At 59.6% G+C, this 57671-nt stretch carries 50 protein-coding genes (1 of these 50 running past the window's edge); 13 read left to right on the top strand and 37 right to left on the bottom strand.

Going from position 1 to position 57671, the window contains the following annotated elements; genetic code table 11:
* Nucleotides 1–468: the 5' end (the start) of a Gfo/Idh/MocA family protein gene (locus ACFOTD_RS24855; protein ID WP_378122639.1), read on the bottom strand. Its footprint begins 603 nt before the window's first position; only the first 468 of its 1071 coding nucleotides appear in the window; its start codon is at nt 466–468; the stop codon falls past the left edge of the window.
* A 125-nt stretch (nt 469–593) separates the two neighbouring features.
* On the opposite strand from ACFOTD_RS24855, the gene ACFOTD_RS24850 reads away from it, so the two are divergent.
* On the top strand, nt 594–1463 hold the full coding sequence (locus tag ACFOTD_RS24850; protein WP_378122638.1) for an AraC family transcriptional regulator: 870 nt from the start codon (nt 594–596) through the stop codon (nt 1461–1463).
* A gap of 671 nt (nt 1464–2134) precedes the next feature.
* Here ACFOTD_RS24850 and rsgA read toward each other — a convergent pair.
* The 9 genes from rsgA to ACFOTD_RS24805 form a co-directional block, all read right to left on the bottom strand.
* Nucleotides 2135–3259, bottom strand: a complete 1125-nt coding sequence (gene rsgA / locus ACFOTD_RS24845; RefSeq protein ID WP_378122637.1) for a ribosome small subunit-dependent GTPase A — start codon at nt 3257–3259, stop codon at nt 2135–2137.
* Between the two features lie 408 nt (nt 3260–3667).
* Nucleotides 3668–5287 (bottom strand): beta-galactosidase, encoded by a 1620-nt coding sequence (locus ACFOTD_RS24840; RefSeq protein ID WP_378122636.1) that lies wholly within the window; start codon nt 5285–5287, stop codon nt 3668–3670.
* Nucleotides 5284–7719: an alpha-L-rhamnosidase-related protein gene (locus ACFOTD_RS24835; RefSeq protein ID WP_378122635.1), complete on the bottom strand. Its 2436-nt coding sequence runs from the start codon at nt 7717–7719 to the stop codon at nt 5284–5286. Before ACFOTD_RS24835 ends, ACFOTD_RS24840 begins: the two co-directional genes overlap by 4 nt.
* 36 nt (nt 7720–7755) lie before the next feature.
* Complete coding sequence (locus ACFOTD_RS24830; protein WP_378122634.1) at nt 7756–9378, bottom strand: response regulator transcription factor; 1623 nt, start codon at nt 9376–9378, stop codon at nt 7756–7758.
* Nucleotides 9371–11152 (bottom strand): sensor histidine kinase, encoded by a 1782-nt coding sequence (locus tag ACFOTD_RS24825; RefSeq protein WP_378122633.1) that lies wholly within the window; start codon nt 11150–11152, stop codon nt 9371–9373. Before ACFOTD_RS24825 ends, ACFOTD_RS24830 begins: the two co-directional genes overlap by 8 nt.
* Nucleotides 11153–11310: 158 nt before the next feature.
* Nucleotides 11311–13068: an extracellular solute-binding protein gene (locus ACFOTD_RS24820; RefSeq protein WP_378122632.1), complete on the bottom strand. Its 1758-nt coding sequence runs from the start codon at nt 13066–13068 to the stop codon at nt 11311–11313.
* Between the two features lie 65 nt (nt 13069–13133).
* Nucleotides 13134–14015, bottom strand: coding sequence for a carbohydrate ABC transporter permease (locus ACFOTD_RS24815; protein ID WP_378122631.1), 882 nt, complete (start codon nt 14013–14015; stop codon nt 13134–13136).
* A 34-nt stretch (nt 14016–14049) separates the two neighbouring features.
* Nucleotides 14050–15027 carry an ABC transporter permease gene (locus tag ACFOTD_RS24810; protein ID WP_378122630.1) on the bottom strand — a complete coding sequence of 326 codons (978 nt, stop codon included), beginning with the start codon at nt 15025–15027 and terminating at the stop codon, nt 14050–14052.
* 143 nt (nt 15028–15170) lie between these two features.
* Nucleotides 15171–17180 carry a beta-galactosidase gene (locus tag ACFOTD_RS24805; RefSeq protein ID WP_378122629.1) on the bottom strand — a complete coding sequence of 670 codons (2010 nt, stop codon included), beginning with the start codon at nt 17178–17180 and terminating at the stop codon, nt 15171–15173.
* A gap of 538 nt (nt 17181–17718) precedes the next feature.
* Between ACFOTD_RS24805 and ACFOTD_RS24800 the strand changes: the two genes are divergently transcribed.
* The 3 genes from ACFOTD_RS24800 (at nt 17719) to ACFOTD_RS24790 (ending at nt 20659) form a co-directional block, all read left to right on the top strand.
* Nucleotides 17719–18648: a transposase gene (locus ACFOTD_RS24800; RefSeq protein WP_378122628.1), complete on the top strand. Its 930-nt coding sequence runs from the start codon at nt 17719–17721 to the stop codon at nt 18646–18648.
* Between the two features lie 259 nt (nt 18649–18907).
* Nucleotides 18908–20416 carry an N-acetylmuramoyl-L-alanine amidase gene (locus ACFOTD_RS24795; protein WP_378122627.1) on the top strand — a complete coding sequence of 503 codons (1509 nt, stop codon included), beginning with the start codon at nt 18908–18910 and terminating at the stop codon, nt 20414–20416.
* 138 nt (nt 20417–20554) lie between these two features.
* Nucleotides 20555–20659, top strand: coding sequence for a YjcZ family sporulation protein (locus tag ACFOTD_RS24790; RefSeq protein ID WP_282909948.1), 105 nt, complete (start codon nt 20555–20557; stop codon nt 20657–20659).
* 103 nt (nt 20660–20762) lie between these two features.
* On the opposite strand, the gene ACFOTD_RS24785 is transcribed toward ACFOTD_RS24790, so the two are convergent.
* From ACFOTD_RS24785 to ilvB, 13 genes are all read right to left on the bottom strand, one after another.
* On the bottom strand, nt 20763–22070 hold the full coding sequence (locus ACFOTD_RS24785) for an MFS transporter (RefSeq protein ID WP_378122626.1): 1308 nt from the start codon (nt 22068–22070) through the stop codon (nt 20763–20765).
* Nucleotides 22071–22192: 122 nt separating this feature from the next.
* Nucleotides 22193–23572, bottom strand: a complete 1380-nt coding sequence (locus tag ACFOTD_RS24780) for a two-component system sensor histidine kinase NtrB (RefSeq protein ID WP_378122625.1) — start codon at nt 23570–23572, stop codon at nt 22193–22195.
* A gap of 184 nt (nt 23573–23756) precedes the next feature.
* Nucleotides 23757–24182, bottom strand: coding sequence for a hypothetical protein (locus tag ACFOTD_RS24775; RefSeq protein WP_378122624.1), 426 nt, complete (start codon nt 24180–24182; stop codon nt 23757–23759).
* 171 nt (nt 24183–24353) lie between these two features.
* Nucleotides 24354–24902, bottom strand: a complete 549-nt coding sequence (locus tag ACFOTD_RS24770) for a peroxiredoxin (RefSeq protein ID WP_378122623.1) — start codon at nt 24900–24902, stop codon at nt 24354–24356.
* Between the two features lie 182 nt (nt 24903–25084).
* Entirely contained in the window at nt 25085–26164 is a 1080-nt protein-coding gene (gene leuB / locus ACFOTD_RS24765; protein WP_378122622.1) for a 3-isopropylmalate dehydrogenase, read from the bottom strand.
* A gap of 162 nt (nt 26165–26326) precedes the next feature.
* Nucleotides 26327–26845 (bottom strand): molybdopterin-guanine dinucleotide biosynthesis protein B, encoded by a 519-nt coding sequence (mobB, locus tag ACFOTD_RS24760; RefSeq protein ID WP_378122620.1) that lies wholly within the window; start codon nt 26843–26845, stop codon nt 26327–26329.
* Nucleotides 26842–27474 carry a molybdenum cofactor guanylyltransferase gene (mobA, locus tag ACFOTD_RS24755; protein WP_378122619.1) on the bottom strand — a complete coding sequence of 211 codons (633 nt, stop codon included), beginning with the start codon at nt 27472–27474 and terminating at the stop codon, nt 26842–26844. The genes mobB and mobA overlap by 4 nt, the downstream gene beginning before the upstream one ends.
* Nucleotides 27465–28724 (bottom strand): molybdopterin molybdotransferase MoeA, encoded by a 1260-nt coding sequence (locus tag ACFOTD_RS24750; protein WP_378122618.1) that lies wholly within the window; start codon nt 28722–28724, stop codon nt 27465–27467. Before ACFOTD_RS24750 ends, mobA begins: the two co-directional genes overlap by 10 nt.
* 541 nt (nt 28725–29265) lie before the next feature.
* The gene (locus ACFOTD_RS24745; RefSeq protein ID WP_378122617.1) at nt 29266–30465 is read right to left on the bottom strand and encodes an aminotransferase-like domain-containing protein; all 1200 of its coding nucleotides are present in this window, start codon (nt 30463–30465) and stop codon (nt 29266–29268) included.
* A 79-nt stretch (nt 30466–30544) separates the two neighbouring features.
* Nucleotides 30545–32101, bottom strand: coding sequence for a 2-isopropylmalate synthase (locus ACFOTD_RS24740; protein WP_378122616.1), 1557 nt, complete (start codon nt 32099–32101; stop codon nt 30545–30547).
* Nucleotides 32102–32206: 105 nt separating this feature from the next.
* Nucleotides 32207–33199 carry a ketol-acid reductoisomerase gene (ilvC, locus tag ACFOTD_RS24735; RefSeq protein WP_090114013.1) on the bottom strand — a complete coding sequence of 331 codons (993 nt, stop codon included), beginning with the start codon at nt 33197–33199 and terminating at the stop codon, nt 32207–32209.
* Nucleotides 33200–33408: 209 nt separating this feature from the next.
* Nucleotides 33409–33897 carry an acetolactate synthase small subunit gene (gene ilvN, locus ACFOTD_RS24730; protein WP_378122615.1) on the bottom strand — a complete coding sequence of 163 codons (489 nt, stop codon included), beginning with the start codon at nt 33895–33897 and terminating at the stop codon, nt 33409–33411.
* Nucleotides 33894–35639: a biosynthetic-type acetolactate synthase large subunit gene (gene ilvB / locus ACFOTD_RS24725; RefSeq protein WP_378122614.1), complete on the bottom strand. Its 1746-nt coding sequence runs from the start codon at nt 35637–35639 to the stop codon at nt 33894–33896. The genes ilvN and ilvB overlap by 4 nt, the downstream gene beginning before the upstream one ends.
* A 657-nt stretch (nt 35640–36296) precedes the next feature.
* Here ilvB and ACFOTD_RS24720 point away from each other — a divergent pair.
* Nucleotides 36297–36731 (top strand): GNAT family N-acetyltransferase, encoded by a 435-nt coding sequence (locus ACFOTD_RS24720; RefSeq protein WP_378122613.1) that lies wholly within the window; start codon nt 36297–36299, stop codon nt 36729–36731.
* A gap of 4 nt (nt 36732–36735) precedes the next feature.
* Here ACFOTD_RS24720 and ACFOTD_RS24715 read toward each other — a convergent pair whose 3' ends face one another.
* From ACFOTD_RS24715 to pruA, 6 genes are all read right to left on the bottom strand, one after another.
* Nucleotides 36736–37416 (bottom strand): DUF4166 domain-containing protein, encoded by a 681-nt coding sequence (locus ACFOTD_RS24715; RefSeq protein ID WP_378122612.1) that lies wholly within the window; start codon nt 37414–37416, stop codon nt 36736–36738.
* A complete protein-coding gene (locus ACFOTD_RS24710) occupies nt 37413–39122 on the bottom strand; it encodes a DCC1-like thiol-disulfide oxidoreductase family protein (RefSeq protein ID WP_378122611.1) in 1710 nt (569 codons plus the stop codon). The genes ACFOTD_RS24715 and ACFOTD_RS24710 overlap by 4 nt, the downstream gene beginning before the upstream one ends.
* A 143-nt stretch (nt 39123–39265) precedes the next feature.
* Nucleotides 39266–39721: a GNAT family N-acetyltransferase gene (locus tag ACFOTD_RS24705; protein ID WP_378122610.1), complete on the bottom strand. Its 456-nt coding sequence runs from the start codon at nt 39719–39721 to the stop codon at nt 39266–39268.
* A gap of 39 nt (nt 39722–39760) precedes the next feature.
* Nucleotides 39761–40405: a response regulator gene (locus tag ACFOTD_RS24700; protein WP_378122609.1), complete on the bottom strand. Its 645-nt coding sequence runs from the start codon at nt 40403–40405 to the stop codon at nt 39761–39763.
* A 14-nt stretch (nt 40406–40419) separates the two neighbouring features.
* Nucleotides 40420–41736, bottom strand: coding sequence for a sensor histidine kinase (locus ACFOTD_RS24695; RefSeq protein ID WP_378122608.1), 1317 nt, complete (start codon nt 41734–41736; stop codon nt 40420–40422).
* Nucleotides 41737–41895: 159 nt separating this feature from the next.
* Entirely contained in the window at nt 41896–43443 is a 1548-nt protein-coding gene (gene pruA / locus ACFOTD_RS24690) for an L-glutamate gamma-semialdehyde dehydrogenase (RefSeq protein ID WP_378122607.1), read from the bottom strand.
* An 89-nt stretch (nt 43444–43532) separates the two neighbouring features.
* Between pruA and ACFOTD_RS24685 the strand changes: the two genes are divergently transcribed.
* Complete coding sequence (locus ACFOTD_RS24685) at nt 43533–44456, top strand: proline dehydrogenase family protein (RefSeq protein WP_378122606.1); 924 nt, start codon at nt 43533–43535, stop codon at nt 44454–44456.
* Nucleotides 44457–44812: 356 nt separating this feature from the next.
* On the opposite strand, the gene ACFOTD_RS24680 is transcribed toward ACFOTD_RS24685, so the two are convergent.
* From ACFOTD_RS24680 to ACFOTD_RS24660, 5 genes are all read right to left on the bottom strand, one after another.
* Nucleotides 44813–45094 (bottom strand): hypothetical protein, encoded by a 282-nt coding sequence (locus tag ACFOTD_RS24680; protein WP_378122605.1) that lies wholly within the window; start codon nt 45092–45094, stop codon nt 44813–44815.
* Between the two features lie 177 nt (nt 45095–45271).
* Nucleotides 45272–45631, bottom strand: coding sequence for a 50S ribosomal protein L20 (rplT, locus tag ACFOTD_RS24675; RefSeq protein ID WP_090114071.1), 360 nt, complete (start codon nt 45629–45631; stop codon nt 45272–45274).
* 59 nt (nt 45632–45690) lie between these two features.
* The gene (rpmI, locus tag ACFOTD_RS24670; RefSeq protein WP_090114073.1) at nt 45691–45891 is read right to left on the bottom strand and encodes a 50S ribosomal protein L35; all 201 of its coding nucleotides are present in this window, start codon (nt 45889–45891) and stop codon (nt 45691–45693) included.
* An 18-nt stretch (nt 45892–45909) separates the two neighbouring features.
* Nucleotides 45910–46413 carry a translation initiation factor IF-3 gene (infC, locus tag ACFOTD_RS24665; RefSeq protein WP_110468919.1) on the bottom strand — a complete coding sequence of 168 codons (504 nt, stop codon included), beginning with the start codon at nt 46411–46413 and terminating at the stop codon, nt 45910–45912.
* A 370-nt stretch (nt 46414–46783) separates the two neighbouring features.
* Nucleotides 46784–48022 carry a glycosyltransferase family 2 protein gene (locus ACFOTD_RS24660; RefSeq protein WP_378122604.1) on the bottom strand — a complete coding sequence of 413 codons (1239 nt, stop codon included), beginning with the start codon at nt 48020–48022 and terminating at the stop codon, nt 46784–46786.
* 670 nt (nt 48023–48692) lie between these two features.
* Here ACFOTD_RS24660 and ACFOTD_RS24655 point away from each other — a divergent pair.
* The gene (locus ACFOTD_RS24655; RefSeq protein WP_378122603.1) at nt 48693–50444 is read left to right on the top strand and encodes a methyl-accepting chemotaxis protein; all 1752 of its coding nucleotides are present in this window, start codon (nt 48693–48695) and stop codon (nt 50442–50444) included.
* A gap of 429 nt (nt 50445–50873) precedes the next feature.
* Here ACFOTD_RS24655 and trmB read toward each other — a convergent pair whose 3' ends face one another.
* From trmB to ACFOTD_RS24640, 3 genes are all read right to left on the bottom strand, one after another.
* On the bottom strand, nt 50874–51659 hold the full coding sequence (gene trmB, locus ACFOTD_RS24650) for a tRNA (guanosine(46)-N7)-methyltransferase TrmB (protein WP_378122602.1): 786 nt from the start codon (nt 51657–51659) through the stop codon (nt 50874–50876).
* Nucleotides 51660–51744: 85 nt separating this feature from the next.
* Entirely contained in the window at nt 51745–52575 is an 831-nt protein-coding gene (locus ACFOTD_RS24645) for an MBL fold metallo-hydrolase (protein ID WP_378122601.1), read from the bottom strand.
* Between the two features lie 153 nt (nt 52576–52728).
* Nucleotides 52729–52917 (bottom strand): hypothetical protein, encoded by a 189-nt coding sequence (locus ACFOTD_RS24640; protein WP_378122600.1) that lies wholly within the window; start codon nt 52915–52917, stop codon nt 52729–52731.
* Nucleotides 52918–53241: 324 nt separating this feature from the next.
* Here ACFOTD_RS24640 and mnmL point away from each other — a divergent pair, with 324 nt between their 5' ends.
* The 6 genes from mnmL (at nt 53242) to ACFOTD_RS24610 (ending at nt 57490) form a co-directional block, all read left to right on the top strand.
* Nucleotides 53242–54210 (top strand): tRNA modification radical SAM protein MnmL/YtqA, encoded by a 969-nt coding sequence (gene mnmL, locus ACFOTD_RS24635; protein ID WP_378122599.1) that lies wholly within the window; start codon nt 53242–53244, stop codon nt 54208–54210.
* 4 nt (nt 54211–54214) lie between these two features.
* Complete coding sequence (mnmM, locus tag ACFOTD_RS24630) at nt 54215–54835, top strand: tRNA 5-(aminomethyl)-2-thiouridylate-methyltransferase MnmM (RefSeq protein ID WP_378122598.1); 621 nt, start codon at nt 54215–54217, stop codon at nt 54833–54835.
* Nucleotides 54836–54850: 15 nt separating this feature from the next.
* Nucleotides 54851–55255 (top strand): VOC family protein, encoded by a 405-nt coding sequence (locus ACFOTD_RS24625; protein WP_378122597.1) that lies wholly within the window; start codon nt 54851–54853, stop codon nt 55253–55255.
* Nucleotides 55252–56229, top strand: a complete 978-nt coding sequence (locus ACFOTD_RS24620; RefSeq protein ID WP_378122596.1) for a type I phosphomannose isomerase catalytic subunit — start codon at nt 55252–55254, stop codon at nt 56227–56229. Before ACFOTD_RS24625 ends, ACFOTD_RS24620 begins: the two co-directional genes overlap by 4 nt.
* Nucleotides 56230–56335: 106 nt before the next feature.
* Entirely contained in the window at nt 56336–56818 is a 483-nt protein-coding gene (locus ACFOTD_RS24615; RefSeq protein WP_378122595.1) for a hypothetical protein, read from the top strand.
* Between the two features lie 201 nt (nt 56819–57019).
* Nucleotides 57020–57490, top strand: coding sequence for a MogA/MoaB family molybdenum cofactor biosynthesis protein (locus ACFOTD_RS24610; RefSeq protein ID WP_378122594.1), 471 nt, complete (start codon nt 57020–57022; stop codon nt 57488–57490).
* The last annotated feature ends 181 nt before the right edge of the window (nt 57491–57671 follow it).

Raw genomic sequence — 57671 nt, 5'->3', positions numbered from 1 at the left:
CGCATGCGCCTTGGCGAGATAGACCTCTCCGAGCTCGCCGCCGCGGCAGGCGGCGTACAGCCAGCGGCTGTCGGCGCGATAGCGGTTCTGGTAGGCGATGCTCAGCTTGCGGCCGGTGCGCTCGGACACTTCAAGCATACGCTGGGCGTCGGCGGACGTCTTGGCCATCGGCTTTTCGCAGAGCACGTGCTTGCCCGCTTCCATCGCGGCGATCGAGATCTCGGCATGCGTATCGTTCGGCGTGCACACGTGCACGACATGGACGTCGGGATCGTGGAGCAGCGCCTGCACATTGTCGTAGACGCGCGCGTCCGGCGTGCCGTACTTGTTCTTGGCGTCGTGCGCCCGCTCTTGGGATACGTCGAAAAACGCGGTTATTTTAGCTTCGGGAATCTTGGCGAGCGACGGCAGATGCTTGCCGAAGGCGATGCCTCCGCAGCCGATCATGCCCACGTGCACTTGACTCAAAAGGTTGTCCTCCTTGAATGTTCGCGCTGATAGAACTACAATTCAAGTATATCATTCATCTAACGGATTCCCATGTGCAATGGTGCGCGGTCGTTATGCGATTTTGGTCAGGGAGGCCACCCGGCATGCAGGCAAGACAGGAGAAAATCGAATACGAGAATCCGCTGCTCTCGATCAAGGTATGGCAGGCGATGCGCCAGGCCGATCTGCTCTACGGCTGGCATCACCACCCGGAGTGCGAGCTGCTGCTCGTTCAGAGCGGCCGTCTCGACGTCGAAGTCAACGGCGAGACGCATGTCATGCGGGAAGGCGACGTCGTCGTGCTGGGCAGCTCGCAGCTTCACCGCGACCGGAGCTACGGAGACTCCCAGGTGCAGTATCTTGTGCTGCAGTTCGATCTCCAGTCCTTTTTCGACCAGAGCACGATCTCGTATCTGCAGTACTTCAACGAGACCAAGGTCCCGCTGAGCGCCATGAACTACCTGTTCAAGGAAAACGCTGTCGCGCGACGCGAGGCGGCGACCTGCATCGCGGAGATCTACGAAGAAGCCCGGCGGAAGGAAGCGGGCTACGAGCTCGCGGTCAATCTGCTGATCAAAAAAATTCTGCTCGTCATGATCCGTCACGATAAAATGGGGCTCCTCGCGGGCCAGGACCGCGTCGAACGCATCCGGCTCCGGCCCGTGCTCGACTACGTGGAGTCCGGCATTACCGGACGCGTCACCGTAGAGGATGCCTGCCGGCTGGCGAATATGAGCTATTATTATTTCGTGAAGTTTTTTAAAAAGTCGATGGGCATCTCGTTCACCGAATACGTCAACTTCCGCAAGATCAAGACCGCCGAGCAGCTGCTGCTCACCCGCGATCTCAGCGTCAGCGAGGTCGGGGACCGCATCGGCATGCCGAACATGGCGCATTTCTACAAGATGTTCAAGCGATTCAATAACTGTTCGCCCAAGGAGTTCCAGCGCAAGATGCTGGCCTGGGGCAGATAATCGAGAAACCGTCAGGGGTAGATCGCCCTGACGGTTTTTTAAGTTTGGCGGGTATCCGGAACTGGAGTCGCGCGGAACGGCTGCCGTCGGCTCATCCGACAGCCGATCGCATAGCCCCGCGTATGTCCTCCTCGCGTCGTTCTTTCGCCTTAATGCCTGCAAATATACATCCTTTTATGCCGATGTCGACCCGCTTGGACAAAATAAATGTCAAAGTGCAGTTATTTCCCTTCATTAGCCCGATTTCCGGCTTGCGCTTTGCATTTACCTGCATATTTGCAGGCATTTCATCACGTGTCGCGCGTCGGCAGAAAATACATGTACAAATGCAGGTTTTTTAGACCGCCAAACTTTTGAAAACACCAGTACGGAGATAACGCGCTTCATTTCCAGGTGACACTAGAGAACCCCGAAGCTTGTTGGCCTGTTTAGCCCGTAACCTAGTTAATAACTTCCTTACGGTCCGAAACGATCGCAATTCGATCAATATTTACGAAATAGCGCTTCCGGTGTCCGGTGTCCGGTGTCCGGTGTCCGGTGTCCGGTGTCCGGTGTCCGGTGTCCGGTGTCCGCTGTCTGCTGTCCGCTGTCCCGCTCCGCGTTCCCCTGTTTCCCGCAACCATTCTGTCCTTCGTTTGCCGGGCCTGCCAACCGCTTTCCCATTTCCATTTTTAATTCTCGTCCTCGTAAACGCGCACGCGTTTCTGCTTCGTGCCGCCCGGCGCCGGCTTGCCGCCGCGCGCTCCCGCTTCCTTGGCGAGCCGCTTGCCGGCGCGCTGCTCCTTCTGCGCGAGACGCGCCAGCTCCCGCTCGGTCTTGCGGTAGTTCGCGTAGCGCGCCGGATCGAGCGCGCCTCCATCCAGCGCCTCCCGCACGGCGCAGCCCTGCTCGGCCTCGTGCCGGCAATCGCGGAAACGGCACGACGAAGCCAGCGCTTCGATATCGGAAAACGTCGCCTGCCAGCCGTCCTCCGATTCCCATAGCTGCAGCTCCCGCATGCCCGGCGTGTCGAGCCATACGACGCCCGAGGGCAACACGAACAGTTCGCGATGCGTCGTCGTATGACGGCCTCGGGCGTCGTCCTCGCGAATGCTTTGCACCGCTTGCCGGCGTTCGCCCGCCAGCCAGTTGAGCAGCGTGGACTTTCCTACGCCGGACGAGCCCGTCGCGCCCACCGTCGTGCCCGGTGCCAGATACGGAGCCAGCGCTTCCCGTCCTTGATCCAGCAGCGCGCTGACCGGGAAGACCGGCACCCCCGGCGCAATCCCACTCGCTTCCCGGACATACCGTTCCGGCTCCTCGCATAGATCCGCCTTCGTCAGCAGCAGCACCGGCTTCGCGCCGCCCTCGCGCACGGCGATCAGATAGCGTTCGATGCGGCGCAGATTCCAATCCTCGTTCAGCGAGACAACGATAAACACCGTATCGAGATTCGCGCCGATGATCTGCTCGTCCGGACGGCTGCCCGCCGCCCGCCGCAAGATCGCCGTCCGTCTCGCCAGCAGCGCGTGGACGACGGCGTGCGAATCACCGTCCGGCAGCTCGGCGGCCACCCAGTCTCCCACAGCCGGATAATCTCCCGGCGTCGCCGCCGTATAAGCAAACTTGCCGGACACCTCTGCCAGCCGTTCTCCCCATGGCGTCGCGATGCGGTACTGATGGCTGAACTGGGCGACGATTCGCGCGGGCGCCAGTTTTTTTCCCATCGGCGGCAGCGCCGCATATTCCTTGTCCCGCGACTCGTCCCAGCCGTAAATCTCCATTTCCGGCCAAGCGGTTTTTGTTTGTTCGTTCATTCGGTCGATAACCCCTTTAATGGTTTAATTTTCGTTTTTGATCAAACGGTAGACAATTTAAAAAACACAAAAAGCCGCAGGTCCCCCTGCGGCCGGACGGAATCCCCTCTCCAAGCACGACCAAGCGCGACGCCAATCGTCGTGCTCAAGCTGCACACGCAGTCAAAGCGACCGCTCAAGCGAAGGGTTTCCGCGCAACAAAAAACCGCGGGGACCTGTCGGTCTCCGCGGCAGCCGGCCATGATGGCCGAAAAAAGGCTTAGTCTCCCAAGCCGGCTCCGTTCGAGACCGATGCATACGCGACGGACGGCAGCACAATCGGCGCTACGCTCAACATATAACATCAGCCTCCTTCTCATAGATGGTTCATATTATAAGCATTCAAGAAACAAAATGTCAATCGCGAACTCATGCTTGGACGCCCGGCTTGGCCAGGGCTGCCCAGCCTTCGCGGTCCAGCTCCCTTCTGACGACCGTCATGCGCCCCAGCCCGTACGCGCGCTCCGCCAGTACGGGATTCGGCGATGCTTCAAGCTCCGGTACATCGTCAATGAAGCGGCTGTCCACCCAGCCGAGCACCTCACGGAAAATCGCCGGCACCTTGCTTAAATAGACATTGTCGCGATTACGCCGGAAAAGGTCGGAGGTGGCCACCAGATGGCCGCCTCCCTTGACGAAGGCGATCAGCGCCTCCTCCAGCGCGTCGTCGTGCAGAATTTGCAGCGGCAGCAGCAGCTTGCGGACGCCTGCGATCGCCGCCGGTTCGAACAGGACGCTTACCGAAGAACTCTTGCTGAAGACGCTCCCGTAAACGGTTCGGTGAACGTATTTGAAGTAGTCGGCCGGATCGGCTTTCGAGATCTGGTAGGCCCAGGCGCATTCGAAATCGTAGTACACGCCGATGCCGGAGTCTTGTACCTGCAGCGGTTCCGGCGTGGCGTCGCGGGAGTCCGCCCAGCGTTTGACCGCGCCGTACCCCGGCAGCGGGTCCCCGGTGACGGCCAGCAGCGCGCCCTTTGCCGTTTCCTGCTCCTGCCCCCACGGAAACACGCGGAACTTGAACAGGCTGAACCATTCGCAGCCGCGCGAACGCATCAGGTCCATCTCGGCCGGCAGCGCCGCGCTTCCCGTGCCGTACTCCATCACCCAGAACGGGCGGTTCAACAGCGACCGGCAGGCGTCCGCGTAGAAGGCGATCTCCTCCTCGTCGCTGCTGTAAATATCGATGCCGACGACGTCGCTGCAGGCGAACAGCTTCGCCCAGTCCACGTTGTCCCCCCAGTTGAACATAAAGGCGTTCGTCGTGATCGGCGCCTTCGTATAGCGGCGGAGCGTCTTGACCTGGCTCCGGTGGAAATCCGTCATCGCCTTGGAGGAAAATCGGCGGAACGCCAGCTCCAGGCTCGGGTGCGGCCACATCATGACGTCGCAGTCGATCGGCGCAGGCAGCCGGATCTGATCGAAGCGCTGATACGTTTGCGACCAGAAAGCGGTGCCCCAGCGCTCGTTAAGGACGCCTATGTCCCCGAACTCCTCTTCCAAATAAGCTTGGAATGCTTTTTTGGACGCGTCGCCGTAGTCGTATTTCGTCTCTCCGCCGAACTCGTTGTCGATCTGCCAGCCGATGACTGCCGGATCGCCGCCGTAGCGCTTGCCCATCTCATCTACGATCCGCAGAGAGTACCTCTTATAGGCATCCGAGCTGTAGCAGCGCTGCTGCCTTGCGCCGTGGGCGATCGTCCTTCCGTTCTTGCCGACGGGCAGCACGTCCGGGTAACGCTCGGTGAGCCAGACCGGCGGCGTCGCGGTCGGCGTGCACAGCATGACCCACAGCCCGTGCGCCTCGGCCGCCCTGATGCTGTCGTCCAGCCAGCCCCAATCGTAGACGCCGTCCTCCGGCTCCATCTTCGCCCAGGCGAACTCCGCGATGCGGATGCATTCGATGCCCGCCTCCCGTATCAGCCGGAAGTCCCTCGCCCATTCCTCCTGCGGATGATAATCCGGGTAATAAGCGGTTGCCAGCTTCACGCCGTCGCCTCCTCCTCTAAGCCGCATTCATATGCGAAAACCGGACCGCCCGGCACGTGCTGTGTGCCGTCGGGCAGCACGACGACGACCGGAACGCCTTCCGGCGCTTCGCCGTTCAGCGCGAACCGCGTTCTCCCGTTCGTTTCGTACAGCCTCCACGAAACTTTAACGAGACCCGCAGGCGTCTTCGCCTCGCCGCTCGCCCAGGTCAGTCCGCCCGTGCGCGGCGCGACCCGGACGGTGCGATAACCCGGCTCCTCCGGCTGAACGCCGAGCGTCTCGGCGACGTATTCGTACAACGGCAGCGCGCCCCAGCCGTGGCAATCGCTGCGCTGCTGCACGGGATCCTCGACCCAGGCGGTCAGATGCAGGCCGACCTGCTCCCGCCATGGCTGCCAAAGAGCGTCGGCATAACCGTACAGCCCCGTCTTGGCCGCCGCCCGGAACAAATAATGCGCCATCGAGAACGACGCCTTCGGCAGGTCGGTCCGCGCCAGCATCCGCTCCAGCAATTCGCGGGCTTCCCCGCCTTGGACGGCATCCGCGAGCACGGCCCAAATCTGCGTATGCTGGCTGAACTGCGCGACCTGCGGGCCGTCCCGGTACAGTTGCTCCGCTTCGTCGAAGCAAGTCCGGCGAACGGCCCCTAGCACGGCCTCCGCGCGCTGCCTATACTCGGCCGCCGTGTCGCCGCGGCCCGACCATGCGTTCAGATCCGCCGCTTCGCGAAGCGCGGCCGCGTACATTAGGTTGTAGACGGTGAGCGGGCCCTGCACCTTGGCAGGCGGCGCTCCGGCAGTCGCGTTCCACTCCGTCACCCAGTCGACGAACGACCAATAGGCTTCGGGCATAGGTCCGACCAGGCCGTCTTTCCCGATCCGCCGGTCGAACCAGCCGACTATGGCGTCCGCCGTCGACAGGTATCTGCGCACGAGCGCATTGTCGCCGAAGTGACGGTAATGATCGTGCACCATCATAACCCAGTACAGCGCGAAGCCGGGAATAAACTGCCCGTTCACCGAAGGATACCGGCTTTGAATCAGACCCGAAGGCGTCAGCGAGCTGTGAAAATCGTGAATCGTCTTGCGCGCCAGGCGATCGTCTGCACTGACGGCGTAGGTGAACAGCGCCTGCGACTTGGCATCCATAACGTACTGCATTTGCTCGTAATACGGCGTGTCCTCGTACGTATCCTGCATGCAGCGGCGCAGCGTATTCAAGCTGATATCCCACAGCTCGCCGGACAATGGATCGGACGTCTCCACTTGCGAGACGGCATCCAATGGATATCCCGTCTCCGCATAGCTGAGGTCAACGACCGTCAGCGGCGCGTCTGCGGCCTGCACGGACAAGCGCACGAAGCGAAACGCCCGCCTTCCCATGGGCTCGTAGACCTCCGGGTCGTCCGGCGTACCGGCGCCGCCAGGCAAGTACGCATCCTCGTTGCCGCGCAGCAACTTGTCCGCGGGATCGTCGCGCACGCCGCGGCGGTTGCCGCCGTGATCCGCGGGATTCTCGTATTCGTACGCTTCCGAATACAGCAGCGAGACCCGCGCTCCCGCGCCGCCGGCGACAGCCAGCCGCACGTAGCCGGTCGTCATCAGCCCGGCATCGAGCTCCGCCCAGGCTGATTGACCCGGCGCCAGCTCAAGCGGAAACGGCAGCGCCGCCGCAGTGCCACCACCGTGTGCTCCGCCCGCCGGTACGCCTTGCGCTGCCGGCAAATCCCCGCTTCGTATCACGCGCGCGAACGCCCTCGGCGTCTCGCGCATGCGGGGGATCGGACTCGCCGCCAACTGCCAGGGGCTGACCTGGCCGTATAGCCGGTCAAGCGGCTCCGTCGCGACCGGCCGTTCCCAGGACGCGTCGTCGAAGCCCGCCTCCCGCCAGCCCGCCGGCAGCAGGTCGCCGCGCACTTCCTCCGTGCCGCCGACGAACAGCGTCCCGACCTCCGGTCCGATTCGGACGGCCCGCAGCGGCAGCGCCATCCAGCGGTCGTCCGAGTCGAGCCGCGTCAATTCCCTGCCGGCTTCGTCCTCCAGCGCGCCCTGAATCCACAAGCCGCCATAATCCGCCCGCCCTTCGGACGCCGGACCGACCTCCGCGCCCGGCATGCCCGCCAGACGGGGATAATGCACGACCTCCGCCGCGAGCACGTTGGCGCCCGGCACGAGCTTATCGCCCACGTCGAGCGAATCGTAATACTGCGCCCAGACATCGCCTTTGATCGGTCCCCTCGCGATCAGGTTGCCGTTCAGATAAAGCCGGAATTTGCTGTCCGCGGACACGTCCAGCTTCAGTCCGGCCCCTTCCTCCGGCACCTGGAATTCGCGCCGGAACAGCGCCCGCTGCTGACGCACGCCCCCTTCCAACTCTCCGCGCAGCGACTTGGGCCAGATCCAGCCAGCCCGCCATTCTCTAAGTTCGTCCATGCGATCCCCTCTTTTCCGCAGGCGCGGCGACTTCCCTCATCCCGCTCCTGCCCGATATTCGCCTGCGCTCACCCCGGTGAACGCTTTAAAGCGCTTGTAAAACCAGTCCAGTTCAGTATAGCCTACGCTTGACGCAATCTCGTAAACTTTTAAATCCGTCTCGCGCAGCATGCGCTTGGCATGCGCCATCCGGACCTGCAGCAGATAATCGTTAAAAGACAGGCCGGTTACGGACTTGAACAGTTTGCCGAGATGATTCGGGTTCAGAAACACGCGGTCCGCAATGCTCCTTAAGCTGAGGTTCTCGCCGTAATGCGCTTCGATCATCGCCTTCGCCTCCGCGATCACCCGGTTCGGCTTGACGGCGCGCATCCGCGCCAGCTGCTCGAGCACGCCGATATATTTGCCCTCGGCGAACCGAAGCAGCTCGTCCGCGGTCCTGGACGTCATGACGCGCCCGTAATCGCCGATCTCGCGCGCGAACAGCGGGCTCGGGTCGGCGCCCTGCTCCTTCAGCAGCTGATGCAGCTGAACAAGCGCGTACAATATCGCCGTCCGCATCGCGCCGGCGCTCAGGCCGCTGTGCGGCAGCGACCGGCGCATGCTCGCGAGCGCCTGCTCCGTCGCGGCGCGATCCTGGCTGCGCACCGCCGCGAGCACGCGTTCGAGCTGCGCCATGAACGCTTTGACCGGCTCCGCCGGGCGACCTTGCGCGTCGCCGCCTTCCGCCGGCGGCTCCAGCCGGCGCAGCACCGCGGCGCCGCCTTGCAAAAACTTGGCGGCCAACGCTTCCTCGGCCGCCGCGTAGGACTCGGCCGCGCGCGCCGGATCCGCCACCGCGTGCCCGACGCCCACGCTCACCGTCTCCTTCGCGTAGAGCGCGACCGATTCGGCGATGCGAGCCGCCAGCGCCTCCGACGTTCGATCCGCTTCCGCCACCCGATCCGCACCTGCCACCCGGTCCGCTTCCGCCACCCGGAGCACGATGCCATATCGGTCCTCGCTAGCCTCGAACAGCGAACCGACGCCCATGCAGACCTCTTCGGCGATATTTTGCACGGCAAACCGCTTCAGCGCGATGTCCCGCTCCGACAACGCCGCGCCGCCATAGACGAAGTCCATCTCGATCAGCAGGCAGGCGTACGAGCCGCCCCGCTCCTTCCAGGGCAGCAGGTCGCGCAGCGCCTCCAGCTCATCCGCGTCAGCCTGTCCTTGCGTCCAACGTCGCAGCAGCAGCTCCCGCTGCAGCGACTCGCCAAGATGCTGCCGGCGGTCCTGCCGGCTTCGGGCGGCGAGCTCCGACGAGACGCGGCGGAGCAGCGCCTCCAGGTCGTCTTCGTCGACCGGCTTCAGCAGATAGTCCTTGACGCCCATCTTCATGCCCTGACGCGCATACTCGAAATCGTCGTAGCCGCTCAAGATTACGACGGCCGCATCGGAAAATTCCCGCAGCCGCTCCACGAACGCAAGACCGTTCATGACCGGCATCCGGATGTCTGTCAGCACGAGCGAGATCGGCTGCGCCTTCATGACCGCGAGCGCTTCGGCCCCGTCGGCCGCCTCCGCGGCGATCCGGTAGCCGAGCGATTTCCAGTCGATCAGATAGCGGAGCGACTGGCGGGCGAGCGGCTCGTCGTCAACGATCAATACGCTATACATCGCGCTCCCCCTCCTCCCTGTGCGTAAGCGGAATGACCAGGCGCACGGTAACCCCTGTCCCCGGCGCCGACTCAATTGCGAGACCGTTGTCGTCGCCGTATCTCGCTTTAAGCCTCGCGTGAACGTTGCGCAGCCCGATATGCGAATCGCTGCTCAGCGCATCCTCCGCGAGAGAACGCTCCACCTCGGCCAACCGCTCCGGCGTCATCCCGAGGCCGTCGTCTCCCACGACGAGCCGCAGCGCGCCGGAGACGACCTCGCCGTCGATCCAGATCCGGCATTCGTTCGGACTGAGCTCGATGCCGTGCGTAATCGCGTTTTCGACGAGCGGCTGCAGGCTGAGCTTCGGCAACCGCGCGTCCCTCGCTTCGTCGGGCACGTCGATCCGGTACGTGAACTTGTGACCGAACCTGTACTGCTGAATCTGCAGGTAGCTATCGACGAACTCCAGCTCCTCGGACAGCGCGACCGTCTGGCCGCCGCTCTTCAGCATCATGCGGAACGACTTCGCCAGCAGGCCGACGACCTTCGCGGTATCCCGCTCGCCGACGATCAGCAGCTTGCCGCGGATCATGTTGAGCACGTTGAAAAGGAAATGCGGATTGATCTGCGTCTGCAGCGCGTACAGCTCGACCTCCTTCGTCCGCAGCTCCTGCCCCTTGCGGTCGATCTCCGATTGGTACACCTCCTGAATCAGCGTCCCCACGCGGCGGACCATGACGTTGAACATTTCGCCGAGCTGCGCGACCTCATCCTTGCCCCGGACCTCGACGAAGTTCTGGAAGTTATCCTTATGGATTCGCTTCATCTTGGACGCGAGCTCCGACAGACGGCGGGTCATGCCGACGGAGATGGCGGAGATCAGCAAGCCGGAGATGACGAAGGCAAGCAGAAACAACAAAATCGCGAGCGACCGCAGCTGCTCGAGCTTGGGCTGCAGCTGCGTCACCGGGATAAAGGTGAGCACCTTCATGCCCTTGACGACGTTGCGGGAGCTAAGCGACCGGTACACGATCTCATAGAGCTCCCCGTCCATTTCATAACGGAAGCTGCCGTCCAGGCCCTCGATTTTCGAAAAGAAGGGCAAGTCCTGAAGCCTGGCGAGCGGCTTCGGCCGGCTTCGATCGCTATCCATCATGACCGTGCCGTCCGCCATGGCGAACAGATAACGCTTGCTCTTGCCCTCCTCGTTAATGAGATCGTAGAGCACCTGCTGCTTGATCTCGAGCGATACGATCTTGAGCGAATCGTTCACATAGTTGTTGAGCCGCTTGCGGTAGCTGATGACGGCCTGATTTTCCCCGATGAGCGCATACGGACCGGTCCAATAGCCGCCGGACCTGCCGCCTATGACCTTCGGGTACCAGTCCGACTTTTTGACGTCGTCGTCGATGAGCAGAATGTCGCCGAACAGAAACGTGTCGTTCGTCGTATACAGATTGAGATGAGCGACGTCGCGCGTCGTGCGCACGGCCGAGATGAAAGGCTGGTAATATTCGGCGTAGTCGTCGTATGCGTCCTTGTAATCGTCATACCGCGTTTCCAGAATGCTGTCGATCGTGTTGTTCAGGAAAAGCGTGTTGGGAATCAATTCGTAGGATTCGAGCTTGTTGTCGAGATTGTTGGCCACCTGCGACAGCGACAGGGAAGCATTCTCGATGACCCGCTCGTAGACGAGCGCGCTGCTTCGCTGCACGAGCAAATAGGTCACCGATCCCAGCAGAAACAGAACGATGAACAGGTTGGCGAGAATGAGCTTGGTCCGAATTTTCATGCGTCGCCGCTCCCGGCTTACCGGGCTTTTGCAAGCCCTTTCTTGGTAAAGATAATACTCCTTGCCCGTCTTGCCAGACAAGGAGTAAATCCTGCTTTTTTGGCTGCAGCTCGGCCATTGACTTGCGAGGTGCCCTCCTGCGTTAACGGGTCAGAAGCTCATCCCCCGATCGTGCTCTCGTACGTCGCGTTAAAATCCGCCCACAGCTGCGTATACGCGTTGTTCATGTCGTCGAGTCCGTTCTTCTGGATCGAACCGACCATCGTCGTCCAAGCGCTCTCGAACTCGTCGTCGCTCTTGCTCATCACGATCTTCGGCAGATTTTTGCGCCATGCGTCGTCGATCTTCTGCTGCTGCACCTTGACGCTCTCCGGCGGCGTGAGCTGCCACAGATAGCCCGGCACGAAGTTGACCGGCGGCAGGAAGTCCGCCCAGACCTGCTTGCCGTATGCGGCCAACGTCGCCTTTGTCGTCTCGTCGTACGTCTGCACGACGGAATCCTTGGTGAGCGGCGTCGCGTAGTCGCCGTCGGCGAGCTTGGCGCCGTTGCCGATGCCGAACCAGGGCGATCCGCCCGTGCCCGTGCTCTTGAAGCCGCGCTTGTAGTCCACGTCGGGATCCGAGCTGCGCTGCGCGAGCAAGCCGTCCGCCACCGTTCTCTTGCCGCCTTGTACCGTATAATCTTCGCCTTCGATGCCCCACTGCGTCAGCACTTGCCCTTCGTCGGAGAACAGATAGTCGATGAACTGAATGACGCGTTCCGGATGTTTGGCGCCGGCGCTGATCGTCCAGGATAGCCCCCCGCCGGCCGTCGGCGTCATGGCGTTGGAGTGGTCGTCGACGTTCTCGTTCGCATAGATCGGCAAATGCGCGTACGTGCTGCCCGGCTTGCCTGCGGCGCGCAGCGCCTTCTCCGAGTCCCCGAGGAACCAGCCCGGCGCATAAGCGGCGATCACGCGGCCTTGAGAGATTTTTCCCTGAATGCTGTCCAGCGAGAACGCTTCTTTGTCGAACAAGCCGTCGCGGTAAAGCTTGTTAAGGAATTTGTAATAGCTCTTGGCATCCTCGGTCACGGGAATGTAATTGACGTCCCCATTGTCCTGTACCTTAAAGTTGCCGTTGTCCGGCCAGCCGTTGGAGCTGACGATCGGATTGTTGAAGGAAATGTTCATCGTATAGCTCAGCATCGCGGCCGCAAAGCCGATCGTGTCCTTGCCGTCGACCTTCGGATGCTTTTCCTTGTAAGTCTTGATGAGTTCGTACAGCTGGTCGAGCGTCTTGACCTGCGGGTAACCGGCCTCCTTCAGCACATCCTGCTGGATGATGAAGCTGCCCGTGGCGTCCGGCGAGGCCTCCTGGCTGGCATTGACGTTGTAAAGGGCGTAGATTTTGCCGTCCTTGTCCTTCAATAGGTTGTAATACTTGCCGAACTTCTCCTTGATATGCGGACCGTATTGATCGATGAGATCGTTTAACGGGATGATCGCGCCGGCGTCCTTGTACTTTTGCGTGTACTTGGGATCAAGCGAGATAATGTCGGGATAATCGTTCGAAGCCAGCCACAAATCCCACTTTTGAAACTGATCGCCTACGGTCAGGTCGTATTTCAAGCTGACGCCGGTTTTCTCGGTCAGCTTCTTCGTGATCGGCGATTCCCAGTTAAGCTTGTCGTCCGTCGTGTTGATCGTGTAGGTGACCGGCGTCAGATCCTGCGTCGGCGCGGCGCTGGCCGAGGCTGGGCTGTCCGATGCTGAGCCGGACGAGGCAGCCGAGCTTGAAGCGGGAGCGCTTTCAGATGGGCTGGCGGAAGGCGAGGCGCCTTCATTGTCGTTGCCCGAGCAGCCCGTGGCGAGACCTGCGAGCAGGACCACCGAGGTGCCGAGCGCGAAGCCGTATTTCCGTTTGACCATTGTCATAGGACACCCTCTCAATCTATGTGTGAAATTATATATCAACGGAAGGGTTCTCCCGTATGATACCGCTATTCTTTCATAGCGCCAATCGTAATTCCTTTGACGAAGTACTTCTGCAGAAACGGGTAAACGAACAGGATCGGCAGCGTGACCACCATCGTGATCGCCGCCCGGATCGACTCCGGATTGTTGCGGATCGCCTGGACGTTGGCATGCCCGTTGTCGCTGACGATCTCGTTGGCCGACTGGATCAGCACCTTCTGGAGCGTGTACTGCAGCAGGCTTAAATTATGATTGCGGCTGGCGTACAAATAGTTGTCGAACCAGGAGTTCCAGTGCATGACCGCGATAAAAAGGGCGATCGTGGACAGCACCGGCAGGCTGATCTGGAGCACGATGCGGAACAAAACCTGGAAGTCGCTCGCGCCGTCGATTTTCGCCGACTCCGTGATGCCGTCGGGAAGCTGCTCGAAGTAGCTTCGCATGATGATGACGTTGTAGACGCTGATGAGCAATGGCAAAATGTAAACGGCAAAATGATTCATCAGATGCAGGTTGCGGATGAGCAGATAGGTCGGAATGAGGCCGCCGTTGACGTACATCGTGAGGACGAGGACGACATTCAGCTGTTTGCGGAGAAAAAATTCCTTTCGGCTGAGCGCATAAGCGAGTAGCGTCGTACAGAACAGCCCGAGCGCCGTGCCGAGCAGCGTCCGAATGACCGAGCGCACGCCCGCCATCAGAAGGCCGTTCTCGCGAAAGATAATTTCGTAGTTCAGCAGCGTCCACTTCCGCGGCAAGAAGTAGATGCCGCCGCGCATCGTGTCAAGCGTGTCGTTCAGCGAGATCGCGAGCAAATTAAGAAAAGGAAACACCGTGGCGAATCCGAGCAATGCGAGAAAAACGTAATTGATGGTGCTGAACGCGTAGTCGCCGCGGGCGCGGTTCATGAGTTCGCATCTCCTTCCTTGCCGCCGGCCGCCGTTAGAACAGCCGGCTTTGATTGGTCTTGCGGGCCAGGTAATTGACGCCCAGCACCATCAGCACGCTGACGACGGATTTGAACATGCTGATCGCCACGCCGTACGAATAATCGCCGATTTGCTGCGAATACCGGAGCGCGTACAGATCGAGCACCTCCGAATAATCGATCGTCATCGCGTTGCCGAGCAAAAACTGCGACTCGTACCCGCTCTGGATGATCCAGCCGACCGAGATGATGAGCAGCAGGATCGCCGTCGGCATCAGCCCGGGAATCGAGATGTAGCGCATTTTCGCCCAGCGGCTCGCGCCGTCCACTTCCGCGGCTTCGTAATGCTCCGGATTAAGCCCGCCCAGTATGGCCAGGTAGATGATCGTGTTCCATCCGACTTCCTTCCACAGGTTGGCGATCGTATGGATGAGCCAGAACAGCTTCGGGTTGGACATAAAGTAGTAAGGGTCGTTCAGTATGCCGATCTGGACGAGCATCTGGTTGAGCGTTCCGCCGTCCGGGGACAGCAGCTGCGTGACGATGTTGGCGATGACCACCCAGGACACGAAGTGGGGAATGTACGTAATGGTCTGGATCGTCCGTTTGAAAAATCGCGCCCTGACCTCGTTCAGCAGCAGCGCGAGCGCGATGGCGCCTGCGAACGAGACGACCAGATTGAGCACGCCCATGACGAGCGTATTGCGGAGCACGTGGTAGAACTGCTGGTCCTTGAACAGCAGCTTGAAGTTGTCCAGCCCCGCGAACGGACTGTGCAGGATGCCTTTTCCCAGCGTGTACTTTTGAAACGCCATGATCCAGCCCCACAGCGGGACGTAGGAGAACAAAATGACGATCAGTACGAACGGAATGGACATGATCAGCAATTGATGCTGGCTTGCGATCAATGCGCCCAGGCTTTGCTTGCGCCGAGGCTTCTGCCGGATTGCCTCTGCCTGAGACGGGACAAGGCTTTTCGCGTTATCGGCCATCTCTTGATCCCTCTTTCTTGCCTGATCTGTCTGCTGCTTATAATCTGATTATGCGCTCGGTTGCATGAGCCAACAACCCGCCTGATCCGCTTCCTTCACCCCTCAAACGAAAGGCCGGATCAACTCGGGCAGCAAGTTAATCGCTAGCCGATCGGCCGCTCGTAGACTCGAATTCCATTCGCTTCAAGCAAAATTTCTCCGTCCTCCATGATGCCCGCGATCAGCTCGTCCATTGGCTCGGCAAGCGCGAGTTGCGATGGCTGCTCGTTATGGTTGAGGACGAAAATATATTCTTTTTCGCCGTTTCTTCTGCGCGCGATCTCTACGCCTTCCGGCGCAGTAATACCTTGGATCGGCATCACGCCTGCCCCCGCGCAGATCCGATCCATCAGCGCCGTCATCAGAGCCGGCGTCGGCTCCGTGGCCAAGTAATAGGCGGTTCCGTTCCCGTACGCATGCCGGGTAGCCGCAGGCGTATCCGCGAAAAAATCGTCCGCGTACCAGGCTATTGCCTCCGCGCCTTCGAGCGCAAGAATGTCGTACCAAACGCGTCCCGCGAAACCTTCCGGAGCGACCTCCCCTTGTTCGAGCGTGACCGCGCGCGCGTCCGCTTGCCGCAGCGATCCGTAATCGGCCACGCGAAGTCCGAGCAATTGTCTGTACGCGCCCGGGATCGTCCGCTCCTCCATCCGATTGTCGGGTCGCTTAATGCCCGCCCGGAAGTCCAGGACGACCGTACCGCCGGCTTTAGCATACTTGTAGAGCGCCTCGGCCCCCGCCGGATGCGTCAGCATTTCGTGCGGGGCGACGACAAGGCGATAGGACCCGAGCGGCGCGTCCGGCGCCACGATGTCCGCCGGTATATGCCGCTCGTAGAAGTATCTGCAATACGTCTTGAAGTGCGCCATATATCGATGGCCAAAAGACTGCGGCTGGATGTCCATCGTCCATTCGTTGTCGTACGACCTCAGGATGGCGACCTCCGCGCCCGAACCTGCGCCAAGCCATCTGCCGGACAGCCGCTGCAGCTCTGCGCCCGTTTGTTTGGCCTCTTCGTATCTTCGTCCCGGGATGCCGTCATGGGGCAGCAAACCGTGCCAGTACTGCTCGGCCCCGAACAAGCACGTCCGCCACCGGAAATAAACAATGGCGTCCGCGCCGTGCGCAACGGCCTGGTATGTCCACCTTCGAAGCTCGCCGGGCTTCGGCATCGCAAAGATGAAGTTTCCGCCGGGCGAGCCGCTCTGCTGCTCCATAACCCAGAACGGCTGACGCTTCAGCCCCCAGGTCATATCGTGCTGAACGGCCGGGTTAAGCGGATCCGCCTTCTCGTCGAAGTGCAGATTCGGATAGTTGTCCCATGACGCAAAGTCAAGCTGCGACGCCAGCTTGTAAGCGTCAACCTCTGCAAAGTAACCCATGAAGTTGTGCGTGATCGGTTTGTCCGGCGACTCTCGCCGCAGGATGTCGGCCTGCACCTGCTGGTACTCGGCGACCGAGTCGGAAGCAAAGCGCATATAATCCAGATGAAGTCCGGGATTATGCATCGGGAACACCGTATATGCCGGCAGTACGATCTCTTCCCAATCGTTGTAGACATGACTCCAAAATACCGTTCCCCACGCTTCGTTTAACGTGCCGATATCGCCGTACTTGTTTTTCAGCCATCTTTGAAAAGCCCCGCGGCAATTGTCGCAGTAGCATCGAATCGTATCCGTGCAGCCGAACTCATTGTCGATCTGCCAGGCGACGATATTGTCGTGCCTGCCGTACCGCTTCGCCATTCGCTCCACGATATCGGCGCTCATTCGCCGGTATCCGGCATGGTTGTAGCAATAATGACGGCGGTTGCCGAAGCCCCTCGCATGACCCTTATCGTCCCTCATGTACAAATCCGGATTGCGGTCCATGAGCCACTTGGGCGGCGTTGCGGTAGGCGTTCCAAGCACCGCTTGAATGCCATGCGCTTCGAGCAAGCCGATGATCTCGTCCAACCACGACCAATCGTATTCGCCAGGGCGCGGCTCCATTTTCGACCAGGCAAACTCCGCGATCCGCACGACATTGACGCCCGCTTCTCGCATAAGCGCCGCATCCATCGCCCAACGCGCCTTCGGCCAATGCTCCGGATAATAACAAACGCCATATAACATGGCACACCCTCCCTCCGGTTCCTTCTATTATCAGCGCGCGACGCCGCAGCGGACACCGGAGGAATCAGAGGAATTAGCCCGCCAAGTTAGGGGAGAGGATACTGTAGCCAATCATAAATCCCATTTTTTTACACAAGTAAAATACCACACTCTATTTCCACGCTTCATCCCATTATCCCATCGAGTCAGCCAGCCGGTTTCTGCGCTTCGTTCCACTATCCCATCGAGTCAGCTATCCGATTTTTGCGCTTCGTACCACTATCCCATCGGTTCAGCTATCCGATTTTTGCGCTTCGTACCACTATCCCATCGGTTCAGCTATCCGATTTTTGCGCTTCGTACCACTATCCCATCGGTTCAGCTATCCGATTTATGCGCTCCGTACCATTATCCCATCGAATAAGCCGTCATTATATTGTTAGCACTGCCAATATCCATTTCACCTATCTGGAATTTTTATGAAAACTCGCATCAAAAGCACTTGAAAAGAGAACAAATGTTCTATATTATAGTAAAAAAGGGCTCCGGGAGGCGCATCATGACAGTTGAAGCTGATACTTATGAGCAGTTTTGCCTGCAGTTCTCATCGGATGCTGCATGTGCTCGAGCGCTTTTTGCGCTTCGCTGGCCCGATGGATTTCGCTGTCCTGCCTGCCGCTGCAGCAGCTTCTCTCTTATACGAACCCGGCGGCTCCCACTGTATCAGTGCGCCTCGTGCCGTCGTCAGACCTCCATTATTTCCGGCACCATCATGGAAGGAAGCCGCACGCCGCTGCCCCTTTGGTTCCAGGCGATGTTTCTGCTCTCTCGGCCGGGCGGTCTCAGCGCGCTTCGCCTTTCCGATATAATTACGGTTACTTATAAGACGGCTTGGCACATCGCGCAAAAGATTAGATTCGCGCTCCAATCTGCCGAAGCCTCGGGCCTCATCGAATCTGATTATAGGCTCGACGCATTTTATTATGGTTCGCCTATCTATCAAGACGCCCGGCAGCCAGTGTTGATCGGCGCCTCTTTAAACGAGCAAGAGAAGCCAGACCGCGTCGTGCTACATCAACCGGAGCCGGCGCATGTCGACCCGGTTAACAGGAGAGTCATGGCGTCGGGTTACCATGCATTCGCTCGCAAGCACGCCGTGCCGCATGCCGTTCCTACAAGCGATCGCTTCGGCAAGATGCATGCCGCTTTTTTCCCGATTGCGAAAAATGTTTGCGCATGGCTGAACGATACCTTCAACGGAATCGGGGCCAAGCATCTGCAGGCGTATCTAGACGAGTATGCGTTCCGATTGAACAAGCAATTGCAATCCGCCTCTGTTCTGCCCATTTTAATGCGTTGGTGTGCGGTGACGCGCGCCATTCAATACAACGAGCTTATAAAGCCGAAGCCCGTACTTGTCGTGCCATGGATTTACTTTGGCAGCAGATCGCGGTGGAAGGGTCATCATATGAGCAGATGGGGAGCGTGAACGGTTAGAGCTTGCGATTTTTAATACTTGTAAACGTCCGGTTTTCTTACTCCCGCCTAGCTGACGCAATGGGATAATGGAATGAAGTAGAAAAAAAGAGTATACGCCCTCCCCTGGTATCTTCGCTTAATTCCCCCTCGACATGTGGTTTAGTGTTAAGAAGTCATACTTTCGACCCGATTTCGCTATCTTGCGAAACCTTTTACTATAAGTAGGCGTCTTAACCAACGTAATAGAACATCATGGATGAGGTGGAGAATTGAAACAGATCGGCTTCTTTGTACTGCTCGCAGCAATTTTCTTCTGTTTTTCGTTCGCCGGACAAGCCAGCGCCCAGTCCTCGGGGGCAACTATCATACTGGACGGTCAAGCTCTGTCACTCCAGAAAAAAGACAAGATCGAAATTTTAAAAGGCAGCGTCATGGTCCCCATCCGCGTCATTGCCGAAAATCTCGGCCTGCTCGTTACTTGGAATCAAACCGACAAGCAAGTGAAAATCTGGTCGGGCAGCGGCGACATCAAGTTAACGATCGGCAGCTCGGTCGCCAGCGTCGGCGACGCCAGCTTCAAGCTGAACGCCGCTCCCGTCAATCGCTCAGGCACGACGCTGGTCCCGCTTCGCTTCGTCGGCGAATCCGCCGGGCTCGGCATCGGCTGGGATAATGTCAAGAAGGTTGTGACCTTGACGTCTTCCCAGCCCTCGGAACCTTGGATCCCAACATCGCCCACACCATCGGCGACACCGACACCTTCGCCTGCACCGACGACCTCGCCCAATCCGACGCCGACGCCCGCTCCCGGAACGACGCCCACGCCATCGCCGTCTCCTGCAACGGGCGGTCAGATTAAAGGAATCGGCTGGAGCGACGGCAGATTAGCGATCTCATTCAGTGGCAGCCTCATCCCTAAAACGTATGCGGTCGCCAATCCTTCGCGTATTGTAGTCGAGCTGCCTAATACGTCATTCGATCCTGCGTTTTCGACGCTGCAATCTTACGATACGGCAACGCAATCGGGCGAGTTCACGGTTTCTGACGGTTCGAGCGCCACTCATGTCGGATATGCCATAACCGATACCGCGTCCAAGACGATCACTATCACGCTGGACCTGGCGGCGGACAAGCCTTATTCCGCCTACCAAGAGGCCGATGTCGAGTCGAACGTATACGTTGTCGATCTGAAGCCGACCGCGACGCCGACACCGCCCCCCGTCAATCCGAGCAATGGCAAAAAGATCGTCGTCATCGATCCTGGCCACGGCGACGGCGACCCGGGCGGGATCGGCGCCACCAAGAAGCAAGAAAAATCGTTTAATCTGTCGCTTGCGCTTAAAGTGGAGAAGCTGCTGAAGAAGGAGTCCGCCTTCCAAGTCGTGCTGACCCGCCATGACGATACGTTTATCCCGCTATCGGACCGCGCGACGATCGCGAACAAAGCCGGCGCGGACGCATTTGTGTCCATTCATGCCAACATCGCGCCCGGCAAACCCACCGTTCGAGGTACAGAAACTTATTATTACACGGGAAGCGGCAAGACGCTGGCGAATATCATGCACAAGCATCTGGTTCAAGCGACCGGCTTCACCGACCGCAAGGTCAAGTACGCAAGCTATAAGGTGCTGCGCGAGACGGCCATGCCAGCTACGCTGCTTGAAGTCGGATTTTTGTCCAACGTGACGGAAGAATCGATTCTTTTCAGCGATAGTTTCCAGAACCGCGTCGCCCAAGCGATCGTGGACGGACTGAAGGAGTATTTTGGCGTCAAGTAGCAGACGTTGAATGGGATCGTCTCAGCTAACGCTCGCTTTTTCTTGCGGAAATAGGCGGATGGACAGTCCGATTCGGCAACAGCACATATATTAGGGGTGTGGAAGTCACCACAATCCAAAACCTCGGAGGTGTAGCAAATGAGCGGAGTAGCTGGCGCAGGTTACGGCGGCGGAGCAGCATTCGTCCTCGTCCTCTTCATTCTTCTCGTGATCATCCTTCGTGCGGGCATCGGCCTGTACTAAGAGCTCATGCCTCTAGCAATTCCTCCTACTGTCCCGGTGCGCCCTGGCGCAGCGGGCTTTTTTTTACGTTTGCAACGCATGGAGACGCCCCGGACATCTCGTATCAGCTCGCTTTTTCTTTCGAACTTCGCGCATTCCTGAACACGAACGGCGCGATCGCGACCGCAGGCACGAGCAACGCAAATCCCGTTAATCCGACGATCCCGTAATCCTGCAGCCATGAAGGCGCGTCGTTCGCCGCCTTGAACAGCCAGCCTCCGATGTTCGGGCCGACGAAACCCGCGATACCGGTCAACGCGGAAAACACCGCGATGTAGATCGGTCTATCCGATTTCGGCGTATCCCCGATCAAAAAATTGAACACGAGCAAATTGTAGCCGCCTAAACCGATACCGAGCAGGACGTGCGACAAGCCGAGGACCAGCACGACTGGCAATGCTGCCATGCCAAACCAGACGATACAGGTGAGCGCAATGATCGGGAATGTCCAGGTAAGAAGCCGGCGCGCGGAAAAACGTGCATTTAAATTACCCCAGAAAATATAACTGACCATCATGACGATATTTTGAATCATCGTAATCAAGGTGACGCTGCTATAGCTTAAATTCAGTAAATTAAGCATTGCATAGGCATAAAGCGGTACGACAACGTTCTGAATTAAAATGAACAGCGTGATAAAGGAGGCCGCGGATAAAAAGGGCCGATCTCGGAAGGGCTTGAGGATCAGGGATGCTGATAGCCCGCCGCCTGCGCTTTCATAAGGAGGATTGGCATAACGGGACAACTCGATGCCGTTCCATACGACGCAGAGCGCGCAGACCACAAAAAGTATCGTGAAGCCTCGCCCGCCTGGCAACCAATCCATGAGTTGCCCGCCAATCAGCAATGTCAGGCTGGCCACCGCCCAATGAATTGTATTACGGATGCCGAAGTAACGGCCGCGTACGGGAGGCGGTACGATATCGGCCATTAAGGATGTCCAGATGACGCCTCCGGCTTGCCCCAGCGTGAATGAACAGAGGAATACGAGCATGTACATTGGCGCCCAAGCCGCATGGGGAAACAGAAGGGGGATCAATCCCGTGCATATCCACATCGTCCGATGGCCGACGCCAAGCATCGTTGCGACCTTGCGCCTGTCTCTCCACCTCTCCATGGCAAACGCCATGAAGATCTGCGCGAGCAGCGTCAAGGAAGGGATTGCGGCGATCAATCCGATCTGCTCGGACTGGAACCCCAGGTACAACAAAAAAGCCGTCTGCAAGGGCCCGCCCAGCAGGTTGGCGATGATCGTAGCGGGGATGCCTTCTATTAGCGAAGCCCGCAATCCGCGTCTGGTCTCTGAATCGTTAAACCTGCTTCGGAGCAGTCGTTGAATATCCAGACCCGCGATTCGTATCCGCTTGGTCATCGGCAGTTCCCCCATGGTGGTCCGAATCTATCGACCGCTTCACCCGCAACGCTAGCCGTCGGGCGACATAAAAAAGCCCCGAGACGTAGCCGTCGCGGAGCGCGCTTTCGTTCAATCCGATTCTACTCTTTTTCCCCTACGAATGGCAAATAAATCATAAACTCAGTGCCCTCGCCGAGCCGGCTGTCCACCTGTACCGTGCCGCCATGGTTCCGTATGATTCGATAACTGACTGATAGACCGAGCCCCGTCCCCTCGAACTTCGTCGTAAAGAAGGGATCGAATAACCTGCTCAGCGTCTCCCGGTCCATCCCTCGTCCATTGTCGGCGATGCTGATGACGGCATACCCGCGTTCCTTGCGCGCAGACAGCCGAATGTTCGGCCTGCGCTTGTCCGCCACGTGTGCAACCGCATCCAAAGCATTTTTCACCATGTTCAAAATCACTTGCTTGATCTGCTTGACATCAATCGAGATCGTCAGGTACGGATCGAAAATCTCGCACGTCATTTCGACCCCTTGCATGTGCGCCTCGCTCTCGGTCAGCAAGATCGTCTCCTTGAGCAGGAGGCCTACGAGCACGGTCTGGGTCATCGGCGCGGAAGGCTTGGACGAATTGAGAAATTCATAAATAATGTCGTTTGCTCTGTCGATCTCGGACAAAATGATTCGCGCGTATTCCTGCTTGCCGATCGACTCCAGATACGGCTTGAGCAGTTGTATGAAGCCCCGGATGCTCGTCAGCGGGTTGCGGATCTCATGAGCGATCGCCGCAGCAATCTTGCCCAGCATTGCCAGCTTGTCATTCTGAAAAGCGCTCTGTTCAATCTGCTTGTGCTCGGATACGTCCTTGATGCTGACCAGAATATCCCCATCGAGTTCTTCGATCTGCGAGATGCTGATCAGCAAATACCGGCTACCGTCCTGAAACTCGCCCTGTGCGCGTCGGTCATACTTCAACTGTCTGTACATACGAATAAAAATAAGCCGCAGCGAACGGCTCAAGCTGGGGTGAAACAATAGTTGGCGGAGACTCTGGCCGATTAGTATGCGCCTGGGCGCTTGCAGCAGCCGAGCCATCGGCACGTTCAAAAATCGAAGCGTCCCGCCGGGCTCGAACAGCGCAATCCCGCTGTCCAGATGCTGGAGTACCGTCTCGAATCGGCTCGGCCTCTCTTCCTGGAGCGGAATGGCCTTCGCCGCGGCCTGTCTCAAATCCTCTGGCAGTTGTTCTTCCTTGGCTGCCGCCGACTCGGAACAGGTGTGACTGCCGAGAATCTCGTGAAGAAACAATAGACTCCGATGCATGAGCGCCAGCCTGTCCTCGCTATCCGCGTGCGAGACGAGCAGGCGGACGTTCTCCTCGTGATGCTCGAAAATGTGCTCAGCGGGAACGCCATTCAGCAGGTCGAGCAGCTCGCTCAGATCGTATCCCTCCCTCGTGTCTTCGTGAAGCACATACTCCACGAGTACCGGGAAATATCTCGTTCTCCATTTCTCCATGCCGTATTCCTCCAGGCTCGACCTTGCGTCAAGTCCATCATAGTAAAGGAATGGGAAAGATGTCAATCAGAGAAGATGTCGAATAAAACGCGAAAAACGCCGCCCCCGGCTGTCGACTTGAGTCATAAGTCGCAGATCCGGAAGCGGCGCGCTCCCTTGCTGTATGTGTCGGAAAACGATAACGCTACAGCGCCCCGCCCGTCGTCCGCTTGAGACGGAGCTTGTGCCGGCGCTGGCTCAGCACGCCGAGTCGGCGCTTGAGCTGTTGCTCCCACTCTTCGTCTCCGATCTTCTTGGCGAAGGTAAGCAGGTCCAGCCCCATGTCGATCTGATTCTGCACCATGAGGAGCGGGTCCTCTTCCTCGTTGTTGACCGAGTTCTCGTGCAGATCCTTCTCCGACTCGTCCACGTAGTCCTGGAAGTCTACCTCCGACGCGCCGTCGCCGTGCGCGTAGTCGGCCAGAATCTCATATTCGTTCTCGACCAGGTAATGCACCTCGACCCGGTGGCATACCGGACAAAATAGAATCGGGACGTTGTGAATTCGCGTGCGATAGTGCTTCAGCGTTCCCTTGGTCCCGATCATGCTGGCTCCGCAACAGAATGACATCGACTTCCCCTCCCTTATGGACGTGTATGGCATTGCCGGATGATTCACTATATTCTCCTCTAAAACGGCAAATTCCTGCCGAGCATCCCAAAAGTCAATAAAAGGGCTGCCGTCTAAAGGATGCCAAAGGCGCATGCAAGAGCATGCGCCTTCGGCTCAAACGATATTCGATTAGTTGGCAACCAGGTTCTTGTCGCCCGGCTTCCAGTTGATCGGGCACAGCCCGCCGGATTGCAGCGCTTGGAGCACGCGAAGCGTCTCTTCGACGCTGCGGCCTACATCGTTGTGGTTAACGACTTGGTACTTAAGCACGCCGTCGGGGTCGATGATGAACAGGCCGCGCAGCGCGATGCCTTCTTCTTCGATCAGTACGCCGTAGTCGCGAGCCGCTTGCTTCGTGATGTCGGCAGCCAGCGGGAAGTTCAGTTGGCCGAGGCCGTTGTCGTTCTTAGAAGTGTTGATCCATGCCTTGTGGCTGTGGATGCTGTCTACGCTGACGCCGAGAACTTCGGTGTTCAACGCTTTGAATTGATCGTAAGCTTCGGACAGCGCGACGATCTCCGTCGGGCATACGAAGGTGAAGTCCAGCGGATAGAAGAAGAATACGAGCCACTTGCCCTTGTAATCCGTAAGGGACGCTCTGCCGAATTCCTTGCCGTCACCGGACACAGTCTCCAGGTTAAAGTGCGGGGCCTCGCGGCCGACCAAACGCTCTGCCATTGACAATTACCTCCTGTAATTCCGACTACAAAGCCGGGCCTTAATTTGCTATAACCGATAGTATCATAGAGTGAGAATGAAAATCAAGCTGTAGTGATTACTTCTTTGAAACTATTCTAATCTAATCCTTACCGCCTTATGCAAGTTGGCCCATGGAACAGCCCGACAGATTCCGACGCAAATTAGCGAACCATTGCGGCTACGATCAGATCGCCCATTGCCGTCGTGCCGATCGCTTGGCTCTTGTCTACCGCGATATCGCCCGTACGGTGGCCGGCGTCAAGCACTTGCTTGACGGCGCGCTCGATGACTTCCGCCGCTTCTGCATAGCCGAACGTCAGTTGGAACATGAGCGCAACGGACAAGATGGTCGCGATCGGGTTGGAGATACCTTGACCTGCGATATCAGGCGCGGAGCCGTGAACCGGCTCATACAAGCCGAAGCTGCCTTCGCCGAGCGAAGCGGACGACAGCATGCCGATCGAACCGGTCAGCATAGCGGCTTCGTCGCTCAGGATGTCGCCGAACATGTTCTCCGTCACGATGACGTCGAAGCTGGACGGGCGGCGCAGCAGCTGCATCGCGCAGTTGTCGACGAGGACGTGCTCGAGTTCGACGTCCGGATATTCCGGCGCGATCTTGTTGACGGTCTCGCGCCACAGACGGCTCGTCTCCAGCACGTTCGCCTTGTCGACCGACGCAAGCTTCTTGCGGCGCTTCTGCGCGATCTCGAAGCCTTGGCGGACGATGCGCTCGATCTCCTGCACGTTATAAACGCAGGTATCGATGGCTTCTTGGCCGCCCGCGCCTTCGCGGCGGAACTTCTCGCCGAAGTAAATGCCGCCCGTCAGCTCGCGCACGACGATGAGGTCGGTGCCTTCGAGCACTTCAGGCTTCAGCGTGGAAGCGTCCTTCAGGCAGTCAAATACGACGGCCGGACGGATGTTGGAGAAAAGGCCGAGCGCCTTGCGGATGCCGAGCAGTCCCGTCTCAGGGCGCAGCTCCTTCGAATTGTTGTCCCACTTCGGACCGCCGACAGCGCCGAGCAGGACGGCGTCCGCGCGCTCGCAAATGTCGAGCGTTTCTTGCGGCAGCGGCGTGCCCTTCTCGTCGATGGCGATGCCACCGAACAGGCCGTGCTCGAGTTCAAACTTATAACCGAACAGTTCTTCCGTTTTTTTCAATACCTTTATCGCTTCATCGACGACTTCAGGGCCGATGCCGTCGCCGGCGATGACCGCTATTTTCTTTACTTCTGCCATACGTTTAAGTTCACTCCCGACTTAGGTTCCATTCCGATTGCTATGTTTAGTTGTAGCACATATCGCGGGTCTCGTCCAAAACATAAAAACTATGCCGTTAATAGTTAACGGCTATGAGTTGCGGAACGCGCTCTTGCTGACTGACATGAAGCTGCTTTATGACTATCTTTGCGCTGCGGCAACAACGATTGTCGCGATTCGTTCAACCTCGTTTCGATCAATGACGGGCAGGCTTGGATGCGCAAAAGGAAAACAGGGCGAAACGCCTATGACGTTGACTAGTTCGTCAATTAGTTCGACGTCTCGCGGCTGCCGCAAAAGCGCCCACTTTGCATAGGGCGCCCGTTTGAAGCCCTCGGCCAAGATAATGTCCGCCGGCGGCAGCATCCCCGCCAGCTCCTCCAGCGAGGCTTCGCCCGGCGTCCAGACTGCCGATAAGGCCGGCGAGGATGCGCCCGTTCCCGCAGCCCCGGCCGCCAGATGGAGCCACGTATCCTTATCGGGCAGATCAAGCGCAGCCGCCCTGGCCCTCACGCTTTCGTCCGGCTGGTGCCCATGATGTTTGAGCGTTGCCACCTTCATGCCAAGGCTCGTCAGATGCCTTACGAGTGCGCAGAGAAGCGTCGTTTTGCCGCTGTCTGCATAACCTACGATCTGAATAACGGGAGGCAGGATGCTCATAGTCGCAGACGCTCCTTTGCTATACGATAGTCCTCCGGCGTATTCATGTTCATGAGCCGGTCCGACACCTCGCCTTTCGGCAGCCATCTCACCATGTTCATACTTTCCGTAGCATCCATCACTCGCTTGTTCCCGGCGTTAAGCGCGGCTTGCCATACGGCCAGCGTACGGCTGCGATACAACGCGCACAGCGGATGAAGCTTACCGTCGACCTCGGGCAGCACGGCGTCCGCCTCCGGATGCCGTGCCAGCGTCTCTGCAAGCGCCAGCCATACATGCGGCCCGGCGAGCGGGTAGTCGCAAGCTACGACAAGCTGCAGCGGAAGGCTAGAGGCCGACATGCCCGCGAATATGCCGGCGACGGGGCCGAATTCGTTGACGTTATCCGCAATGACGCGAATTTCTTTCGGTAGAAAGTCGTAGTCTCGTTTAATGTCGGCTACGACCGTCACCTGCTCGGCGACCTCCAAAAGATTTCTGCATAACCGCATAAGCAGCGGCTCTCCGTTAAATTCGAGCCATTCCTTGCGGGCGCCCATTCTTCTGCCGGCTCCGCCGCACAATACGACGGCATGACAGCCTGATAACCTAACGTTAGATTTCCCATTCTTTACGGATATCAATGCCATGCACGCTCCTGCCAGCCGGGAAGCAGCCTAACTTCGATCGTCTCGCCAGCCCGCGTCTCTAGGGCAGACGGAGGAATCGCAAGCAGCGCATTAGCTTCTCCGATCGAGACAAGCCCCGATGAGCTATTCTCAACGCAAGGTCGGGCCATCAGCATGCCTCCCTCAATCCAAACGATGCCGCGCAAAAACCTGGGATTGGCATTGCTCTTTAAGCTGCCTTCAGCTAGACGCGCCTGGTACCATGTCAGAACGCCGCTGCCCCCGCCCAGCCGCTCGATCGCCGGCCGCGCCAACAACTCAAATCCGGCGAAGCAGGCGCCAGGATTGCCGGACAGCCCGATGAGCAGCTTGCCGTCCATGACGATCGCGCTCGACGCGCTTCCAGGTCGAATGGCCAGCTTGGAAAACAAGAGGCCGGGGCCGGCTTCCCGAAAAAATCCGCCCATGACGTCGGTGTCTCCCACGGAAATACCGCCCGACACGACGACTAAATCGGCATCCGCGAGTCCGCGCCGCAACGTTTGTTTCGTTTGGTACGGCTCATCCGGCACATGCGCGTCCCACAACGTTTCCCCCGCCGCCGATTCGATCAATGTCCGCAGCATCGGCAGATTGCCGTTGCGAACTTGTCCGATGCCCGGCACCGAGTCGACGGACACCACATCGTCCCCCGCCGTAATGACGACAATACGCGGCTTGCGGTAAACGCGAGGCCGTGCTGCGCCGACCGACGCCAGCAGCGCTGCTTGTCCCGGACCAATGCGCGTTCCCGCCGCGAGGAGCACGCTGCCGGCCGAAGCTTCGGCGCCTGCGGCTGTGACATGCCTGCCCAATGTCTCCGGCCGCAAAAATACAGCCTGGCGCAAGCCTTCGTCGCCCTGCTTTAAGACAACGGCTTCTTGCATGACGACCGTATCCGCGCCTTCGGGCAGCGCGCCGCCTGTCCCGACGCGCATGGTCTCGCCCGGGCGAATGCTGAACATTATGGCGCCGCGAGCGTCCCCTTCCAAAACGTCAAGCATCACCGGTCGCTGCGGCGACGCTGCAGCCAGATCCGCCGCTTTAACGGCATAGCCGTCCATGCCCGAGCGGGCAAACGCCGGTATCGGCGAATCCGTCCGCACCGCTTCTGCCAAACGAAGGCCGTATGCCTGAATCAGCGGCACCTCCTCGGCACCGATCGGCTCGGCCCAGGCCAAGATGCGCCGCTGTGCTTCTTCTAGGGAAATCGCGTCCCGGCGTCCACTCATTTTTCTGACCCCACCCTAATTCCTGTAATCATAATATTTTCCATATAATAGAATACATCAAGTGGAGATGTCATTTTCTCGCGCTCATACCATTATCCCATCGGCTCAGATTGACTTTATTTTGAGCAGTGGAACTAATCTTCCGTTTCTAAAAGTAGTTGTCCCCCGCGAGCGTTCCTGCGAAAATCATGTGCAGCGGCAGATCCAGCCTGTTAATCATTGTATCATTTCTCCCCGATGCACAATAGCGCACACTCCAGTCTGTACTGACTCATCCGGCCCTTCATCCGGTTAAGATTTGCGGAGTTCCGGGATAGTGATCGAGCGAAGTGCCAGTCTAAAACTTACTCGATTAGATACGTAGTTGATGGCGTTCTGAGCCAATCCGGCGCCTAGCTGATTCAATGGGATAATGGAATGAGTTCGGAAAAACGAACCTATATACCGCTAGCCATGCCCAAGAAATAAATAACGCACCGCCGTCGATTCCTCGACGAACGGTGCGTCCGCATGTTAAATACCTTCGCGTCACTTGCTACAATTACACGCCGACGCCGGCATGCGCCAACGCCTTGGACAGCCTGGCGATGCCTTGCCGCGAACGCTCCTCGTCCGTGTACGAGAAGTTAAAGCGCGCCTTGTTCAGCTCCGGCTGCTCGGAATAAAACGAGATGCCCGGGACGAACGCGACGCCGTGTTCGACGGCCGTCTTCAAAAGATCGTTCGTGTTCACCGACGACGGGAACTCGATCCAGATGAACATGCCGCCCTTCGGCACTTCCCACTTGACCCCCGGCCAAGCTTCCTGCTGGAGCAGACCGACCATGTTCTCCATCCGCGCTTCATACTCCGTGCGGACGAATTCGATGTGGCCGTCCAGGTCGAAATGGGTCAGCAGCTGATACAATGTCTGCTGATCCAGCGTGCTAGACTGCAGATCGGAAGCCTGCTTGGCGCGCGCCATATTGCGGATGATATCCGCATCGGCCATTACCCAGCCTGTACGCAGACCCGGAGCGACCGTCTTGGAAAAGGTGCTCGTATAGACGACGCAAGAGCCCTCGACGGACGGCGCCAGCGAGAAGATCGAAGGATATGTCAGCGACGCGTCGCCGAACTTCAATTCGCCGTACGGATCGTCCTCGAGGATCAGCGTGTCCGTACGTTGGCACAGCTCGAGTACGGCTTTGCGGCGCTCGAGATTCCAAGCCTTGCCGGTCGGATTCGAGAACGTCGGAATGACGTACAGCATCTTGGGCTTGTACTTCAGCAGCTTGGCTTCGAGATCCGCAAGGTCGAGGCCGTCGCTGTCGCCTTCGACGGACACGGTCTCCGCCCCATAGGAACGGAATACCTGCAGCGCGGACAAATAGGTCGGACGTTCGACCAGAATCGTGTCGCCCGGATCGATGTAGATTCTCGTGAGCAGATCGATCGCCTGCTGCGAGCCCGTCGTGAGCAGCATGTCGTCGGGCGTGACGTTGCAGCCCTTGCGCGCCATACGCTCGCAAAGCGCCTCGCGCAGCGGCAGGTAGCCTTCGGTCAGGCCGTATTGCAGCGCCTTGTTGCCTTGGGCCATCACGCGCTGGAACGCTTCGGACACCGCGGCGACCGGGAAGTGCTCCTCGGCAGGCAGCCCGCCGGCGAAGGAGATGATTGAATTCCCCTGCGTCAGCTTCAAAATTTCCCGGACTGCCGAGGAGGAGAAGCTCCCGAGTCTGGAGGAGTATCTGTAATTCATACGGGGTTCCCCATTTCTCAAATGACGGCGGTCCGTAGCTTCGAAGCGGCGGGCCTCCGCCTTAAATATTCGTTATCGGTTAAATCAAGGTGACGTTGTCGCGATCCCGCTTGGTGCGAGGCGGCTCCTGCCGCTTCTCTACCAGGCGGTTAAGCGCATCTACGTACGCGCGCGCGCTCGCTTCGAGTATGTCGGTGCTGACGCCGCGGCCTTGCGCGCTGTACTCGCCCTGCTTGAGCACGACGTGAACCTCGCCAAGCGCGTCCGTGCCGTCCGTAACCGACTTGATCGTGTAATCGTCCAACTCAACGACCTCGCCCGTCTGGGCGTTGATCGCGTGATAGATCGCATCGACGGAGCCGTTGCCCTCAGCCGTATGCGACACGATGCCGGCCGGCGTCTTCAGCTTGACCGTCGCGCTTGGACCCTTATGGCTGTCGAACGACACGACGAGCTGTTCGAGCGCGAACACTTCCGGCGTCTCGATGATCTTTTCTTCGAGCAGCGCCAGAATATCCTCGTTGGACACGTCCTTCTTGCGGTCGGCCAAGTCCTTGAACTTGCCGAAGGCGGCGTTGACCTGCTCCTCGGACAAGCCTTCGAAGCCGAGATCGACGAGCTTCTCGCGGAACGCGTGACGGCCGGAGTGCTTGCCGAGGACGAGCTTGCTGTCCTTCATGCCGATCGTCGCCGGGGAGATGATCTCGTACGTCGTCTTCTCCTTCAGCACGCCGTCCTGGTGGATGCCCGACTCGTGCGCGAACGCGTTCGCGCCGACGATTGCCTTGTTGCCCGGCACGGGCATGCCTGTCAGCTTGCTGACGAGGCGGCTCGTCTTGGCGATCTCCTGCAGGTTCAGGCCGGTTGTCGCCTGGAAAAACTCCCCGCGCGTATAAAGCGCGAGCGCCACTTCTTCAAGCGCCGTATTGCCGGCGCGCTCGCCGATGCCGTTGATCGTGCCTTCGATCTGGTCGGCGCCGTTCTGAATCGCGGCCAGCGCGTTAGCCGTCGCCAAGCCCAGATCGTCATGGCAGTGCGCGGAAAGCTGAACCTTCTCGATGCCGGGCACTTGCTCCTTCATCGTCTTGAAAATATTGCCGTATTCGTAAGGCGACAGGTAGCCGACCGTGTCCGGCAGGTTCACGACGGATACGCCGAGCTTGACGGCAAGCGCTGTCACTTCGACAAGGAAGTCGATCTCCGTACGGCCGGCGTCTTCCGCAGAGAATTCCACTTGGGAAAAGTGCTTCTTTGCGTACTTGATCATCGCTTCCGCGGCTTCGAGCACCTCGTGCTTTTCCATGCGCAGCTTGTGCTTGCGGTGGATCGGCGAGGTGGCGAGGAAAATGTGGATGCGCGGATCCTGGGCGCCCTTCAGCGCTTCGACGACCGCGTCGATGTCCTTCTCGCGGGAACGGGCGAGTCCGGTAACGGACGCGTTCTTAATGGCGCGAGCGACCGCACCCACCGCGGCGAGGTCGCCGGGCGAAGCGATCGGGAAGCCGGCTTCGATCCGGTCGATGCCGAGCTTTTCGAGCTGCAGGGCGATTTCGACTTTTTCCTGCGTATTCAGGTTGACCCCGGGGGATTGCTCACCGTCGCGGAGCGTCGTGTCGAACATATAAATTTTGCGCATGGCGTGGCCTGCAGGCCCGCACCTCCGATCGTCATGCAGATGAGAGAAAGAGAAGGCCGAAATGCTCCGACCTTCTCCCGATTATAACATAAGGTTAGCTAGCTCTTACTTCTTGATCCAGTGCATCAGGCCGCGCAGCTGCGCGCCGACGACTTCGATCGGGTGCTCGGCTTCGATGCGGCGGGTAGCCGTCATGAACGCGTTGCCGGATTGGTTCTCGAGGATGAAGTCGCGAGCGAACTTGCCCGTTTGGATGTCCGTCAGAACAGCCTTCATCGCCTTTTTCGTCTCGTCGGTTACGACGCGCGGGCCGGTGACATAGTCGCCGTACTCAGCCGTGTTGGAGATCGAGCTGCGCATCGAAGCGAGGCCGCCTTCGTACATCATATCGACGATCAGCTTCAGTTCGTGCAGAACTTCGAAGTAAGCCATCTCAGGCGCGTAGCCGCCTTCGACCAGCGTTTCGAAGCCGGCTTTGACGAGCGCCGTAGCGCCGCCGCACAGAACGGCTTGCTCGCCGAACAGGTCGGTCTCGGTCTCTTCGCGGAACGAAGTCTCGATGACGCCCGCGCGGGTACAGCCGATGCCTTTCGCATAAGCCATGCCGATTTCGAATGCTTTGCCGGTGCCGTTTTGGTGGATCGCGATCAGTCCGGGAACGCCGAAGCCTTCGACGTACGTACGGCGAACCATGTGGCCCGGGGACTTCGGCGCTACGAGCAGGACGTCTGCATCCTTAGGAGCGACGATCTGGCCGAAGTGAACGTTGAAGCCGTGGGAGAACATGAGGGCTGCGCCCTTCTTCAGGTTCGGTTCGATCTCTTCGCGGTAAACGCGAGCTTGCGTTTCGTCAGGCATCAGGATTTGCACGACGTCTGCCTTGGAAACAGCTTCAGCTACCGGGAATACTTCGAAGCCGTCGTTGCGAGCCGCTTGAGCGGACTTGCCTTCGCGAAGGCCGATGATGACTTGCAGGCCGCTGTCGCGCAGGTTTTGCGCTTGGGCGTGGCCTTGGCTGCCGTAGCCGATGACCGCGATCGTTTTGTTTTGCAGGGCGCCGAGGTCGGCGTCTTTTTCGTGGAACAGTTTGACTGCCATTGGTAAGATCCTCCTTAGTATGTGAAGCTGGGATATATAGGCGACCCTCATGGAACGGGCGTCCCAAGGGAGAACCGTATTCGCGCGGCGCAGTCCGACTCCGTGTACAAGCCCTGGCCGCGAAAGGGAGTTCTCCCCTCGAACACCCGCTCCTGGGATAGCGGATGAAAGAAATAATGCCGGGGGCGGCAGCGCGATGGCTCCTTAGCTTAGCGCGCGCCGCCCCGCGCCATCGCCGTCACGCCTGTCCGCGACAGCTCGCGGATGCCGTACGGCTTGAGCAGCTCAATCATGGCGTCGATCTTGTCGGTATCGCCGACGACCTGGACAATCAGGCTGGTCGGGCTAATGTCGACAACGGCGGCACGGAACGTATCGACAATGCCGAGAATCTCGGGCCGGGCCGAAGGATCGGCGCCGACCTTGATCAGACCTAGCTCCCTGGCGACCATCGGGCTGCTGCCGATATCCACGACCTTGATGACGTCGATAATCTTGTAAAGCTGCTTTTCAATCTGCTCGAGCGTATGGTCGTCGCCTTTGGTGACGATAACCATGCGGGACAAGCCCGGCTCTTCGGAGGTCCCGACGGTGATGCTCTCGATATTGAAGCCGCGGCGTCCGAACAGGCCGGACACCCGTTGCAGCACGCCGGGCTGGTCGTTCACGAGAATGGCGATCGTATGTCTGGTGCTCATTCGTCATCCCCCATCAGCATTTGATCGATCGTGCTGCCCTGCGTAACCATCGGATAGACATTCTCGCCCTTGCGGACGACGAACTCGACGACGGCAGGGCCGTCATGCGCGAGCGCCGCTTCCCAGGCCGTGCGGGCTTCGTCTTTGTTGGTTGCGCGGAAGGCTTTGACGCCGTAAGCTTCGGCAAGCTTGACGAAATCCGGGCTGCCGGCCAGGTCGATATGGCTGAAGCGGTTGTCGTAGATGAGCTCCTGCCATTGGCGGACCATGCCAAGCACCTGATTGTTCAGGATCGCGACCTTGACAGGAATCTTATTGATCGCGCAGATGGCGAGCTCCTGCGAACACATCTGCATGCCGCCGTCGCCGTTGATCGAGACGACCGTGCGGTCCGGATTGCCCATCTGCGCGCCGATCGCCGACGGGAAGCCGAAGCCCATCGTGCCGAGTCCGCCCGAGGTGACCCAGGAACGCGGCTTGTTAAACGGATAGTACTGCGCCGCCCACATCTGGTGCTGGCCGACGTCGGTCGTGACGATCGCGTCGCCGTTCGTCGTCTCGTGAATCATCGATACGACCCACTGCGGCTTGAGCTCTTCGTCCGAATCCTTGTACGTAAACGGCTTCGCCGCCTTGCGCTCGGCGATCTGCGCCCGCCAGGCATCGGCCTTGGACGCGTACTTGGCGCCTGCGACCGCCTGCTGCAGCACAGCCTTGACGTCGCCGACGATCGGGATGTCGGTCGGTACGTTTTTGCCGATCTCCGCAGGGTCGATGTCCACGTGCACGATCTTCGCATGAGGCGCGAAGCCGTTGAGCTTGCCCGTCACGCGGTCGTCGAACCGAGCGCCGATATTGACGAGCAGATCCGACTCCTGGATCGCCATGTTGGCCGTCCAGGTACCGTGCATGCCCGGGAAGCCCATATGAAGCTCGTGTCCGCTCGGGAACGCTCCGAGGCCCAGCAGCGTCGTCGTAACCGGGATGCCGGTCTTCTCGGCGAAGGCCAGCACTTCCTCGTGGGCGCCGGAGTAAACGGCGCCGCCGCCGACCAGCAATACTGGACGCTCTGCCTGCTCGATTGCGCGCAGCATCTTGTCGACCTGCTGCTTGTTAGGCTGAACGGTCGGGTTGTAGCCCCGAAGCTTCACTTCGTCGTGCGGCTTGAACAGCGCCTTCTCATTAGAGACGTCCTTCGGAATGTCGATCAGGACGGGGCCCTTGCGACCCGAGTTGGCAATATGGAACGCCTCGTGAATAATCCGCGGCAGATCCTCGGCCTTGCGCACCAGATAGCTGTGCTTGGTGATCGGCATCGTGATGCCCACGATGTCGGCCTCCTGGAAGGCGTCCGTGCCGATCAGCGTCGTCGCGACGTTGCCAGTGATGACAACGAGCGGTACGGAATCCATATATGCCGTCGCGATGCCGGTGACGAGGTTGGTCGCGCCCGGGCCCGACGTCGCGATGCAGACGCCGACCTTGCCGGTGCTGCGCGCATAGCCGTCGGCCGCATGGATCGCGCCCTGTTCATGACGGGTGAGCAGGTGATTAAAGTCTTCGAAGCCGTACATCGCGTCGTAAATATACAGAACGGCGCCGCCCGGATAGCCGAATACGCAGTCGACACCTTCGAGCAGCAGGCTGCGCAGCAGCATCTCGGATCCCGAGATGACCTCTTGCTTGCTCCATTTCTCGATCAATTGTTCCTTGGACTTCAGCGTGGCACTGTTCGCGACCATCCTTCATCCTCCTTAGTGAATCTTCTATGAATCAGTATGCTGTAAATCAAAATAAAAAAGCCCTTCGTCCGAACGTCGTTAAACGTTCAGGGACGAAAGGCTGTTCCTTCCGCGGTACCACCCGGATTCGCACGCGATCTCGCGATCGGCGCCTCATCAAGTATGCCGCCGATCCGAGCGCTCGGAGGACGTCCATACTTCAGGCGCGATAACGTGCGCCATCCCGAGACTCCTTAATAAGCTGCGTGCAGCCGTTCGGGAGACCAGCTCCGAGGAGACCTTGCGTACAGGGTTATCGGCATCGGTCTCAGCAATCCCGACGCTCTCTGAGCGATAGTGCCCACCCGCATCTTCCTCTTCAACGCTGTTCAAGATGAATCAATGTAGTACCCATTATATGCTCCGGTGAAGCGTTAGTCAAGACAAGGATTAAAGTCTTGGACAAATCCATTTCCGCCCCGCTCAACCGGCCGTCAAAACCCCGGAAAGCCCATTATCTCCGTTCGCCCGCACGCTCATGCGCGATGCCCGGCGGACCCGGCGGATCCGATTTAAATCGGATCGGCTCCTATGCGCGGAGAGCGAGCGGCGTAGTCCCTTCATATGATAATCCAATTATACGCATTCCGTATGCGGACCGCTCTGGAGGAGATGCCTATGTTGCGCTGGCTGAAGCGAGGCGACCTGCCCGCCATCGTCCGGATCGTCACCAAGGAGCTGATCCCGATCTCTCCTCACCCCCATCCGGGCGGGCGGAAGCTCCGCAAGGATATGGCATCGCGCCTCGCGCAGGGCTCGACGCTCGTCGCATCCGAAGGCAGCAAGGTTCGCGCCTTTCTTCACCTCATCATACAGCACGATACGCTGTTCGTCGATCTGCTCGCGGTTGACCGATCCTGCCAAGGCAAAGGCTACGGCTCCAGGCTGATGAGCCGTGCCGAACGCCACGCGCAGAACCTCGGCTGCATGCGCGCCAGGCTATACGTGGACGAAGGAAACGAGGCCGGCACGCGATTTTACCGGCGGCTGGGCTATTCGGTCGTCGCGCACCATGAAGCGTTGAAATGTTATGAAATGTATAAATGGCTTTGATGGCTTATTCCCTGCTCTCCAGCCGGAGCGGCGTCGCCTGCAGCGGAACGCCTCCCTGGCCGACGCGGACGGTCTCTGCCTGAAACGCGCCCTTGTAGGCGAAAATCCGGCCCATGAGCGGATTGCGGACCGATACCGAGATGCGGTAGCAGGCGTCGTCCTCGTCGTACCATTCGCATACGTCGGCGCAGCCGGTGAGCGGCCCGGGAAAACGGAAACCGAGCGGGCCTTCATAGAAGCGCTGCTCGCCGGAACGAATCTGGATGCCGCCGTTCGGCGCCGCCCATGCGTCCAGGTCGACCGCAAGATGCTGTTTATTTCCCAGGTAATCTACGATGCGTTCGCGATCGCCGCTATAAACCATCGTCGCGTCGAACCGGCGAAGCGACCGCTCGAAGCGGAACGTGCGGTTGATGGTCAGCGTTTCTCTGCCGAGCGCGTCGCGGTATGCGTAATTTTCGATGGAAAACGGGACTTGGCGCCCCCCTTCGGGAAACATGATGTTGCGCGACGCGCCGACCGCAAGCGGGAGCGACGCCCACTTCGCATAGCGGACCTCCTCCATCACGCCTCGCCCGATCGAAGCGATCCCTTCTCCGCTGTGAAATCCGAAACGCTCGCGGATTTTCGGATGCAGCTTTGCGAACTCCTTCTCTCCGAGCGCTTTTTCGAATATCGACTTCATGCATGTTCCCCCTTTATGGTCGTTTTCTCGTTGCGGTTTCCGGGCTGCCTTCTGCATCTGTTAGCGGATGGGAGCCCTTTATACGTCCAACGTGCGGCAAAAGTAGCCGCCAGCATCAGCATCGCCAGGACGAGCGGGTTGAACGGCGCGTACAACAGCCCGGGCGTACCTGCCAAAGCGACGGCCGTGAGCGCGCATACCGCGATCGCTTGCGCCGCGAGCAGCTTCGGAGACCTCCGTAGCGCCACGATGCCCGCAACCAGCAGCTCGCCGACGCCGAGCGCGGATATGAACGCCGGCTCGAAGCCTGGAAACCAGCCGAGCGCGCGCAGCAGGTCCAGCTCGCCCGAGGCGACAGGATACAGCAGTTTGGGCACCAGGCCGGCATAAGCCCAGCAAAGCGACAAGACGGCGATGCTGAGCGCATGCAGCTTGGCGCGCAGCAGGCTCTCCTCCGGCGGCACGCCGCGGTCGAGCCACAGCCGCAGCGCGTCAAAGCTCCAAGCGGTGGCCCAACCGAACAACGGCCTGAACAGCAGCCGGTCGAGCCAGCGTCCCGCGCGGCCGAACCGCGGCCGATAGTCGAAGCGCGTGACGAACCGCACGCCGCCGGCCGGCAGCGGCGTATAGCGCCAATATCCGCCTCCGCGCCCGATAAGCGAGAGCGGATGGTCCGTCCCGAAGGCGAGGACCGAGGTGCGGACGCCATCCGCCGCGACGTCCGGCGCCCGGGACTTCCCCGTGCCGCGGATCGAGCGTCCGAAGCCGATCCGGGTCAGGTAGAGAAAGTGCTGGTCGTCCTTCGGCGTTGCCTTCGGCAGGTAGTCGATCTCCGAAAAGCGCAGATCCCAGCGCTCATGAAGCTTGGGCTGCTGCGTGTGTCGCCAAAGCGCCTCCATGTCCGAAGCGATGTCGATCTCGACATAGATCGGACGCCCTGCGCCCGCCGCACGCTGACGGCCGCGCGCCTTATCTGTCCGAAGCTGTCCTCGGGTTTCGGCTGCTCGCATCGCCTCCGCTCCCTGTCCGACGCCGGCTGTTAACGCTTCGACTATCGGCAGCACAGCGGCCACCTGCCCAACACCAGCTGTTAACGCTTCGGCTGTTTGCATCGCAGCTGCCCCTTCGCCGACTTCGGCTGTCAGCGATTCGCTTTGTTCTACTGCCGCAGCCGCATCGCCGTCCTGTCCGGCCCAGCCGCCGCCGGCCAGCAAACGCCGCCGCAGCCGCTCGTCAGGCACCGCCGGGCAGCGCGCGCCCATGCGCCCCGCGATCCGATGCCTCCGCGCGGCGATCGTGTCGTAGACGGCGTCCCGCAGCCGGGCCGGCACGAGCCGGAGCGCAACGGCTGCCGCCGGCCAGGGCCCGTCCAGCGCCGCGAGCGTGCGGATCGCGGCCGCCGACCGCGTCCACGAGGCCGAGCCGCGGACGAGCGCGAAGCTGCCGCCGGGCGGCAGCGCAAGACCAAGGCGCGCCGTCAGCTCCCGCCCGGCCGCGGAGTCCTGCGCGGCGAAGCGCAGCCGCTCCGCCCGGTCCCGCTTCGCCGCGAAGCGGGCGATGCCCCTGCACATCGCGCAGTTTCCGTCCACGAGCAGCACGAACGTATCCGACTCGTTCTCCCGTACGCCGCTCTCCGGCGAGCGCCGCATTGCTGCCAACATGCGGGCGAAAGCGCCCTTTTTCACCGTATCCCCGTGTCGACTCATCTCGTGCCGCCTCCTTCATGTCTTCATTGTAGGATTCGTCGGCGGATCGCGGCAGTTCTAACTTCCTTAGGACGGCGGGCGCGCGAGGGACTATAAAAAATAGGCCCCCGGCGGATCGCCGGAAGCCCAATTAACGCAAAGTGCTATAAAGTCATCGTCATATATACGCTGTACGGGTCCTCTCTATAGTCGGCAAAAGGACCGCAATAGGCGAAGCCGAATCTCTCGTACAGCTTGCGCGCAGGGATGAACGAGTCGGGCGAACCCGTTTCCAGGCTCAGCCGCTCGAAGCCCCTGCGCCGCGCCTCCGCTACAATATGCGCGAGTATGCCCGCCGCGACGCCTTTGCGCAGATGCGCCGCCGCGGTCCGCATCGATTTGAGCTCGCCGTGACCGCCGCCAAGATCCTTGAGCGCGCCGCAGCCCATCAGCTCCCGGCCGTCCCAGGCGCTCCAAAACGTGATCTCCGGCCGCTTGAGCCCCTCGAGATCGAGCGCGTGAATGCTCTCCGGCGGCGTATCCTCGGCCATGCCCCGCAAATGCTCTTCCAGCAGCGCCGCCACCTCGGGACCGGACAGGTCGTCCACGATAATGTTCAAGCATCTTTCGCCTCCATCGGCATTAAAGTTTCCGAACTGCTAATTCCCCTCGATATCGCGTTCCTTGTCCAGACCGCCCTTGCGAACCTTGTCCACCGCCTCGCGCCCGCTGCGCACGCCGAGCTTTTTGAGGATTTTGTTCACCTGGTTTTTGAGCGTGCTCTCGGACTTGTACAGCTTGCGTTCGATCTGCGAATGCGTATAGCCTTCCTCCAGCATCTCGTAAACCTCGCGCTCGGCGGCGGTCAGCGGCTGCAATTGCTCCTCGCGCTTGAGCCGCCTCAGCTCCCTCAGCAGCGCCTCCATCGCTTCGGGATGATGGAAGACGCCGCGGATCGCCTGGGGGAGCTCCTTGAACCTGGACTTGTCCAGGTAGTGCAGCGCGCCGGCGGTGAAGGCGTCCGTCATTGTGCGTTCCGACGAATCCGAAGTCAGCATGATAACGCGGACCGGACGAAGCTCCGCCAAGGCAAGAGCCGTGTGGATGCCGTCGCGCCCGGCCTCGGTCAGATGCACGTCAAGCAGCGCCACGTCGAATTCGATCGAAGCGGCCAGGCGCAGCGCCTCCTCCGGCGTCGCGGCCGTGCCGACGACCAGCAGGTCTTCCTCCCGGTTGAGGTAAACGCTCATCGACTTGATCCAATCCGGGTCGTCTTCGACGAGCAGCAATCGAATCGGCTTCATAGCTCCGCTCCCCCTCATCTCCGCGAACGCGGGATACGCATCCGGACGACCGTGCCGGCCTCCGGCTTGCTGTCGATCTCCGCGCGCCCTCCGCATTTGCGAAGCACCTGATGGACATAGGACAGGCCCAGTCCGTAATTGTTCTTGCCCTGCTTCGTGCTGTAAAAGGGCTCCCATACCCGGTCGAGCAGCTCGGGCGGCATCCCCGCGCCGGTATCCCGGACGCTCAGCACGATATCCCGGCGTTCCTTCGCGATCTTCGTCTCCAGCGTGCCGCCGGCTTCCATCGCATCCGCCGCGTTGGCGAGCACGTTGCCGATCGCTTCGCGCAAATGAACAGGATCGACGAACAGCGCCTCCGTCCCCTCATACTTTTCTATGAGGGAGACGTCTTGTCTGGCGAAGCGCTCCCTCAGCGGCTCCAGCGCCTCTACCATGAGCGCGGCCGGATCGCAGCGCGCCGGATTCCAGGCAAAGTCCCGCGTCCGGCTGTGGATGCGGTTCGCCATCTCCATCAGATGCGCCGCCGCCCGTTCGATGACCGCCAATTGATCGCCTTCGCCGAGGCCTTTTCCGTCCGGCGCGGCGCGCAGGTTTTCTACGCCGATCGCGATTTTGCCGACCTCATTTTTAATCGTATGGTTGAGCAGGCTCGTCCCCATGCCGGCCGCCTTCATGGCGCCGGCGAGCGAGTCGCTCTCGACGCGCACCTTCACCCCGAGAACGCCGTATACGAACACGCACAGCAGGGCGATCGCGAACGAATAGACAAAAAAAACCGAGATGTAGCCGAAAAAGTCGAAATCCGGCCATATCGTCTTGGCGATATGGATAAACGCAACTACGCCGAGCAGCGTCGGCACGGTAATGACGACGGTGATCAGCCGGCTCCTGCGCATCCGCCGGTCCGTCTCCCGGAGGTAGGATGCGATCAGCAACGCGCATGCCGCTAAATAATAGGGCGCGGCCCATATCAGCATCAGCGGGTAGTTGGGCTCGAAGTTGCCGCGCAGCAGCGTATAAGCGAGCGTCGCCGCCGGCGGAAGCAGCAGCCACAATTTCAGACGCCGCTGCTTCGTCAGGGCCGCTGCCGCTCCGCCGGAATAAACCAGGCCGAACACGAGGACGCCGTAAGGCGTCACGATCTGATTGAGCAGCTGCGCGATCTCGAACCAAACGCGCGGCAGCGGTGACTGCAGCCAGAGCCGCGCGACGCCGCCGGTCGCGGCGCTCAGCAGGAAAAATGCGGCCCAGCGGCCGCTCTCGCTGCGAACGTCGGAAGCGAGCAGCACGACCGCGGCCGCGGACAGCATGAGAACGTAGTAGAGCATGAAGTCTCCTAACTTGGCTCGGCGCGTGCGGATCCTTCCCTTACGATTGCGCGCCGGATCACGCTGCACGCCCTTATATGGATGCATTTACACAAGATTATACGCGATGCGCGCCGGTTCCTCTAGCTTTGGAATGAGCCGAGGCTTCCTACCGGTTTATTAGAACCGCTCCGATACGACCTTCGCCTGCGTGAACAGCAGCAAATAATCCCGGCCTCCCGCTTTGGAATCCGTCCCCGACATATTGAAGCCGCCGAACGGATGCGTGCCGACCAGCGCGCCCGTGCATTTGCGGTTGAGATACAAGTTGCCGGCGAAAAACGAACGGCGGGCCAGCTCGAGATGCGCCCGGTCGTTCGAGATCACCGCGCCCGTCAAGCCGTAGTCCGTGTCGTTCGCGATGCGGATGGCTTCTTCGAACGAGTCCGCTTTCGTGAACGCGACGACCGGGCCGAAGATTTCCTCCTGCGAAATGCGCGCCTTCGGGTCGACGTCGGCGAAGACCGTCGGCTCCACGAACCAGCCGCCGGAATCGCCGGCGCCTCCGCCCAGGACGAGCCTCCCCTCCTGCTTGCCGACGGCGATATAATCGAGAATTTTGCGGTATGCCTTGTCGTCTATGACGGGCCCGACGTCGGTCGCGCGCTCCGCGGGATCGCCGACGACCAGCTTCCCGGCTCGTTCCGCGACTTTATTTAATACCGCTTCATATATATCTTGATGTACGATCGCACGCGAGCATGCCGAGCACTTCTGGCCCGAAAAGCCGAAGGCCGCTGCGACGATCGCGTCCGCCGCCAAGTCTGCGTCCGCATCCGCATCGACGACGATCGCGTCCTTGCCGCCCATCTCCAGCACGACGCGCTTGATCCACCGCTGTCCCGGCTGCGTCTTGGCCGCGCGTTCGTTGATGCGCAAGCCGATGTCGCGCGATCCCGTGAAGCTGACGAAACGCGTCAGCGGATGATCCACCAGCGCGTCGCCCACCTCGCCGCCGGCTCCGGGCAGAAAGTTCACGACGCCGGGAGGCAGGCCCGCCTGTTCGAGCAGCTCGACGAACTTGGCTGCGATGACCGGCGTCGGGCTCGCGGGCTTGAGCACGACCGCGTTGCCGCCAACGACCGCCGCGCAGGTCATGCCGGCGACGATCGCCAGCGGGAAGTTCCAGGGCGGGATGACGACGCCGACGCCGAGCGGCGCGTAGTAGAGCTGGTTTTCCTCCTCCGCCGACGGCGTCAGCGGCTGCGGCAGGGCAAGGCGCTGCATTTCCCGTGCGTAAAACTCCATAAAGTCGATCGCCTCTGCGGTGTCGGCGTCCGCCTCTACGCGCGTTTTGCCGGCCTCCAGCGTCATCCAGGCCGAAAATTCATGCTTGCGCCGCCGCAGCATCGCCGCCGCCCGGTACAAGTAGCGGGCTCTCTCATGGGGATCGACGCGCTTCCAGCTCTCGAACGCGACTGAAGCGGCGTCGATTGCCCGCTCGGCCAGCTCGCGGTCGGCCTGCGCGACGATTCCGACGACTTGGCCATGCTTGGCCGGATTGACAGATGCCGCCTTGCGTTCCGTATCGATTCGCGCTCCGCCGATGACGAGCGGGTAGCTCCGGCCGAGCTCCGCTTCGGCTTGCCCGAGCGCGGCGTCATATGCGAGGTTGGCCGGCTCCGCCTTGAAGTCCGTGAAGGCTTCGTTTTTAAATTCGGTCCTCATTCCTAAAAAAAGCCTCCTTCTGGTAACGAATGATAACAGCCTCTCCTCCTCAATCTATGCACGACCGACATGCGAAAGGAGCGTCTCCCATGAATATCGGTTCGACGCTGTACCGCAAAGCGATGACGGCCTTGGCGGGCAACCGCACGGTCAAGCGGCTGACGCTCCGGTTCGGCCGCAAGCTGGCCGGCCGCTTCGTCGCCAGCGATCATCTGCAAGGCGCGCTGCGCGAGGTGGCGGCGCTTAATCGCCTGGGCATCATGGCTACGCTGGACGCGCTCGGCGAAGGCATCGGCAGTCTGGTGGAGGCGCGCGCCTACCGCGACGAATACTTGAAGCTGCTCGACGCGATCGCGGATTCGGGCGTCCGCGCCAATGTATCGCTGAAGCCGACGCAGATGGGACTCTCGCTGGATGCCGGCGCCTGCTGCCGCAACATCCGCGAGATCGTCGTCCGTGCCAGGGAGTACGGCAATTTCGTGCGGGTCGATATGGAAAATTCGCCTTATACGCAGGCGACGATCGATATGACCGTCCGGCTGCACCGGGAGGGCTTGTCCAACGTGGGTACCGTGCTGCAAGCATACCTGAAGCGGAGCGAAGGAGATGCGCGAGACCTGATGGACGCGGGCGTTCCTTTAAGGCTCGTTAAAGGCGCATACCGCGAGCCTGCCGCCATCGCCTTCCAAGAGACGGCCGAGATCCGCGCTCGCTTCAGAAGCATCGTGCAGCTGCATCTGGATCGCGGCGTCTACACGGCCGTCGCGTCGCATGACAACGCGATTATAAGCTGGGTCAAAGCCTATGCGGATGAGAACGGAATTTCGAGGGACAAATTCGAATTTCAGATGCTGTACGGGCTGCGGATGTCCGAGCAGGCGAGGCTGGCGAAGGAGGGCTATCGCGTGCGCTGCTACGTGCCTTACGGTACGATGTGGTATCCCTACTACACGCGCCGCTTGGCGGAAAAGCCGGGGAATCTGTGGCTGGTGGTGAAGAATATGCTGCGTTGAACGGACGCGGAGCGAGACGGCTGTTCACTATAATGTTCAAAACCGACACAGTTGCCGGCTCCGACTCTCAACTCGCGCTTGGTGCACTTTTCTTGTGCACGATGACCATCGCATTTCAGGCTGCAGCTCCAAACGCATCCGAGATGCATCATTCTAGCCCATTCTCGTGCATAATGACCGCCCCAGCGGATCGAGAGCCACCCTAGATGCATCGTCATTGCGCAGTATGTCTGCCTTCACGAAAAACGGGAAGAAGCGGTGTCACGCCGCATCCTCCCGATTTGCTTTACTATTGGACAGTTATACACGACTGGCGCAATCAACTGCCGTGGCATCCGGCATCGGCGACGATCGCCTTACCACCAACCGCCCAGACCGCCGCCGAAGCCGCCGCCAAGGCCGCCGCCCCAGGCTCCCCAGCCGCCTGCAAAAGGGGCCGTGCCAATGGCGAGTATATCGAACAATACCAGCGGAATAATGGCTTTGGTCTGCACCTGTTTGCCTTTCCTCCGCTCGAGAATGAGCGAATCGCCTTTGATCGCGACCAGCTTGCCGTAGACGACGGACCGGTCTTTTCGAACGGCATAAATATGGCGTCCGACGAGCTTTTGCGCTTGCGATTTAGTCACGCGTGCCATGCGAACTCCTCCTCTCACCGTTTGTCCGATCAGTATATGACGGCGGACTTCGTTAGGGATGTACGCTTGTACGAGGCGAATCGCGGAGTTGCGCGGCGCGCTTGCCGGGGAATTCAAAGCGACGAACGCTAAAAGACGCCGTCCCGGCGAAGGGAACGGCGTCTTAAACGCGATCGATTACGCGTTGATTTTTTCTTTGGCGGTGCCAGCCAGGGAGTTGAACGCTGTGATGTCGTTCACGGCCAGGTCGGCGAGGATCTTGCGGTTTACTTCGATGCCGGCCAGCTTCAGGCCGTACATCAGCTTGCTGTAGGACAGGCCGTTCTGACGAGCGGCTGCGTTGATACGCACGATCCACAGCTTGCGGAAGTTGCGCTTGGTCTGGCGACGGTCGCGGTATGCGTACGTCAGGGACTTCAGAACTTGCTCGTTGGCTTTCTTGAAGAGGCGGTGCTTCGCGCCCCAGTAACCTTTAGCCAGCTTCAGGACTCTATTGCGACGGCGGCGCGTTACGAACCCGCCTTTGACTCTTGCCATTTGAGATTACCTCCCGGTGAATGTGTAAGTCCGCTGCGCGGCGCAGCGAAACGGATCGATTACTTCAGGTTAGCCAGTTGTTGCTTCATGCGGCGAACGTCGCCGTCGGCAAGCAGCGGCTGCGTGCCCAGAACGCGCTTTTGGCGGCCGGACTTGTGGGACAGCAAGTGGTTCTTATAAGCCTTGAAACGCTTGACCTTGCCGGTACCGGTGATCTTGAAGCGGTCCTTCAGGCTGCTGTGAGTTTTCATCTTAGGCATCTGTATTTCCTCCTGTCGTCAGTGGGTGGCCTTGGGGGCCAGAATCATAATCATGCTGCGGCCTTCAAGCTTCGGCACGCGCTCGATGACGCACAGGTCTTCGCCCGTGGCCTCGGCGGCGACGCGCTCAAGAATTTTCTGGCCGATGTTGGAGTGCGCAATCTCACGACCGCGGAACCGCACGGAGCACTTGACCTTATCGCCTTCTTTGAGAAACTTGATCACGTTGCGCATCTTGGTCTGATAGTCATGCTCGTCGATGTTCGCACGGAACCAAACTTCCTTCAGATCGACGATCTTCTGATTCTTCCGGGCTTCCTTCTCTTTCTTCTGTTGCTCGTAGCGGAATTTGCCGTAGTCCATGATGCGGCATACGGGCGGCTTCGCTTGCGGAGCTACATTGACCAGATCGAGATTGGCGTCGATCGCCATCTGCATCGCTTCCCTGAACGGCTTGATGCCGATCTGTTCGCCTTCAGCGCCTACCAGACGTACTTCCTTCGCCCGGATTTCCTCATTGATTTGATGATCCTTGCTAATAACGTTCCACCTCCATTAATGGAAAAAGGTCGTCGTTGCAACCTGGGCAACCGTAAAGGTCAAGAAGAACATAAAAAATGCGGGCCTCATTCGCCCGCATTCCGCTCGCTAACGTTAGATGGCCGCCGGCTGCGAGCAAGCTCGCCCGGTCGGACCGGATACGTAGGATACGCTGACCAGTCGGCGTCAGCCGAACAGGTGAGAAGCGGGAGCTTCTTCTTGATAGCACTGTTTTTCAACAGTTACCGAACTACTATAGCATGCCCATCCGAGCGTGTCAAACGAATTCGGAATTGACCGGTAGGACGGCGCCTGACCGCCGAATTGGCGGATTAGACGCCGCGATGGCATGCTACATTTGCTTGCCTTGCACTTCCTCCAGCCGAAGCACGCGCGTGTGCTCCGTGTGGCTCCATTGCTTGTTGTTCTGGGTGAAGAACGCCCAGAACGTCACCGGCCACCAGGAGAAGAAGAAGATCGGGAACGTGATCAGCCTGAAGTACAGCTTCCAGCTGACCTTCTCGAGCAGCATCGACAGCGGCAGCTGCGCGTAGATGTACAGCGAGATCGGCACCGCGATCCAGGCCGGTGCGACCGAATAGATCGAGTCGAAGTGCGGCGCGCCCGGCAGCAGCAGATCGAACCAGAGCGTAAACGTCAGCAGGAAGCCCATCAAGAAATTGTACGCGTTAAAAATATAAATGGCGGCGTCGATCTTCACCCAGCTCCGCTCGCGGATGCCCTGCCACAGCGTAGGCAGCATGTAGCGGCGCGTGATGTCGAAGTGTCCCTGCATCCAGCGCAGACGCTGGCGCGAGGACGCGCGGAACGTGATCGGCTTTTCGTCGTAGACGCGCGCGTCAAAGTTGAACTTCGGCTTGATGCCGCGCTGAATGCAGCGTACGGTGAACTCCAGGTCTTCCACGAGGCTCGTCGCGCCCCAGCCCATTTCCTTGAGCAGCTTGGTCTCGAACGTCATGCCCGTGCCGCCCAGAAAGTTCGACAGGCCGAGATTGTAGCGCGGTAGCTGCCAGAGGCGGTTGCAGAACCAGTAGTTGATGCCGTTGGCCGCGCTTACCCAGCTGTCATGCGGGTTCTTCGTGTCCAGATAACCCTGGATGACGCGGTGTCCGTTGCACAGATCCTCGTTCATGTATTGCAGGAAGTCGGTAGCGACCAGGTTGTCGGCGTCGAACATGACGATGGCGTCGTACTGACGGGGCCGCTTCCACAGCTCCTTCAGCATCCATTCGATCGCGAACCCTTTGCCCCGCTGCGCGGGATTGCTGCGCTCGCAAGCATAGACGCCTTCGTAGCCGCGGACGATCTTGGCGGTGCCGTCCGTGCAGTTGTCGCAGATGACGAAAATGTCGAACAGTTCGCGCGGGTATTTCATTTTCAGCAAATTCTCGATCAGGGCGCCGACGACGGCTTCTTCGTTGTGAGCGGCCACAAGAAGGGCGAACGACTTGGTCGGCTTGTGCGTGATGGTCTCTTTCTTGCGGTACCAGCCGAAGAAGGACAGGATCACTTGATAGGCTCCGATCAGGAAAAAGAACACCTGAACGCTGAGCAGCAGGCTGTTTAACATATGCGGTATTACCCCCTGGACCCCTATTTTTCATTATTTCTCTCTTTGTTCATCCAAGCAAGCTCGGAGAGTCCGAAAGCATACGCTTGATTTTCTTACCTTCGCTCCGCTTTGTCAAAAGCGGCAGGCGTCCGAATTCGGCGCTGTCGGACCGGATATGCGGAATAAACCGCAATCAATGTTACCGTGTTCCCGAATGCTTCCCCATATCCTCCTCTTGCGCCCAATTTCTCCGTTTAAGCGACTGCAGTCTCATTCCGCTTTCCATTCGACAATAGCTGCGTCAAACGGGAATTGGCTGCATTTTCCGGCTGCGCGCAAATATCTCCATAGAAGTGTACCCATACGTCCCGTCATGTTAAACGGCCCGCTTACTTCCGAGTCCGACGCGAAGCGTTCGCGGTGTACGGCATTCCTCCTCCCGGTCAGTTTTGCCGCTACGTCTGTTCACGACGCAGCTGCGCAAGTCCATGGAAAGTCGTCCCTTTAATAAGACGGAAGCCGGGGCGCGCGGGTTTCCGGTTAATCAGTACTATTTTTGCAACCTTGCCGGATGTACACGCATACTGCCGCTCTGTCGCTTGATTGGAAACGTTGTCCAAATTCGAATATAATGTCGATAGAAGATGACTGAAGTCCTAGTTTTATTGTCATAAGGAGGGGAAGAAACATGGGTTTTGTCCGTTCGTGGCGAAGATCGATCCGTCTTAAGCTCATTCCTTTGTTTTTGTTAACGCTGATTATACCGGTGACCGCGCTCGGCGTGGTCAGCTTCCGGATTTACGACGACGAATCCGGTCGTTTGATCGAGAAAAACTTGCAGAATCTGGTTAACATGGCCGCGAGCATCACGGAAGGCTTCGAAACGGAGGCGTCCAGCGGCCGCATGGCACCCGCCGATGCCCAGGAATACGTCAAGGAGCAGCTGATCGGCGCCAAGACGGGCGATACGAGAGCGATCACGGAGGCTTTCGATCTGGGCGAGAACGGCTACTTTTTCATTTTGAACGAGCAAGGCGACCTGCTGGGACATCCGCTGCTCGAAGGCCAGAACATTATCGACAAAAAAACGAGCTCCGGTTTCTATTACATAAAAGACATGATTGCCAAGAGCATGCAGGGCGGCGGTTTTACCCTCTACGATTGGCCGCTGCCGAACTCGGACAAGGAAGCCCAAAAAATCACCTATGCGCTGCAAGTGCCCGGCGAGTGGGGCTGGATTATCGCGGCGGGCTCCTATATGAAGGATTACAACTCGGGCGAAGGTCATATTCTAAACGCCATCTGGATCACGGTCGCGGTCTGCTGGCTCGTATTCGCGCCTCTTCTCCTGCTGCTGATCCGCTCGATCGTCAGGCCCATCAAGCGACTCACGGCGGAAGCCGCCCGCATGGCGTCCGGCGATCTGAGCCGGCTCGATCTGACCGTCCGCAACCGCGACGAGATCGGCGAGTTGGCAAGCTCGTTCATCCGCATGCACGACAATCTTCGGGAAATCGTCAAGCTGCTGCTCGCGAACGCCGACCGTCTGAACGCCGCCTCGGGCAATATGAGCCTAGCCGTCTCGGAGACGACGCAGGCCGGCAGGCAGATGGCCGTGGCGGCGCAGGAGATCGCCTCGGGCAACGAGACGCAAGCGCGCGCGGCCGCGGAGAGCTCGCAGTCTATGGAGGAGATGGCGCAGGGAATCCAGCGCATCGCGGACACGTCCTCCGAAGCGTTCGATTCGTCGGAGACGACCTTGTTCGAAGCGGTCGAAGGCAACCGGCTCCTGCAATCCACCGATGCCAAGATGAGCGCGATCAGCGAGTCGACCGAGCAGCTCTCCGGCATACTCGCCCGCCTGACGGAGCGCTCCGCGCAAATCGGCGGCGTCGCCGAGGCGATCGCGGAGCTGGCGAGCCAGACCAACCTGCTCGCGCTTAACGCTTCAATCGAAGCCGCCCGCGCAGGCGAAGAAGGCAAGGGCTTCTCCGTCGTCGCCGCCGAAGTCAAGAAGCTGGCGCAGCGCTCCAGCGACTCCGCCGCCGAGGTCGCAGCGCTCATTCAGACCGTGCAAAAGGATGTGTCCGAGGCAGGCGCAACGATGGAGCTGAACCAACGGGCGGTCGAAGCAGGCGTCCAGGCGCTCCTGCTTACCGGCGAATCGTTCGCCGCCATCGTCAAGGCCACGCAGAGCGTCGCGTCGCAGATCCAGGAATCCTCCTCCTCCGCCCAGCAGATGGCGGCGAGCTCCGAGGAAATGGCCGCATCCATGCAGGAGATGGATCGGATCGCGGGTCAAGCAAACGAGCTGGCACAGACGATATCCGCCTCTACCGAGGAGCAGCTTGCCGAGATGGAGGAGCTGAGCGCATCCGCCGAGTCGCTGCGCGCGTTGGCGTCGGAGCTGCAGCAGATGGCGCATCGCTTCAAGCTGTAAATGACTCATTAAACAGCCGTTCCGACGGGCTCGCATGCGTCGAAGCGTCGTTCATTTGCCGCAATGCCTGCAAATATACATCTTTTTTTGCCGATGTCGCCCCTTTGGGACAAAATAGATGCAAAAGCGCAGTTAATTTTCTCCATCGGCCCGATTTTTGACTTGTCCTTTGAATTTACCTGCACATTTGCAGGAATTTTATCAAGTCGCGCGAGTCGGCAGCAAATACATGTGCAAATGCAGCTTTTTTGCCCGCAACACATTCATAAACTACCGGTACACGGAAAGCGAGCTTGCCTTTCCGAATTTCAGCTCAAATATATACATGCCGCGTCTTCTAAAAAAGGATGTCTCTTGGTCCAGTTTAGACCTTGAGACATCCTTTTTTTGTCGCCGGCCATGCATCGGCGCCCGCGTTCGGTCCGAAGCCTACTCGTCGTCCGCTTCCGCTTCAACGGCTATTCCGGACCTGCGGCGGGCCAACGCCTCTTCGGCGCGGCGCTCCTGGTCCGCATGCTCCTCGTCCAGCCGCTCGCGGTGCTCTGCCAGCGCGCGTGCGCCGATAACCGCCTCAAGCCTGTAGATCGGCTGACCCAGGCCAACGAATTTCGTCTCGTACTCGGTCATGACGAGGTCCTCGCGCAGCTCGTCCCGATGCAGATGAAGCGAGACGTTGCGCAGCTGCAGCCCCGCGTCCGCGAAGCTGTTCAGCGAGAACTCGAACAAGCTGAGCGAGTCGGTCTTGAAATGGATCTCGCCGATGTCCGCCAACAGCCGCTTGTATCTCTTCAAGAACAGCGGATGCGTGAGCCGGCGCTTGCCGTGCTTGCTTTTGGGCCACGGATCGCTGAAGTTGAGATAGACGCGCGTCAGCTCGCCCGGCTCGAACATGTCTTCGAGAAATTCCGCGTTTCCGCGCACGAGCGCCAGGTTGGGCACGCAATCTTCGCCTTTTTCCCGCCATACCGCGCGCGCCTTCTCGCTGCCCCGCTGCAGCAGTTCGTCGAAAATATCCATGCCGATGTAATTGATTTCAGGATTTCTCACGCTCATCTGGGTTATAAACCGGCCCTTGCCCATGCCGATCTCGATCATGATCGGACGGTCGTTGCCGAAAAATTCGTGCCAACGCCCCTTCAGCTTCTGCGGCTCCAGCACGACCAGATCGGCCTGTGCTTCAAGCCCTTGCTTAAATTTCCTGCCGCGCAATCGCATGTAAATCCTCCCGTATCGCCGATAATAAAACCGTGCCGCATCCATTGTGCAGGCTTCGGCCTTCTTTGTAAAGCGGCATATGCCTCTACCGGGCAGCGTCAGCAATTTCCCGCCTGATTTTGTTCGTATTTTCCTCGTGATATTTGCGTTGGTTCAGCGGAAACGGCGCTTCGGCGATCAGACGGGCAGCACCCTCCTCGTCCCCGGCTTCGACCATCCGGCGCAGCTCCCTGATGTAGCGCAGATCCGCGTCCCGGCGCGCCCGCATACGCTCCGGATCGCTCGACGGCGAGCCGTGCCCCGGCACGAACAGCTTGATCTCATGAAGCTGCGCGATCGCGTCGAGTTTGAGGAGCGTCTCCTCATAGCTGGCGCTGTCGTGGAAGATGAACGGAAACTCCGCATCCGACAAATAATCGCCTAATATTAAAACGCCGTGCGGCTCGACGACCGTCATCATGCCGTCCGCATTGTGGCCGGGGGCCTGGTAGCAGACGAGCCTCGCATCTCCGAGCGCCAGCGCACCGCCGTCTCCGTCCATCGGATGGTCCACTTCCGGGAACGCGATCTCGTAATTTCTTTTCAAATAATACTTGTCGTCGAAGTCCCGGATCTGGTCCAGGTTCCGCTCGCGCTCGGCCGCGGAGCTGCGGGCGAAGCTGCCGCTTGCGACGACGAGGGCGCCGGGAAACGCCCTCCAGCCGATAATATGGTCGAAGTCCGAATGCGTGAACAACAGCACGACTTGACGGTCCCCGCGCACGCGCTCCACGTAAGCGCGGATCTCTTCGACCTCCCGCGGAAGCCAGCAAGGATCCGCAACGAGGACATGCGTATCCGTCACGACGACGGTCGAGGTTGTCCGGTACAGATCGCTTTCGAATATTTTTACCGCTCCGTCATCTATCCTCAGCATCGAGCGCCCTCCTTAAACCTTTACGCTTCAGTATAAGTCAAGCGCGGTTCCCGAGGAAGAACAAGACGTTCCGCCGCATCAGCCCGAACCCGGAACGTAAATAAGACCGCCTCCCCTGTCGGGAAAGGCGGTCTATCAAAAGTCTGCGTCGGATTAGTTGAGCGGACGGTTGTCTTCGATATGGTAATGGACTTCGATCGCTTCCTGCAGCTTCTTCTTCGCGGATGCGCCGACGTTATGGTTGTTGTTGAACTTGACGCCTGCCAGCGCCATGATTTCTTTGACCGTGAGCTCCACCTTCATCGTATCGTCGCCTTGAGGAATACGTACGGACGTGTTCATGAACTTCACTCGCTTTCTGAAAATAAGATGGGCCAAACCTAGCTTATCCGCACATTTGCGACTGTATCCGACAGACGTCTTATTTGTGTAGATGTCAGATTCATTTGTTGATCTGACGCACTTTTAATATAACACGATCATGTAAGGTTTAGCAAGAAGGCGAGTGCCTAAAAGGCGCCTGTTTTCGAGAAAACTTCTTTATCGGAAATCCGTCCCGCTGTAAAATGAATCGATGAAAATGGTATGCCGGGGCATTTTCAGCTACAATAGAAGAAGCCTAGTCAATCCGACTAAAGATAAGCGCACAAGGAGCGGCGAACGAATATGCCGATCATCGAAAATACAGCAGGCGCAGCCGCAACGCCTACGGAATGGAGCGGCAAACGATTCCATACGTGGAATCACGAAATGAGGCGCGAGTTCGGCACGAAGGTGTTCAAGGTCATGCTGGACGCGGGCTTTACCTGCCCGAACCGCGACGGTTCGACCGCTGCCGGCGGCTGCACGTTTTGCAGCGCGCGCGGCTCCGGCGACTTCGCGGGCAGCCGCCGGCAGGATCTCGTCTCCCAATTCAATACGATCCGGGACCGCCAGCATTTGAAGTGGCCGGAGGCCAAGTACATCGGTTATTTTCAGGCGTATACGAATACGTATGCGCCACTTGCTACGCTGAAGGAATACTACGAGGTGATTCTGGAGCAGCCGGGACTGGTCGGCCTCTCTATCGCCACGCGTCCCGACTGTCTCCCGGACGACGTCGTCGACTATCTGGCGGAGCTGAACGAACGGACTTATCTCTGGCTCGAAATGGGCTTGCAGACGGTGCACGAGAGCACGTCCACGCTCATTAACCGTGCCCACGATACGGCCTGCTACCTGGACGCAGTCGAGCGCCTTCGGGCACGGGGGATCCGGGTGTGCACGCACATCATCTACGGCCTCCCCGGCGAGGATGAGGCGATGATGATGGAGACGCTGCGGCAGACGGCCGCGATGGACGTGCAGGGCATCAAGATCCACCTTCTCCATCTCATGCGCAAGACGCCGATGGTGCGCCAATGGCGCGACGGCCTGCTTCGCTTCCTTGAGATGGACGAGTACGTCAAGCTGATCGTCGACTCGCTGGAGCTGCTGCCGCCGGAGATGATCGTCCACCGCCTGACGGGCGACGCGCCGCGCGATCTCTTGATCGGGCCGATGTGGAGCCTGAACAAATGGGAAGTGCTGAATGCCATCGACGCGGAGCTGGTGCGACGCGGCAGCTGGCAGGGTAAGCACTGGAAGGGACGCTGACCGCATGGGCTTCCATTCCGTGCTGACGATGGCTCAGCGGCTGGTGTCCGAGCGTATCGTGCCGGGCGCGACGGTCGTCGACGCCACGGCCGGCGGCGGCGTGGACACGCTTTTCCTGGCCAGGGCGGTCGGCCCCGGCGGGCGGGTGTATGCCTTTGACGTGCAGGAGGAGGCGCTGGCGCGGACGAGGAAGCGGCTGCTTGAGGCGGCTGCGGCAGCTTCGACGGGGGCCGGCGGCGATCGAACGCCCGGCGAGGTCGTGCTGCTGCATGCGGGGCATGAGGAGATGGTCGCGCGGGTGCCTGCGGAGGTGCACGGGCGCGTCGGCGCGGTCATGTTTAATCTCGGCTATCTGCCGGGCGGACCGGCTCCGGGGGACGGCGCCGGTCCGGTCATTACGAAGCCCGACACGACGCTTGTCGCTTTGGATGCCGCCCTTCGCCTGCTCGCGCCGGGCGGCATCGCGACGATCGCCGTCTACCCCGGCCACGAAGGCGGGCAGGACGAGGCGGCTGCGGTCGGCGACTGGGTAGCCGCGCTGCCCGACGATGCCGTCCAGGCGCTGCTGTACCGCTTCCCCAAGCGGGCAGGATCGCCGTTTTTGTATGCGTTGGAAAAAAAATAAGAGGAGGCTGCATGCATGGCTGTCAAAAAAATCGAGCATGTCGGCATCATGACGAGCGATCTGGATCGTTCGATCGCCTTTTACGCGCAAACCGTCGGTCTCGTACATACGGACACGCTGCCGCACACGAATGGCATTATCCGCCTCGCGTTCCTGTCGTTCCCCGGAGCCGGCGAGACGGAGCTCGAGCTCATCGAGGGGTATGACGGGACGCTCGCCCCCGAGGGGCGCGTGCACCACGTCGCCTTCGGCGTCGACGACATCGAGGCCGAATACTCGCGCATCTCGATGCTGGACGTCGACGGACTCGACGCCGAGATCACCACGCTGCCGAACGGAAGCCGCTACTTCTTTTTCCGCGGGCCGGACGGCGAATCGCTAGAATTTTTCCAATCGACCAGAGGAGGCAACCAAGCATGACACAATCGACCAAACCTTATCCCCTTCACTTCAAGCCCGAGTTCAAAGAACGCGTGTGGGGCGGCCGCGCCCTGGAGCAGTTCGGCTTCGACGTGCCCCCGGGCCATATCGGCGAAGGCTGGATGATCGCCGACCATCCGAACGGCGTATCGCACGTACAAAACGGCGAGTTGGCAGGTCTCGGCCTTGACGAGATCCGCGAGCGCTTCGGCGCGCAATGGTTCGGCGCGAAGGGCGCGGTCGCCGGTCTCGGTCGCTTCCCGCTGCTTATCAAGCTGCTCGATTGCAACGACGACCTGTCCGTCCAAGTACATCCTAACGACCACTACGCCGGTCTGCCCAAGGGCGAGCTCGGCAAGACCGAGATGTGGTACGTCATCGACGCCGCGCCTGACGCCAAGATCATTTACGGCCTGAAGCCGGGCACGACGCGCGAGAAGCTCGCGGCGGCAATCGAGGAAGGCAAGATCATGGATTCGCTGCAGGAAGTGTCCGTCAAAGCCGGCGATACGTTCTACATCCCTGCCGGCACGGTCCACGCGCTCTGCGCAGGCGTCCTGGTAGCCGAGATCCAGCAGAACTCGGACACGACCTACCGTCTCTACGACTATGACCGCCCGGGCCTGGACGGCAAGCCGCGCGAGCTGCATATCGAGGATTCGCTTAACGTGACCGATTACGAGGGCGCCGGCGCAAGCCGTATGTCCACGGCCGGCACGCCGGCCGGAGAATGGCTGCGCCTCGCCTCCTCGCCGTACTTCGAGACCGACAAAGGCGTCGTCGAGGGAGATTGGGAGCTGGCGACGCCGTCCGACAGCTTCGTTATCCTGATTGCCGTGCAAGGCCAAGGCTCGATCGGCTGGGACGGCGGCAGCCTGGATATCAAAGCCGGCGACTGCCTCCTCCTCCCCGCCAACCTCGGCGCCTATCGCCTGGGCGGCAATATGACCGTGCTGCGGAGTCAGCTGCCTTAAGCCCTTTTAGAGCTGCAGTCTCGAATATTGCGGCTGCAGCCGTACCAGGGTTATTGCCCGACCACTCCCGCGTCCCCCGGCGGATGCGAAAGGAAAGATCCTTGGCATGCTGAGACAAATGCTGATTTTGTCCGGATTGGGCATCGCGATGTGGGCCCTTGGGACGCTGTTTTTCATGCTGTTCGGCGATTGGGTGCTCGTCGCCGCAGAGGATCGCCAATTCGGGGCCTCGCTGTTCCTGCTGGAGGCGCTCACGGCGCTCGTCATCCTGGGCGTCGCGCTCGTCGTGCGGCTCCGACTGTTCAGAACGCCCGGTTCGGCGACCCGGTTCGGCTTCGTTGGCGCATTGATCGGCCTTTTGCTCAATACCTTCGTCCTCCTATACAGAGACAAGGTTTTGTACGATCTCGATCAAGGGCAGTATCACACGTTTACGGTTTGGATGACGCTCGCCTATGCCCTTTTCCTTCTGCTGCCGGCGATTGCGGATCGGCTGATTCGCACTAGACCTGTCGAGGCCGCGCATGATCGCGACTCCGACGACGGACTGTATGCGCAAGACGATCCGGCGACGTACCGACCCGAATAAAGCATGAAGCGAAGCCCGGTCCGGCTGCCGAACCGGCAATTAAAAGCGAACCCGCGTTTTCGGATCCCTGGTTTTTCTGGTCCGCAAATCGGGTTCGCCGTTTTTATTTACCGTCCATCTTAACGAAGGAGGCTGCTCCCCATCGAACCGATCACTTCCGCCGAACAGCACAGGCGCGAGGCCCCGTCCTCCGTCGGCTGCATGATCGTCACCGTATCCGACACGCGCACGCCCGATACCGACAAGAGCGGCCGGCTCATCCGGGAGATTCTCGAGGCGAACGGCCATGAAGTCCGGAGCGCGCTCATCGTCCCTGACGAATACGAACGCATTCGCGAGCTGCTTCGCGCGGCCGACGCCGATCCCGCGGTCGAGGCGGTGCTGCTGAACGGCGGCACCGGCATCGCCGCGCGCGACACGACCTATGAAGCCGTTGCCGGCGTACTGACCAAGGAAATGCCGGGCTTCGGCGAGATTTTCCGCATGCTCAGCTTCACGGAGGACATCGGTACGGCCGCCATGCTGTCCCGCGCGATCGCCGGCACGATGGGCCGCACGGCTGTATTCTCCATGCCAGGTTCTACAGGGGCTGTGCGCCTAGCGATGACCCGGCTGATCGTGCCTGAGCTCGGCCATGTCATGCGGGAGATTTATAAGGACGATTTGAAGTAATCGGCCTTTTGGAGGGCCGGAGCTGGCGAGGGTAGCGGAAGCGAGTTCACTAGTGTTGCATTAAAACTAACGCATTAAATTTTTAATCAATAAATTACTATATTTTCTATTTCGTGTTACTTTTTTCGTGGATAGGCATGAAAAAATCTCCTATTGTAGAGGTGTGTAGGTTGCAATCCGT

Origin of the sequence: Cohnella sp. GCM10012308 (assembly GCF_042649185.1) — a bacterium.
GTDB lineage: Bacteria > Bacillota > Bacilli > Paenibacillales > Paenibacillaceae > Cohnella.
Note: the sequence above shows the minus strand (reverse complement) of the source record. Positions and strands in the feature narration are given on the sequence as shown.

Excerpts from the sequence above, each read along its gene's own strand:
- ACFOTD_RS24850 (WP_378122638.1), top strand. The coding sequence starts at position 594 with ATGCAGGCAAGACAGGAGAAAATCGAATACGAGAATCCGCTGCTCTCG.
- rsgA (WP_378122637.1), bottom strand. The coding sequence starts at position 3,259 with ATGAACGAACAAACAAAAACCGCTTGGCCGGAAATGGAGATTTACGGC.
- ACFOTD_RS24835 (WP_378122635.1), bottom strand. The coding sequence starts at position 7,719 with ATGGACGAACTTAGAGAATGGCGGGCTGGCTGGATCTGGCCCAAGTCG.
- ACFOTD_RS24830 (WP_378122634.1), bottom strand. The coding sequence starts at position 9,378 with ATGTATAGCGTATTGATCGTTGACGACGAGCCGCTCGCCCGCCAGTCG.
- ACFOTD_RS24825 (WP_378122633.1), bottom strand. The coding sequence starts at position 11,152 with ATGAAAATTCGGACCAAGCTCATTCTCGCCAACCTGTTCATCGTTCTG.
- ACFOTD_RS24820 (WP_378122632.1), bottom strand. The coding sequence starts at position 13,068 with ATGACAATGGTCAAACGGAAATACGGCTTCGCGCTCGGCACCTCGGTG.
- ACFOTD_RS24815 (WP_378122631.1), bottom strand. The coding sequence starts at position 14,015 with ATGAACCGCGCCCGCGGCGACTACGCGTTCAGCACCATCAATTACGTT.
- ACFOTD_RS24810 (WP_378122630.1), bottom strand. The coding sequence starts at position 15,027 with ATGGCCGATAACGCGAAAAGCCTTGTCCCGTCTCAGGCAGAGGCAATC.
- ACFOTD_RS24805 (WP_378122629.1), bottom strand. The coding sequence starts at position 17,180 with ATGTTATATGGCGTTTGTTATTATCCGGAGCATTGGCCGAAGGCGCGT.
- ACFOTD_RS24800 (WP_378122628.1), top strand. The coding sequence starts at position 17,719 with ATGACAGTTGAAGCTGATACTTATGAGCAGTTTTGCCTGCAGTTCTCA.
- ACFOTD_RS24790 (WP_282909948.1), top strand. The coding sequence starts at position 20,555 with ATGAGCGGAGTAGCTGGCGCAGGTTACGGCGGCGGAGCAGCATTCGTC.
- ACFOTD_RS24785 (WP_378122626.1), bottom strand. The coding sequence starts at position 22,070 with ATGACCAAGCGGATACGAATCGCGGGTCTGGATATTCAACGACTGCTC.
- ACFOTD_RS24780 (WP_378122625.1), bottom strand. The coding sequence starts at position 23,572 with ATGGAGAAATGGAGAACGAGATATTTCCCGGTACTCGTGGAGTATGTG.
- ACFOTD_RS24775 (WP_378122624.1), bottom strand. The coding sequence starts at position 24,182 with ATGTCATTCTGTTGCGGAGCCAGCATGATCGGGACCAAGGGAACGCTG.
- ACFOTD_RS24770 (WP_378122623.1), bottom strand. The coding sequence starts at position 24,902 with ATGGCAGAGCGTTTGGTCGGCCGCGAGGCCCCGCACTTTAACCTGGAG.
- leuB (WP_378122622.1), bottom strand. The coding sequence starts at position 26,164 with ATGGCAGAAGTAAAGAAAATAGCGGTCATCGCCGGCGACGGCATCGGC.
- mobB (WP_378122620.1), bottom strand. The coding sequence starts at position 26,845 with ATGAGCATCCTGCCTCCCGTTATTCAGATCGTAGGTTATGCAGACAGC.
- mobA (WP_378122619.1), bottom strand. The coding sequence starts at position 27,474 with ATGGCATTGATATCCGTAAAGAATGGGAAATCTAACGTTAGGTTATCA.
- ACFOTD_RS24750 (WP_378122618.1), bottom strand. The coding sequence starts at position 28,724 with ATGAGTGGACGCCGGGACGCGATTTCCCTAGAAGAAGCACAGCGGCGC.
- ACFOTD_RS24745 (WP_378122617.1), bottom strand. The coding sequence starts at position 30,465 with ATGAATTACAGATACTCCTCCAGACTCGGGAGCTTCTCCTCCTCGGCA.
- ACFOTD_RS24740 (WP_378122616.1), bottom strand. The coding sequence starts at position 32,101 with ATGCGCAAAATTTATATGTTCGACACGACGCTCCGCGACGGTGAGCAA.
- ilvC (WP_090114013.1), bottom strand. The coding sequence starts at position 33,199 with ATGGCAGTCAAACTGTTCCACGAAAAAGACGCCGACCTCGGCGCCCTG.
- ilvN (WP_378122615.1), bottom strand. The coding sequence starts at position 33,897 with ATGAGCACCAGACATACGATCGCCATTCTCGTGAACGACCAGCCCGGC.
- ilvB (WP_378122614.1), bottom strand. The coding sequence starts at position 35,639 with ATGGTCGCGAACAGTGCCACGCTGAAGTCCAAGGAACAATTGATCGAG.
- ACFOTD_RS24720 (WP_378122613.1), top strand. The coding sequence starts at position 36,297 with ATGTTGCGCTGGCTGAAGCGAGGCGACCTGCCCGCCATCGTCCGGATC.
- ACFOTD_RS24715 (WP_378122612.1), bottom strand. The coding sequence starts at position 37,416 with ATGAAGTCGATATTCGAAAAAGCGCTCGGAGAGAAGGAGTTCGCAAAG.
- ACFOTD_RS24710 (WP_378122611.1), bottom strand. The coding sequence starts at position 39,122 with ATGAGTCGACACGGGGATACGGTGAAAAAGGGCGCTTTCGCCCGCATG.
- ACFOTD_RS24700 (WP_378122609.1), bottom strand. The coding sequence starts at position 40,405 with ATGAAGCCGATTCGATTGCTGCTCGTCGAAGACGACCCGGATTGGATC.
- ACFOTD_RS24695 (WP_378122608.1), bottom strand. The coding sequence starts at position 41,736 with ATGCTCTACTACGTTCTCATGCTGTCCGCGGCCGCGGTCGTGCTGCTC.
- pruA (WP_378122607.1), bottom strand. The coding sequence starts at position 43,443 with ATGAGGACCGAATTTAAAAACGAAGCCTTCACGGACTTCAAGGCGGAG.
- ACFOTD_RS24685 (WP_378122606.1), top strand. The coding sequence starts at position 43,533 with ATGAATATCGGTTCGACGCTGTACCGCAAAGCGATGACGGCCTTGGCG.
- ACFOTD_RS24680 (WP_378122605.1), bottom strand. The coding sequence starts at position 45,094 with ATGGCACGCGTGACTAAATCGCAAGCGCAAAAGCTCGTCGGACGCCAT.
- rplT (WP_090114071.1), bottom strand. The coding sequence starts at position 45,631 with ATGGCAAGAGTCAAAGGCGGGTTCGTAACGCGCCGCCGTCGCAATAGA.
- rpmI (WP_090114073.1), bottom strand. The coding sequence starts at position 45,891 with ATGCCTAAGATGAAAACTCACAGCAGCCTGAAGGACCGCTTCAAGATC.
- ACFOTD_RS24660 (WP_378122604.1), bottom strand. The coding sequence starts at position 48,022 with ATGTTAAACAGCCTGCTGCTCAGCGTTCAGGTGTTCTTTTTCCTGATC.
- ACFOTD_RS24655 (WP_378122603.1), top strand. The coding sequence starts at position 48,693 with ATGGGTTTTGTCCGTTCGTGGCGAAGATCGATCCGTCTTAAGCTCATT.
- trmB (WP_378122602.1), bottom strand. The coding sequence starts at position 51,659 with ATGCGATTGCGCGGCAGGAAATTTAAGCAAGGGCTTGAAGCACAGGCC.
- ACFOTD_RS24645 (WP_378122601.1), bottom strand. The coding sequence starts at position 52,575 with ATGCTGAGGATAGATGACGGAGCGGTAAAAATATTCGAAAGCGATCTG.
- ACFOTD_RS24640 (WP_378122600.1), bottom strand. The coding sequence starts at position 52,917 with ATGAACACGTCCGTACGTATTCCTCAAGGCGACGATACGATGAAGGTG.
- mnmL (WP_378122599.1), top strand. The coding sequence starts at position 53,242 with ATGCCGATCATCGAAAATACAGCAGGCGCAGCCGCAACGCCTACGGAA.
- mnmM (WP_378122598.1), top strand. The coding sequence starts at position 54,215 with ATGGGCTTCCATTCCGTGCTGACGATGGCTCAGCGGCTGGTGTCCGAG.
- ACFOTD_RS24625 (WP_378122597.1), top strand. The coding sequence starts at position 54,851 with ATGGCTGTCAAAAAAATCGAGCATGTCGGCATCATGACGAGCGATCTG.
- ACFOTD_RS24620 (WP_378122596.1), top strand. The coding sequence starts at position 55,252 with ATGACACAATCGACCAAACCTTATCCCCTTCACTTCAAGCCCGAGTTC.
- ACFOTD_RS24615 (WP_378122595.1), top strand. The coding sequence starts at position 56,336 with ATGCTGAGACAAATGCTGATTTTGTCCGGATTGGGCATCGCGATGTGG.
- ACFOTD_RS24610 (WP_378122594.1), top strand. The coding sequence starts at position 57,020 with ATGATCGTCACCGTATCCGACACGCGCACGCCCGATACCGACAAGAGC.